The sequence below is a fragment of the Bradyrhizobium sp. Crot121 genome, assembly GCF_059512385.1.
Map to the genome: position 1 here is coordinate 1 of NZ_JCAMOR010000041.1, position 57023 is coordinate 57023.

The 57023-nt window shown below is 63.5% G+C and carries 47 protein-coding genes and 3 pseudogenes (1 of these 50 running past the window's edge); 28 read left to right on the forward strand and 22 right to left on the reverse strand.

Going from position 1 to position 57023, the window contains the following annotated elements; translation table 11 throughout:
* Positions 1–806: 806 nt before the first annotated feature.
* Positions 807–1934 carry a hypothetical protein gene (locus AC5ZGW_RS28760; RefSeq protein WP_028164381.1) on the forward strand — a complete coding sequence of 376 codons (1128 nt, stop codon included), beginning with the start codon at positions 807–809 and terminating at the stop codon, positions 1932–1934.
* A 116-nt stretch (positions 1935–2050) separates the two neighbouring features.
* On the opposite strand, the gene AC5ZGW_RS28765 is transcribed toward AC5ZGW_RS28760, so the two are convergent.
* Genes AC5ZGW_RS28765 through AC5ZGW_RS28790 form a run of 6 tightly spaced genes read right to left on the reverse strand, consistent with a single transcriptional unit; the run spans position 2051 to position 7933 of the window.
* Positions 2051–2551 (reverse strand): nucleoside deaminase, encoded by a 501-nt coding sequence (locus tag AC5ZGW_RS28765; protein ID WP_130225455.1) that lies wholly within the window; start codon positions 2549–2551, stop codon positions 2051–2053.
* The gene (locus AC5ZGW_RS28770) at positions 2551–4083 is read right to left on the reverse strand and encodes an ABC transporter ATP-binding protein (protein WP_130225456.1); all 1533 of its coding nucleotides are present in this window, start codon (positions 4081–4083) and stop codon (positions 2551–2553) included. Before AC5ZGW_RS28770 ends, AC5ZGW_RS28765 begins: the two co-directional genes overlap by 1 nt.
* The gene (gene biuH, locus AC5ZGW_RS28775; RefSeq protein WP_028164378.1) at positions 4080–4763 is read right to left on the reverse strand and encodes a biuret amidohydrolase; all 684 of its coding nucleotides are present in this window, start codon (positions 4761–4763) and stop codon (positions 4080–4082) included. Before biuH ends, AC5ZGW_RS28770 begins: the two co-directional genes overlap by 4 nt.
* A gap of 17 nt (positions 4764–4780) precedes the next feature.
* A complete protein-coding gene (locus AC5ZGW_RS28780; protein ID WP_028164377.1) occupies positions 4781–5707 on the reverse strand; it encodes an ABC transporter permease in 927 nt (308 codons plus the stop codon).
* A 1-nt stretch (position 5708) separates the two neighbouring features.
* The gene (locus AC5ZGW_RS28785; RefSeq protein ID WP_130225457.1) at positions 5709–6827 is read right to left on the reverse strand and encodes an ABC transporter permease; all 1119 of its coding nucleotides are present in this window, start codon (positions 6825–6827) and stop codon (positions 5709–5711) included.
* The gene (locus tag AC5ZGW_RS28790) at positions 6824–7933 is read right to left on the reverse strand and encodes a BMP family ABC transporter substrate-binding protein (RefSeq protein ID WP_028164375.1); all 1110 of its coding nucleotides are present in this window, start codon (positions 7931–7933) and stop codon (positions 6824–6826) included. Before AC5ZGW_RS28790 ends, AC5ZGW_RS28785 begins: the two co-directional genes overlap by 4 nt.
* A gap of 330 nt (positions 7934–8263) precedes the next feature.
* On the opposite strand from AC5ZGW_RS28790, the gene AC5ZGW_RS28795 reads away from it, so the two are divergent.
* Positions 8264–9532, forward strand: coding sequence for an allantoate amidohydrolase (locus AC5ZGW_RS28795; RefSeq protein WP_130225458.1), 1269 nt, complete (start codon positions 8264–8266; stop codon positions 9530–9532).
* A gap of 139 nt (positions 9533–9671) precedes the next feature.
* Here AC5ZGW_RS28795 and AC5ZGW_RS28800 read toward each other — a convergent pair whose 3' ends face one another.
* The 4 genes from AC5ZGW_RS28800 to AC5ZGW_RS28815 all read right to left on the reverse strand — a co-directional run bounded on the left by AC5ZGW_RS28800 (position 9672) and on the right by AC5ZGW_RS28815 (position 12523).
* Positions 9672–10685 (reverse strand): formamidase, encoded by a 1014-nt coding sequence (locus tag AC5ZGW_RS28800; RefSeq protein WP_130225459.1) that lies wholly within the window; start codon positions 10683–10685, stop codon positions 9672–9674.
* Between the two features lie 75 nt (positions 10686–10760).
* Positions 10761–11426 carry a flavin reductase family protein gene (locus tag AC5ZGW_RS28805; protein WP_130225460.1) on the reverse strand — a complete coding sequence of 222 codons (666 nt, stop codon included), beginning with the start codon at positions 11424–11426 and terminating at the stop codon, positions 10761–10763.
* A gap of 3 nt (positions 11427–11429) precedes the next feature.
* Positions 11430–12362, reverse strand: a complete 933-nt coding sequence (locus tag AC5ZGW_RS28810) for a DUF1989 domain-containing protein (protein WP_130225461.1) — start codon at positions 12360–12362, stop codon at positions 11430–11432.
* Positions 12359–12523, reverse strand: coding sequence for a hypothetical protein (locus AC5ZGW_RS28815; RefSeq protein WP_155255219.1), 165 nt, complete (start codon positions 12521–12523; stop codon positions 12359–12361). Before AC5ZGW_RS28815 ends, AC5ZGW_RS28810 begins: the two co-directional genes overlap by 4 nt.
* Positions 12524–12764: 241 nt before the next feature.
* Here AC5ZGW_RS28815 and AC5ZGW_RS28820 point away from each other — a divergent pair, with 241 nt between their 5' ends.
* The 6 genes from AC5ZGW_RS28820 to AC5ZGW_RS28845 all read left to right on the forward strand — a co-directional run bounded on the left by AC5ZGW_RS28820 (position 12765) and on the right by AC5ZGW_RS28845 (position 18982).
* Positions 12765–13517 carry a GntR family transcriptional regulator gene (locus AC5ZGW_RS28820; RefSeq protein ID WP_130225462.1) on the forward strand — a complete coding sequence of 251 codons (753 nt, stop codon included), beginning with the start codon at positions 12765–12767 and terminating at the stop codon, positions 13515–13517.
* Between the two features lie 70 nt (positions 13518–13587).
* Positions 13588–14688, forward strand: coding sequence for a BMP family ABC transporter substrate-binding protein (locus AC5ZGW_RS28825; RefSeq protein WP_130225463.1), 1101 nt, complete (start codon positions 13588–13590; stop codon positions 14686–14688).
* 204 nt (positions 14689–14892) lie between these two features.
* On the forward strand, positions 14893–15111 hold the full coding sequence (locus tag AC5ZGW_RS28830; protein WP_130225464.1) for a hypothetical protein: 219 nt from the start codon (positions 14893–14895) through the stop codon (positions 15109–15111).
* A gap of 225 nt (positions 15112–15336) precedes the next feature.
* Complete coding sequence (locus AC5ZGW_RS28835) at positions 15337–16374, forward strand: YeiH family protein (protein WP_130225496.1); 1038 nt, start codon at positions 15337–15339, stop codon at positions 16372–16374.
* Positions 16375–16611: 237 nt separating this feature from the next.
* Complete coding sequence (locus AC5ZGW_RS28840) at positions 16612–17313, forward strand: cysteine hydrolase family protein (RefSeq protein ID WP_130225465.1); 702 nt, start codon at positions 16612–16614, stop codon at positions 17311–17313.
* 10 nt (positions 17314–17323) lie between these two features.
* Positions 17324–18982, forward strand: coding sequence for a regulator (locus AC5ZGW_RS28845; protein ID WP_130225466.1), 1659 nt, complete (start codon positions 17324–17326; stop codon positions 18980–18982).
* 104 nt (positions 18983–19086) lie between these two features.
* Here AC5ZGW_RS28845 and AC5ZGW_RS28850 read toward each other — a convergent pair whose 3' ends face one another.
* From AC5ZGW_RS28850 to AC5ZGW_RS28865, 4 genes and pseudogenes are all read right to left on the reverse strand, one after another.
* Positions 19087–19833, reverse strand: coding sequence for a carbohydrate ABC transporter permease (locus tag AC5ZGW_RS28850; protein ID WP_130225467.1), 747 nt, complete (start codon positions 19831–19833; stop codon positions 19087–19089).
* Positions 19830–20768: a carbohydrate ABC transporter permease gene (locus AC5ZGW_RS28855; protein WP_130225468.1), complete on the reverse strand. Its 939-nt coding sequence runs from the start codon at positions 20766–20768 to the stop codon at positions 19830–19832. Before AC5ZGW_RS28855 ends, AC5ZGW_RS28850 begins: the two co-directional genes overlap by 4 nt.
* Positions 20765–22086 (reverse strand): annotated as a pseudogene (locus tag AC5ZGW_RS28860) (ABC transporter substrate-binding protein). The gene AC5ZGW_RS28855 and the pseudogene AC5ZGW_RS28860 overlap by 4 nt, the downstream one beginning before the upstream one ends.
* Before the next feature lie 114 nt (positions 22087–22200).
* Positions 22201–23055, reverse strand: a complete 855-nt coding sequence (locus AC5ZGW_RS28865; protein ID WP_130225469.1) for a VOC family protein — start codon at positions 23053–23055, stop codon at positions 22201–22203.
* Between the two features lie 113 nt (positions 23056–23168).
* On the opposite strand from AC5ZGW_RS28865, the gene AC5ZGW_RS28870 reads away from it, so the two are divergent.
* The gene (locus AC5ZGW_RS28870) at positions 23169–24470 is read left to right on the forward strand and encodes an NAD(P)/FAD-dependent oxidoreductase (protein ID WP_130225470.1); all 1302 of its coding nucleotides are present in this window, start codon (positions 23169–23171) and stop codon (positions 24468–24470) included.
* Between the two features lie 291 nt (positions 24471–24761).
* Positions 24762–25349 carry a phasin family protein gene (locus AC5ZGW_RS28875; RefSeq protein ID WP_496113995.1) on the forward strand — a complete coding sequence of 196 codons (588 nt, stop codon included), beginning with the start codon at positions 24762–24764 and terminating at the stop codon, positions 25347–25349.
* A gap of 82 nt (positions 25350–25431) precedes the next feature.
* Here the strand turns inward: AC5ZGW_RS28875 and AC5ZGW_RS28880 are convergent, their stop codons facing one another.
* The 4 genes from AC5ZGW_RS28880 to AC5ZGW_RS28895 all read right to left on the reverse strand — a co-directional run bounded on the left by AC5ZGW_RS28880 (position 25432) and on the right by AC5ZGW_RS28895 (position 30601).
* The gene (locus AC5ZGW_RS28880) at positions 25432–27057 is read right to left on the reverse strand and encodes an ABC transporter ATP-binding protein (RefSeq protein WP_130225471.1); all 1626 of its coding nucleotides are present in this window, start codon (positions 27055–27057) and stop codon (positions 25432–25434) included.
* Positions 27054–27884, reverse strand: a complete 831-nt coding sequence (locus tag AC5ZGW_RS28885) for an ABC transporter permease (protein WP_130225472.1) — start codon at positions 27882–27884, stop codon at positions 27054–27056. Before AC5ZGW_RS28885 ends, AC5ZGW_RS28880 begins: the two co-directional genes overlap by 4 nt.
* Position 27885: 1 nt before the next feature.
* Entirely contained in the window at positions 27886–28863 is a 978-nt protein-coding gene (locus tag AC5ZGW_RS28890; RefSeq protein WP_130225473.1) for an ABC transporter permease, read from the reverse strand.
* 121 nt (positions 28864–28984) lie between these two features.
* Complete coding sequence (locus tag AC5ZGW_RS28895) at positions 28985–30601, reverse strand: ABC transporter substrate-binding protein (protein WP_130225474.1); 1617 nt, start codon at positions 30599–30601, stop codon at positions 28985–28987.
* Between the two features lie 437 nt (positions 30602–31038).
* On the opposite strand from AC5ZGW_RS28895, the gene AC5ZGW_RS28900 reads away from it, so the two are divergent.
* Positions 31039–31338 (forward strand): HU family DNA-binding protein, encoded by a 300-nt coding sequence (locus AC5ZGW_RS28900; protein WP_028164358.1) that lies wholly within the window; start codon positions 31039–31041, stop codon positions 31336–31338.
* A gap of 391 nt (positions 31339–31729) precedes the next feature.
* On the opposite strand, the gene AC5ZGW_RS28905 is transcribed toward AC5ZGW_RS28900, so the two are convergent.
* Entirely contained in the window at positions 31730–32707 is a 978-nt protein-coding gene (locus AC5ZGW_RS28905) for an ABC transporter substrate-binding protein (protein WP_130225475.1), read from the reverse strand.
* A 473-nt stretch (positions 32708–33180) separates the two neighbouring features.
* Between AC5ZGW_RS28905 and AC5ZGW_RS28910 the strand changes: the two are divergent.
* The 9 genes and pseudogenes from AC5ZGW_RS28910 to AC5ZGW_RS28950 all read left to right on the forward strand — a co-directional run bounded on the left by AC5ZGW_RS28910 (position 33181) and on the right by AC5ZGW_RS28950 (position 43102).
* A pseudogene (locus AC5ZGW_RS28910) lies at positions 33181–34281 on the forward strand (ABC transporter substrate-binding protein).
* On the forward strand, positions 34259–35290 hold the full coding sequence (locus AC5ZGW_RS28915; RefSeq protein WP_130225476.1) for an ABC transporter permease: 1032 nt from the start codon (positions 34259–34261) through the stop codon (positions 35288–35290). Before AC5ZGW_RS28910 ends, AC5ZGW_RS28915 begins: the two are co-directional and overlap by 23 nt.
* Entirely contained in the window at positions 35284–36081 is a 798-nt protein-coding gene (locus AC5ZGW_RS28920) for an ABC transporter ATP-binding protein (RefSeq protein WP_130225477.1), read from the forward strand. Before AC5ZGW_RS28915 ends, AC5ZGW_RS28920 begins: the two co-directional genes overlap by 7 nt.
* Positions 36075–37247 carry an acyl-CoA dehydrogenase family protein gene (locus AC5ZGW_RS28925; protein WP_130225478.1) on the forward strand — a complete coding sequence of 391 codons (1173 nt, stop codon included), beginning with the start codon at positions 36075–36077 and terminating at the stop codon, positions 37245–37247. The genes AC5ZGW_RS28920 and AC5ZGW_RS28925 overlap by 7 nt, the downstream gene beginning before the upstream one ends.
* A 29-nt stretch (positions 37248–37276) precedes the next feature.
* On the forward strand, positions 37277–38377 hold the full coding sequence (locus AC5ZGW_RS28930; protein ID WP_496113996.1) for an LLM class flavin-dependent oxidoreductase: 1101 nt from the start codon (positions 37277–37279) through the stop codon (positions 38375–38377).
* A complete protein-coding gene (locus AC5ZGW_RS28935; RefSeq protein WP_130225479.1) occupies positions 38374–39315 on the forward strand; it encodes an ABC transporter substrate-binding protein in 942 nt (313 codons plus the stop codon). Before AC5ZGW_RS28930 ends, AC5ZGW_RS28935 begins: the two co-directional genes overlap by 4 nt.
* 191 nt (positions 39316–39506) lie before the next feature.
* On the forward strand, positions 39507–40352 hold the full coding sequence (locus AC5ZGW_RS28940; protein WP_130225480.1) for a CmcJ/NvfI family oxidoreductase: 846 nt from the start codon (positions 39507–39509) through the stop codon (positions 40350–40352).
* Positions 40353–40437: 85 nt separating this feature from the next.
* On the forward strand, positions 40438–41694 hold the full coding sequence (locus tag AC5ZGW_RS28945; RefSeq protein ID WP_130225481.1) for an MFS transporter: 1257 nt from the start codon (positions 40438–40440) through the stop codon (positions 41692–41694).
* Positions 41695–41866: 172 nt separating this feature from the next.
* Positions 41867–43102 (forward strand): ABC transporter substrate-binding protein, encoded by a 1236-nt coding sequence (locus AC5ZGW_RS28950; RefSeq protein ID WP_496113997.1) that lies wholly within the window; start codon positions 41867–41869, stop codon positions 43100–43102.
* A 208-nt stretch (positions 43103–43310) separates the two neighbouring features.
* Here AC5ZGW_RS28950 and AC5ZGW_RS28955 read toward each other — a convergent pair whose 3' ends face one another.
* From AC5ZGW_RS28955 to AC5ZGW_RS28965, 3 genes are all read right to left on the reverse strand, one after another.
* A complete protein-coding gene (locus AC5ZGW_RS28955; RefSeq protein WP_130225483.1) occupies positions 43311–44531 on the reverse strand; it encodes a mandelate racemase/muconate lactonizing enzyme family protein in 1221 nt (406 codons plus the stop codon).
* A 101-nt stretch (positions 44532–44632) separates the two neighbouring features.
* Complete coding sequence (locus tag AC5ZGW_RS28960) at positions 44633–45868, reverse strand: amidohydrolase family protein (RefSeq protein ID WP_130225484.1); 1236 nt, start codon at positions 45866–45868, stop codon at positions 44633–44635.
* Between the two features lie 5 nt (positions 45869–45873).
* Complete coding sequence (locus tag AC5ZGW_RS28965; RefSeq protein WP_130225485.1) at positions 45874–46632, reverse strand: GntR family transcriptional regulator; 759 nt, start codon at positions 46630–46632, stop codon at positions 45874–45876.
* A 197-nt stretch (positions 46633–46829) separates the two neighbouring features.
* Here AC5ZGW_RS28965 and AC5ZGW_RS28970 point away from each other — a divergent pair, with 197 nt between their 5' ends.
* The 8 genes and pseudogenes from AC5ZGW_RS28970 to AC5ZGW_RS29005 form a co-directional block, all read left to right on the forward strand.
* Positions 46830–47687: an ABC transporter ATP-binding protein gene (locus AC5ZGW_RS28970; protein WP_051396766.1), complete on the forward strand. Its 858-nt coding sequence runs from the start codon at positions 46830–46832 to the stop codon at positions 47685–47687.
* A 1-nt stretch (position 47688) separates the two neighbouring features.
* Positions 47689–48465, forward strand: a complete 777-nt coding sequence (locus AC5ZGW_RS28975) for an ABC transporter permease (RefSeq protein WP_028164343.1) — start codon at positions 47689–47691, stop codon at positions 48463–48465.
* 35 nt (positions 48466–48500) lie between these two features.
* The gene (locus AC5ZGW_RS28980) at positions 48501–49526 is read left to right on the forward strand and encodes an ABC transporter substrate-binding protein (RefSeq protein ID WP_130225486.1); all 1026 of its coding nucleotides are present in this window, start codon (positions 48501–48503) and stop codon (positions 49524–49526) included.
* A 14-nt stretch (positions 49527–49540) separates the two neighbouring features.
* Positions 49541–50963 (forward strand): annotated as a pseudogene (locus AC5ZGW_RS28985) (amidohydrolase family protein).
* Between the two features lie 140 nt (positions 50964–51103).
* Positions 51104–53530: a CaiB/BaiF CoA transferase family protein gene (locus AC5ZGW_RS28990; protein WP_130225487.1), complete on the forward strand. Its 2427-nt coding sequence runs from the start codon at positions 51104–51106 to the stop codon at positions 53528–53530.
* A complete protein-coding gene (locus tag AC5ZGW_RS28995) occupies positions 53530–54609 on the forward strand; it encodes an ABC transporter ATP-binding protein (RefSeq protein ID WP_130225488.1) in 1080 nt (359 codons plus the stop codon). Before AC5ZGW_RS28990 ends, AC5ZGW_RS28995 begins: the two co-directional genes overlap by 1 nt.
* Positions 54606–55610 (forward strand): ABC transporter ATP-binding protein, encoded by a 1005-nt coding sequence (locus AC5ZGW_RS29000; RefSeq protein WP_130225489.1) that lies wholly within the window; start codon positions 54606–54608, stop codon positions 55608–55610. The genes AC5ZGW_RS28995 and AC5ZGW_RS29000 overlap by 4 nt, the downstream gene beginning before the upstream one ends.
* 24 nt (positions 55611–55634) lie before the next feature.
* A protein-coding gene (locus tag AC5ZGW_RS29005) for an ABC transporter substrate-binding protein (RefSeq protein ID WP_207231007.1) crosses the window boundary here: on the forward strand, positions 55635–57023 show its 5' portion. 159 nt of this gene lie beyond the right edge of the window; 1389 of the gene's 1548 nt are visible here — the first part of the coding sequence; it begins with the start codon at positions 55635–55637; its stop codon lies beyond the right edge, outside the window.

The following is a 57023-nucleotide window of genomic DNA, read 5'->3' on the forward strand; positions in this document are numbered from 1 at the left end:
GTGCTTTTTGTTGCACGGGACCCACGGGTGCAACCAGCACCCGGCTTTCCCTGCGCCCTCTGATCTCGAGGAGGGTGGAACAAGACGCAAAGCTCGGGCGTAACGCGCCGCGAGAATGCGGACTCACATCCGCCGTTTGAATCCAACGTAGGATGGGTAGAGCGAAGCGAAACCCATCATTGGTGCCGCTTGCTCCATCGCGACGGGTTTCGGTTCGCTCTACCCATCCTACGCGGCCGCTGTTTGAAATTTGAATCAGATCTATCCCCGTCGTCCCGGGACACATAACCACAGGCCTTGTTGTGTGCTCCGCTACAACTGCTTGCCCTTGCCACAACACCTCCCTGTGGTTATGGGCCCCGCGTTTCGCGGGGATGACACTGAGAACGATGCGAGCCACTTCGGCTTCGCAACGACTGCATTCCATCGCCTGTTGCATATTTACGACGGTCGAGACAATTCGAGTCCGTCCAAGCAGTGCTGACAAAAAGTTGAGCAGCGAAGTTTCGACTGCGTACGATGACGCGTGGTGATCGTGCAGCGTCGCAAGGCGCTGCGCTCAAAGGTCGCAGAAAACCAATAGAAATAGGCAAAAGCGGAAAATGCGCGCCACGCGCGGAGGTTGCTTGTGGGTTTTCGCCTCGCCGCTGGCCACTCCTTAAAACACTGACGTTGCAGTCGTTACGTGCCGAAACTTGCAGCACGCAGTGGAAAAACTTGAGGCTTCTCACTTCGGGGGAACGGCGCAAGGGTCGTTGCGAAGGGCCTCGAACTTTCGCACGTCAACTTTGGGGGTACATACAAATATGTTCAGTCTTCGCCGAACTCTGGTAGCCGCGGCACTGTCACTGGCCACCCTTGCGCCCGCCGGCTTCGCCAGTGCGGCCGACTTGGCAGTCAAAGCGCCGAAGCCCGCGCCTGAATTGCCGTTCTTTCTGCTGGTCGATAACCGCGTAACCTTCTCCTGGATGCCCAAGGGCACCGATCCCGGTGTATTCTCGATTCGGCCGGACGGCTCAATCAATGGCACGACCGCCAAGCAGGTCTATTCGTTCACCCATTTCGACATCTGGACCTACGGCACCAACTTCTTCACGATCTCGATGTTCAAGTCGGGTCAAAACGATCCGGCCTCGCCGTGCTCCAATGCCGGCGTGCTGATCACTGGCGCGCCCGGCAATTGCGCCGGCGCCACCGAAATCTACGGTCTGTTCCGCTCGACCTTCGGCTTCAACCAGATCTTCAACACCAAGGCCTTCAACGTCGGACCGCTCACCAACGTCTCCTTCGAAGTCGGTATGGACGCCAACAGCGAGAACAACTTCCTCGCCCCGGCCAAGCGACAGGTCGTCGCCGGTCTGCAGTTCGAATTCGCGCTGCCTTATAAGGGCTATTTCAACGTGTCGCCGTTGGCGTCCTGGGAGTTTTCCAACCACAACGCCTTCAACCAGTGCGGATTGTTCGGTCCCGGCATTCCGTATCCGGCCCCCGGCGCCACCTGTCTTCCGGACGGCAACACCAGCTTCAATCCGACCTGGGCGGTCGAAACCAACTACTATATGGACCTCGGCTTCCTGCCGGAGAACATGCAGTTCTGGTCGATCAGCGGCCGCGCTGCCTGGTACGGCAAGAAGGGTGACCAGAACAATCCGCTGGTTGGCTTCGGCACCGGTCCGTTCAGCACCGGCACCGCCGTTGAGTTCAACAGCGAGCCGATCCGTCTGACCTTCGACGCCAGCAAGGCGGTCTGGGGACCGAAGTACACGCACTTCGTCGATCTCTGGGTTGCCTACCGCTACTGGCAGAACAAGTTCGGCCTCGACCACAACGCTGCTCCCGGCGTCTGCACCCTCACCAACGCAGCCGGCGTGACGGTCAGCACCAATAGCTGCACCGAATCGACTGTCTATGGCGGTATCACCGTGAAGTTCTAACCAACCTGACCCGTTCTCCAGGTGAACTGGGCGCCGCGATGAACCCGCGGCGCCATTTTTTTCTCAGACGCGCGTTGATGGGACGCAGCCCAGGTCAGAGGCGACAGTTCTTCGCGCTATTTCCGCCAGAGGCCGGCGTGGAGCTCGGCAGCCTCATCCTCGATCAGCGGCCCCACGACGTCGGTCGGTCGCTGCCCGGTGCGGAACACTTCACGGCAGGGCAGGTCGAGCGTCGGGTTCTCCGGATGGTTGCCGGTGATCTCGCGCAGGCGATGTTCGCTTAACGCATAGACCAGGCGGCCGATGCCGGCCCAGTAGATCGCGCCGGAGCACATCGCGCAAGGCTCCGCGGACGAATAGAGCGTGGCGTGCTTGAGGACCTCAGGCGGCAAGCTCGTGCAGGCCCTGGTCGCGAGCAAGCGCTCTGCATGCGCGGTGCCGTCACGGGACGGCATATAGCCGTTCTCCATCTCCATCAGCACGGTGCGATTGCGGTCGACCAGCACCGAGCCGAACGGATGGTTGCCGTGAGCGACGGAGCGCCGGGCGACGTCGAAGGACCGTCGCAGGAAATGCAGGTCGGCCTCGTCCTGGGTGAGCGCGGAAATGTCCGTCATCAATGTCCTGCCATATGCCGCCCGATCTCGGTGAGATCGGCTTCGCTGGCGCGGGCCTCGTGGACGAACTCACCGTGGAACATCACGACCAGACGGTCGGAAAGTTCGAGCAGTTCGTCAAGGTCTTCGCTGACGAGAAGCACAGCAGCACCGCGGTTGCGCGCAGCCATGATCTCGGCGTGGATCTGCGCCACCGCGGCGAAATCGAGCCCGAAGCAGGGATTGGCCGCGATCAGCACCTCGACCTCGCCGCCAAGCTCGCGCGCCAGCACCGCGCGCTGCACGTTGCCGCCCGAGAGCGCGGCAATCGGCGTGTCCGGCGTGCGGGTCTTGATCTTGTAGAGGCCGATCTTGCGTTCGGCGTTCCTGCGAAACGCCGCGCCGCTCAGCCACCAGCCGCCCTTGGCGAACGGCGCGCGGTCGAATTCGCGGAGGGCGATGTTGTCGGCCACGCTCATGCCGCCGACACAGGCGTTCTTGAGCGGCTCTTCCGGCAAGAGCGACATCTTGTGTCGGCGCATCTCCTCGCGCGTCGCCGAATAGCGCTCGCCGCGGATGCGGATGTCACCGCTCTCGGCATCGCGCTGACCGGCGAGAACTTCGACGAGCTGCCGCTGGCCGTTGCCGGAGACGCCGGCGATGCCCACGATCTCGCCGCCACGGACCGTGAGCGAGACGTTGCGGACGGCGACCGCGCCGGCATCGTCGAGCGCGGTGAGCCTGTCGAGCTCGAGCCGCGCCTCGCCGACGTCGCCGACGCGGGCTGGCTGCACGGTCAATTGCTCGGCGCCGATCATCGTGCGCGCCATGTCATCCGGCGTGAGTTCGGCGACGCGGCCCTGGCCGGCGAGCTTCCCGCGGCGCAGGATGGTCACCTCGTCGGCAAAGGCCATCACCTCGCGGAACTTGTGCGTGATCATCAGGATGGTCAATTCCCCGGCCACGACCATCGCGCGCAACATGCCCAAGACCTCGTCGGCCTCGCCCGGCGTCAGCACCGAGGTCGGTTCGTCCAGGATCAGGAAGCGCCGCTTCAGGTAAAGCTGCTTGAGGATCTCGCACTTCTGCCGCTCGCCGGCCGAGATGTCGGAGACCTTGGCGTTGAGCGGCACCTTGAATGGCATCCGTGCCAGGAACGCTTCGAGCTCCTTCTTCTCTCTGCTCCAGTCCACCACGGCCGGGACGTCGTCGCGCGCCAGCACCAGGTTCTCCGCGACCGTCATCGCCGGCACTAGCGTGAAATGCTGGTAGACCATGCCGAGCCCGAACGCGTGCGCGTCCTTCGGGTTGCCGATCTTCTGCTCACGCCCGCCGATCAGGATGTCGCCTTGGGTGGCGTGGTAATAGCCCATGATGCACTTCACCAGCGTGCTCTTTCCGGCACCGTTCTCGCCGAGCAGCGCATGGAAAGAGCCGGGACGCACCTTCAGCTCGGCATTGTCGAGCGCCAGGAAATCGCCGAACCGCATCGTCATGGCGACGGCGTCGACGCCGAAAGCGCCACTTGGCGGGGGTGCCTCGCCGATGATCACGAGATCGCTCCGATCAGGTCGGCGGATTTCGCCACCGCGCCGAACACGCCGCCCTGCATCTTGATCATCTTCAGTGCATGGTCGTGATTGCCCTTGTCGGTCGCGCCGCAGCAATCCTCGATCAGCACGCATTCGAAGCCGCGGTCGTTGGCCTCGCGCATCGTGGTGTGGACGCACACGTCGGTGGTGATGCCGGTCAGCACGATGTTCTCGATGCCGCGCAGGCGCAGCATCAGCTCCAGGTCGGTCGCGCAGAACGAGCCCTTGCCGGGCTTGTCGATGATCGGCTCACTGGGCAGGGGGCTGAGATCGGGGATGATCTCCCAGCCGGGCTCGCCGCGCACCAGGATGCGGCCGCAGGGACCGGGATCGCCGATGCCGGCGCCGATCTGGCGCGAGCGCCAGCGCTTGTTGGCGGGAAGGTCGGCGAGATCGGGGCGGTGGCCCTCGCGGGTGTGGATGATGTGATAGCCCTGGCTCCGCATCACCGCGAGCAGGCGCTTGATCGGTTCGATCGGCGCCCGCGTCAGCGACAGGTCGTAGCCCATCTTGTCGACATAGCCGCCGACGCCGCAGAAGTCGGTCTGCATGTCGATGATGATGAGCGCGGTGTTTTCCGGGCGCAGATCGCCATTGTAAGGCCAGGCATAGGGCTCGGACTTAATATAGCGCTCGGGCATTCGCGACCTCGTGCGTGTTATCGGGTGATGGAAAGCTCGGCCGGCGCACCGGTCAGCGTGCGCTTCGGCGAGCAGGTGATGATCATGATCGCGAGCGTCAGGATGTACGGCGCGGCATTGAACAGGTGATAGCCCGAGGTGACGCCGACCGATTGCAGCGCCGGTCCCAGCGCCGCGGCGCCGCCGAAGGCGAGGGAGGCCCACAGGCAGAGCAGGGGATCCCAGCGCGCGAAGATCACGAGCGCGACCGCGGTGATGCCCTGGCCCGAGGAAAGGCCCTCGTTCCAGCTACCGGGGTAGAACAGCGACAGGAACGATCCGCCGATCCCGGCGAGGAAGCCGCCGACCATGGTGGCGCGCAGCCGGATCAGCAGCACGGAATGGCCCATCGCCCGCGCCGCATCCGAGCTTTCGCCAGCGGTGCGGATCAGGAGGCCCCAGCGCGTGGTCTTGAACGCCCAATAGAGGATGGGGGCGATCGCAACCCCGATCAGGAACAGCACGTTGATGCGGAGCGCGGCGCGAACCTGCGGAATGTCGCTCCACCAGCCGAAATCGATCGCGGGCAGCCGCGGCGCGGTCGGCTCGATTAGCGGCTTGCCGAGGAAGAAGGCGAGCCCGATGCCGAACAGCATCAGCGCGATGCCGACCGCGACGTCGTTCACGCGCGGCAATGAGCAGATGCCGGCATGCAGTGCGCCGAGCAGCGCGCCGGTGATGCCGGCGGCGAGCACGCCCAGCCAGGGCGAGCCGGTGAGATAGGAGATGCCATAGGCGCTCATCGCGCCCATCACCAGTGTGCCCTCGAGCCCGAGATTGATGCGGCCGCTGCGTTCGGTGATGCATTCCCCTAGGCTGACGAACAGGAACGGCGTCGAGACGCGGATGGCGCCGCCGAGCACGGCGAGCGGGACGGTCCACAGTCCGATCGAACTGTCAGCCATGTCAGGACTTTCCTTTCAGGAAGCCGATGCGTCCGTACAGCGCGTCGCTCGCCAGTACGAACACGAAGATGATGCCCTGCAGCACCAGCACGGACGCGTCGGGCAATCCGAGCCGCCGCTGCAACAGACCGCCACTGGCGCTGATGCCGCCGAGCAGGATCGCGACCGGAATGACTGCGAGCGGATTCTGCCGCGCGAGGAAGGCGACCAGGATCCCGGTGAAGCCGTAACCCGCGGCGAGATTGGCGTTGGTGCGGCCCTGGACGGCCGCGACCTCGATCATGCCGGCAAGGCCCGCGCAGGCGCCGGCGAGAAAGCAGATCGTCATGATCAATTTGCCGACGCCGAGTCCGACGATCTTCGCCGCGCGGATATTGCCGCCGGCGACGCGGGCGGCGAAGCCGAAGGTGGTGTGATAGATCAGGATGTAGGCAGCGATCGCGCAGACCAGGCCGAACACCAGGCCCCAATGCACGTCGGTGCCGGGGATGGTACCGATCATGTTGGCGGCGCCGATCTCGCGCGTCGACGGCTTGTTGAGACTGGCGGGATCGCGCATCACGCCTTCGACGAGATGGTTGAGGATCGCGAGCGCGATATAAACCAGCAAGAGGCTCGAGATCGTCTCGTTCACGCCGCGATATTGCCGGAGCGCGCCTGACAGCGTGATCCACAATCCGCCGCCGATCACGCCGGCAACGACCATCGCGATCTGCACCACCAGCGGCGGCGCCCATTGCATCGCGAGCGCGGTGCTGGTCGCCGTGAGTGCGCCGATCAGCAGCGCGCCTTCGCCGCCAATGATCACCATGCCGAGCTGCGCGGGCAGCGCCGTGCAGAGTGCGGTGAGGATCAACGGCGCGGCGCGGGTCAGCGTATTCTGCCAGGAAAACCAGGTGCCGAACGCGCCCTGGTACATGTAGAAATAGAGATCGAGCGGGTTTTTGCCGTAGAGCGCGACGAACGCGCCGAAGGTCGCGAGCGCGCCGATCAGGGCGGCGCCCGGGATCAGGATGTACTCGATGGCGGCGCCGTAGCGCTGCAGGAAACCGGGATCGGCGGCCGGGGCGACCCCGACCGCCTCGACTGCCTCGGCCGAGTCAGCCGTGTCTGTCGTCACGAAGTCGCTCCGATCACGCCTTCGATCAGATAATCCATCTTCTCGAGCTCGGGATCCTTCTGGCCGCGGTCGACGCCGGATGCGATCACCGTCTTGCCTTTGTTGTCGAGGATCGGTCCCTTGAAGATGGTGTATTCGCCGGCGATGAGCTTTGCCTTCATCTCGTCGGCATGCTTGCGCGCTTCGGCCGAGACGGCTTCGCCATAGGGCGAGCATTTGACGATCTCTTCCTTCAGGCCGCCGCGATAGAAGTTCGGGATCGATTCGCCCGACGTGATCATCTTCAGGAATTTCGGATAGAGCGCTTCCCAGTTCCATTCGGCGCCGGTGAGATAGGCCTTTGGCGCGAGCGGGGACTGGTTGACGTGGTAGCCGCAGACGAATGCGCCGCGGCGCGCGGCGTTCTCGACCATGGTCTTGGGACCGTCGACGTGGCAGGTCAGCACGTCGACGCCCTGGTCGATCAGGCTGTTGGTGGCTTCGGCTTCCTTGACCGGCATCGACCAGTCGCCGGTGAAGATCACCTGCGTCGTTGCCTTCGGATTGGCGAGCTTGGCGCCGAGCGTGAACGCGTTGATGTTGCGCAGCACCTGGGGGATCGGCTTGGCCGCGACGAAGCCGAGCTTGCCGCTCTTGGTCGAATAGCCCGCGACGATGCCGGAAATGAACTGCGCCTCGTCGATATAGCCGAAATAGCTGCCGGCGTTCTTCGGGTCCTTCTCGGTCCACAAGCCGCCGCAATGCTCGAAGCGGATCTTCGGATATTTGTTCGCTATCTTGATCATGTGCGGATTGAAATATCCGAACGAGGTCGGGAACAGCAGCGTGGAGCCGTCGAGATTGATCATGGACTCCATGGTCTTCTCGACCGCATCGGTCTCGGGCACCTTCTCTTCCTCGACCACCTTGATGCCGGGCAGTTTCTTGAGCGCCGCCGCGCCCTGCGCGTGCGCCTGGTTGTAGCCGTAGTCGTCGCGCGACCCGACATAGATGAAGCCGATGGTGGTCTCGGCCGCGTGCGCCGCGCGGGCACCGATCGTGCCGCCCAGCGCCAGCGCGGCGCCGCCTTGCAATAAATGTCGTCGTGAAATCCTGCTGAAATCCATTGCCTGCTCCCCTGGGGCGGTCCGGCCGCCGGTCGTTTCGCGTCCGCGCCAACGGCGGAGCTCAGACGGGATGTCGCAAGCTTCGTGCCAGAGCCTATCTGGCGGGCATAAACTACCAATCTATTGAAATAACTTTGGTATTATTCGATGCCATATTCCGCTCAAACTTTGAGCGACGGTGCGTCAGCCTAATTATTGAGCGTTGCCAGATAATTGTATGCAAGGCCGGTGAGCACCATTTGGGGCGTTGAACATGCGCCAAGGCGCTGGCATTGAACTTGTATCGATCCCGACGACGCGGGGATCGAAGCGGCCTTTCACTGGAAAAGCATGAGCAAGACAGACGCGGCGGGAGCCGGGACCAGACCAACCTTGCTTGGCGAGGAGATCGTTGCCCGCATCGACCAGCTTGCGGCGATATCGGAAGCGCCTTCGCATCTGGCGCGCATCTATCTGACGCCCCAGCACCGCAAGGCGGCCGATCTCCTTTTGTCCTGGATGCGTGAGGCCGGGATGAGCGCGCATCTCGACGCGATCGGTAATGTCTGCGGCCGCTATGAGGGGGAAACGCCCGGCCTGGCGTGTCTGATGCTGGGCTCGCATTACGACACGGTGCGCGATGCCGGCAAATGGGACGGGCCGCTCGGCCTGATCACCGCGATCTCCTGTGTCGCCGACCTGAACCGGCGCGGCCGCCGATTGCCGTTCGCGATCGAGGTGACCGGCTTTGCCGACGAGGAAGGCGTCCGCTTCGCCTCGACGCTGCTCGGCAGCCGCGCGGTCGCCGGCACCTTCGACGAAAGCGTACTGAACTCGCGCGACCAGGCCGGCATTTCCATGCGCGAGGCGATGGTCGCGTTCGGGCTCGACCCCGATCACATCGGCGCCGCCGCGCGCGCCCGTCGCGAACTGCTCGGCTATGTCGAACTGCATATCGAGCAGGGGCCGGTGCTGGAGGAGAAGGGGCTGCCGGTCGGCGTGGTGACCGCGATCGCCGGCGCGACGCGGCTTGCGGCAAAGATCACGGGCATGGCCGGCCATGCCGGTACGGTGCCAATGGCGCTCCGGCGCGATGCGCTGGCGGGCGCCGCCGAATGCATCACGGCGATCGAGGAATTCTGCAGGACCGATGATGGCGGCCTCGTCGGCACCGTCGGCTATATCGATGCGTTGCCGGGGGCCACCAACGTGATCCCGGGAAAGGTCTCCTTCACGATCGATATCCGCGCCCCCACCGACATGCATCGCAAACGCGCGGTCGCCGATATCGTTCGTCAAATCGAGGCCATCGCGAAACGCCGCGGACTCGCGCTGCAGCTCGATGTCACCCACGAGAACCGTACCGTGCCCTGCGCGCCTTGGCTGAAAGCGCAGGTGGCGGAGGCGGTCGCCGGCGAGGGATATGCCGTGTTCGAGTTGCCGAGCGGGGCGGGGCATGACGGCATGGCGATGATCGATGTCGCCGATGTCGCGATGCTCTTCGTCCGCTGCCGCGGCGGCATCAGCCATCACCCCGACGAGCATGTCGAGCTTGCCGATGCTGACGCCGGCGCGCGGGTGCTGCTGCGGCTGATCGAGAATTTTCGGCTTGGTCCTTGAGTCACCTCGCCCCGCCCTTGCGGGGAGAGGTCGGCGCGAAGCGCCGGGTGAGGGGAGTCTCCGCGCATTCATCGGCAGTCGAATACGCGGAGGGAGCCCCTCACCCCAACCCTCTCCCCGCAAGAGCGGGGCGAGGGAGTCACTCCGCTGCTTTCGCTGTCTTGCCGAACATCCGCGTCGGCGCGGGGAAGCCGCAGGAGGTGCCGTCGGTGATCTTCACCTGGTCTTCCCACGGCAGTCGGAAGTTACCTGCGACCATGTCCTGCATGAACGTGTAAGGACAATCCATCGCGCCGCCCTTCACCGCGACATAGCCGCGGTGCCAGAGCTGATAGATATTGTTCTCGACGCCCCAGTTGATCCGCGCCTCGCGTACCAGGTCAGGGCGCACCTCGGCGGTGATGATCTCGTCCGCGCGGCCGGTGGTGCCGTGGGCGATGATGGTGCCGTCAAAATTGACGATCATGCCTTCGCCCATGGAATCGAACGAGCCGTCGGAGCCGCACATGCAGACATTGGCTGTTACCATCAGGTTCTGGAACGCGTTGGCCTGATTTGTAAAACGCCAGCTCTCGCGGATCGGGGCGGTGTAGCCGGCGGTACGGATCATGATCTCCGCGCCTTTGTAGGCGCATTCGCGCGCCATCTCGGGGAACATGCCGTCATGGCAGATGATGAGAGCGATCTTGGCGCCCTTCGGTCCCTCGATCACGGGAATGCCGATGTCGCCGGGCTCCCACGGCTCGACCGGAATCCAGGGATGGAATTTGCGATAGTAGAGCTTGATATCGCCGTGATCGTCGATGATCAGGCCTGAATTGTACGGGTTGCCGTCGGGGTTGTACTCCATGATGGAGAAGCAGCCCCAGATTTTGTTGTCGATGCAGGCCCGCTTGAAAGCGGCAACCTCCGGGCCGTCGAGCCGGCACATGATTTCGGGATTGGTGTCCATCGACAGGCCGTGCAGCGAGTATTCCGGAAACACGACGAGATCCATCGTGGACAGATTGCGCCGCGCCTTGCCGACCATCCAGACGATCTTCTCGGTCTGCTTTGCCAGATCGGCTTTGGTCGCCACGACCGGCAATTGCAGTTGAACAAGCCCGATCACGACGCCGTTGGGTGATTTATTGAGGCCGCCAAGTCCGTTCATGTCGAACTCCCTGTTCAGTGCTGGTCGTTTCTGGGATTAAGCGAAGAAAATCCGATTTCTGTTTGCATCGAAAGACTATTTTTCAGGCGCCGCCATTGCCTCGAATTCCTCCATCGTCGGCGTCAGCATCTCGAAGCGGTCGCGGATGGTGGCGCAGGTGTTGCCGCCAAGACGTGCGATCGCGTCGAGTCTGGCCGGATCGATGTGCAGGCGCTCGGCATCGATCACCTCGCGCTGATAATGTGCAAAGACAATCTCGCCGAGAATGATCTGGCGGGATTTTCCCAGTTCCAGCGTGACATGGCGGCGGCATTCGAAGGCAGCGGGCGCTTCCTTGATCCAGGGCGAAGCCACCGCAGTGCCCGGCATCGCTGTCAGCCCTGCGGCTCTGAGTTCATCGCGGCCGGCCGCAAACGGCACTGCGCAGACATGCATCGCTTCCGCAATCGCGTGCGCGACGATGTTAACGGTGAAGACCTCGGTCAGGCGGATGTTGAGCGCGGTGTCCTTGAACGACATGTCGGGATGATTCTCGACCCCGAGCGCGAGGATCGGCGGGTCCGCGGAAAGACAGTTGAAGAAGCTGAACGGCGCGGCGTTGATGCGCCCCATTGGATCGACTGTCGTCACCAGCGCGATCGGCCGCGGCACCACAGTGCCGATCATCAGTTTGTAGCGCTCGCGCGCCGACAATTTGCGGAAGTCGAAGGTGACTTCGTCCGGAGCCGGGATCGCGTCCATCGCTCAGGCCTCGATCGCCGGCGCCCCGGCATGCGCCTGCAGGAAGCGCTCTTCCCACCAGGAGAACAGGATGTCGCGCAACGCCGCCGCGTCGTCATCACCGTAGATGTCGGTGAGTTTGACCGCGTTGAACATCGCGATTTCCTCCGCGGTCAGTGTGATCGGAAGTTCGGTGAGCACGATCGGCGTGTTCGGAAACTCCGGCTTGTAGTCGGGATCCCGCCGCAAGGCGCGGTCGCTCTTGATGATCGGGTTCCTGAAATCCTTGGGCGTTCGCTGGCTCGCGAGCACGGGCGTCTTCGGCACGCTGGCGAGAGCGGCTTCGGTCGCCTCGAACACCGTGAGCTTCAGCGGCTTCAGCGCAAAGTTGCTGGTCTTCATCACGTCGGCGCCGCAGACATTGGGGACCGCCAGCACATCCATCAGTGCCAGCAGGTCGACATAGTCGCCGGGCTTGGTGGTCTGACGGGTCATGTAGGCGTGGCCGTCGGCATCGACGCCGGTGCACATGAACAGGTTGAAGGAATCGTGCACGTCGTCGGGCGTCAGCCCATATTCGCGCTGCGCTTCCGCCTGGATGTCGTGGCAATTGGTGTGCACGGAAAAGCCGTAGGCCGCTTCATAGACATAGGCGCTGCAGCGCGGGAACAGCACGTCGTTGCGGCCGACGGTATCTTCGAGAATGTAGAGCATCGCACGTTCGCGCGGCGGCGCCGACCACATGAAGGTGCCCTTGCTCGGATGGAAGCCGTGCACGGTGCGGGTGCGGCCGCAATGCATGAATTCCTTGTAGTCATGCAGGTTGAAGCAGTTGAAGTCGGCGCACTGGCCGCCTTCGACCTGCTCGATGCGCAGGATCTGCCCCTTCAACAATTCGATCGCCTTGCCGGTGCCCGGCTCGAGTAGCCATTCCGATATGATCTTGCGCGTGGTCATCGCGAGCTTCTCGCGGTCTCGGCCTTCCGGTTGGCGGCGTATTCGCGCAGCGCGAGACGGACCAGCGCCGCGCGATCAGGCGCCACACCCTGCGCGATGGTGCGGTCCATCAGTTCAAGCTGTTGCTGGTTCAATCGTAACTTAACGACTGTTTCCTTCATGGCATTCCCTCCGCAGCGATCCGAGATAGTAAAATCCTGTATACAGAATTACACCCCAACCGGATATCGAGCTGCAGTTATCCTGCGTTTTACCGCGCATTCGAAGCGCAAACTTTGAGCGTCGTGCTGCCGTTTATTGGAGCGCATCGACCAATATTGCCGCATCCTGTGTACGAAATGCCGAACTATCGTATGCGCAATCGCGGACGCATTCTCGTCCGACGGCGCATGCGGATTTCGGATGAGCAAGAAATCGACCCGCGTTGATGTTGCCTGCCAGGCGCTGCGCCAGGCGATCATCGAGCAGGCGTTGCCGCCGGGCACGAAGCTGCCGGAGGACGAGCTCGGTGCTCAGTTTCGTATGAGCCGCACGCTGGTGCGCGCAGCCTTGGCGCAGCTTCAATCGGAAGGTCTGGTCGATGCGCCGCCGCGCCGCACCGCCACCACGGCCAAACCGACGCTGGAGGAGGCGAGGGAGGTCTTCGAGGTCCGCCGCACGCTCGAACGCGAAGTGGTGCGGCTGGTGATCGCGCGCTGGCGGCCGGAATTCGGCGCCGAGCTCGAAGGGCATGTCCGCAAGGAAGAAGCTGCGCGGAAGGCTGGCGAAGCGAGAGTCTCCATCCGTCTTGCGGGCGAATTCCATATCAAGCTTGGCGAGCTCGCAGGCAATAGTCTGTTCCGCCGCTATCTCGGCGAAGTGGTGTCGCGCTGCTCGCTGATCCTCGCGCTGTACGGCCGGCCGCATTCCGCCGACTGCGCCGTCAACGAACATCGCGAAATCGTGGCCGCGCTGCGCAGCCGCAATGCCGAGGCTGCGATCGAGCTGATGGACCATCACCTCGGCGCGGTCGAGCACCGGGCGCTGCTCGATCAGGATCGCGATGCGCAATTCGATCTCGGCGCGGTGCTGACCCGTTACACGGAGACGGCGGAGACCGGCAACGGATCAAAGATCGCGCGGCTGCCGCGGCGAAAGACACGGGCCGCGAAATGACCGGGGACAGGATTTCATCACCAGCGTCACCCAAGCCGCGCCAATGGTTCGGCGATCAAGGAGAGTATCAATGACCACGCCTCCGCTTTCCCGCCGAACCTTTCTCGCTGGCGCAGCCGCAAGTCCTTTCGTTCTTTCCGCGCTCGGCCGGCGGGCGCACGCCGCCGATCTCACGGTCGGCATCATCTATGTCGGCTCGCGCCAGGACTATGGCTGGAACCAGGCCCACGCGGTCGCCGCCAAGGCGCTCAAGGATGTGCCGGGCGTGAAGGTCGTCGAAGAAGAGAACGTGCCGGAGACCGTGGCGGTTGCGAAAACCATGGAGTCGATGATCAACATCGACGGTGCGACGCTGCTGTTTCCGACGTCCTTCGGCTATTTCAATCCGTTCATGATCGATGCGGCGAAGAAATATCCGAAGGTCGAATTTCGCCATCCGACCTCGCTCTGGCAGGCTGACAAGCATCCCGCCAACGCTGGCGGCTATTTCTGCTATCTCGACCAGGGTCATTATGTGAATGGCATTGCCGCCGGCCTATCCACCAAGGCCAACAAGATCGGCTATATCGCGGCAAAGCCGATCCCGCTGGTGCTCCGCAACGTCAACTCGTTCATGCTCGGCGCGCGCAAAGTCAATCCTGATGTCACGGTGCAGCTCATCATCACCGGCGACTGGGCGTTGCCGGTGCGCGAGGCGGAAGCGGCCAACGCGCTGGTCGACGCCGTGCGCGACATCATCGCCTGCCACATCGACAGCCCGAAGGTGGTGATCGAGACCGCCGAGAAGCGCGGCGTGAAGAGCTGCGGCCATAACGCCAACCAGGCGGATCTCGCGCCCAAGGGATTCATCACCGGCGCGGAGCTGAAATGGGAGACGGTCTACAAGAGCTTTGCCGGTATGATCGCCAAGGGCGAGAAGCTGCCGAACATGGTGATCGGCGGCTACGACAAGGACATGGTGGTGAGTTCGCCGTTCGGAGCCGGCTGCAGCGAAGCCGGCCGCAATGCCGCCACCGCCGCAATCGCCGAGTTGAAGGCCGGCAAGCCGATCTTCGTCGCCGGCGTGAAGAGCAATACCGGCAAGGTCATCACCTCCAAGGACACCGGGCTCTATGATCCCTCATTGGAGACGACCGACTATCTGGTCGAGGGAGTTGTCGGTACGGTCTGAGGTCCCTGAGGCCGGCCGTGCTGGCGCAGGCCGGGTAGCTTCGGCGGCCATTTCCGCACGATTTGGAGCTGAGAGGATAAAAATTCTTTCCCGTGGAGGCATCGGGGAACGTACTTCCAAGTCGCTGCCGCAAAAGACATTTCGCTACCATTGCTTCCTGGCTGCAATTGACGACATTTGACGTCGGTTTCAATGGAAGCGGCCATGAGCAATCCCGGATTTGATGCGTTTGGCGAGCCGATGACGGCTGAGAGCGTTCGCACCCCTGGACGTGCGTCCTCCTGGCTGCTGCGTGCCGGCACCAGCGCGTTCTGGCTGCTCGTTGCTGGCATCGTGATCGCCCGCGCCGCCTATTTTGAGGCTGGCGTCTTCAATTTCGACCGCGCCGTTGCCTGGGCGCAGGGCCTGTTCGCGGCCCTCTGATGTTCGATCCGACACTCTCTTTCTTCATCTAGTTCCAGCCGAAATCGCGCGGCCGCCTGCGATAGGCACGGCCAACCGGAAGCGTCCGTCCTGGACTATCTCTTGTCACGGAATATAACTTCTCGTGACTGGGGAAATCGGAGAATATATTAGCCAAAACATCACGGTAGGCGCATAAATTATTCCCCGATAGGGAGTGCCATCGTGGCGGACAATACCAACAACATCAAGAGAACAGCGGGGCGCCCCAGTACCGTCGCCCGCACATTTGGCCTTCTTCCTGGCATCGCGCTGTGCGGCGTGATTACGCTCGTCGCGGTTGGCGTCCAGCACCTGGAGGAATGGGCTTTCGACCATCCCTATGTCGAAGCCCTGGTGATTGCGATCCTCCTGGGAATGGCGATCCGCACCGCCTGGAATCCGTCCGAGCGATGGCGCTCCGGGATCGCCTTCAGCGCCAAGCAACTGCTCGAAGTCGCCGTCGTGCTGCTGGGGGCTTCGATCAGCTTCGCCGCGATCGCGGCGTCCGGCCTGGCGCTGATCGGCGCGATCGCAGCGACAGTGGCGATCATGCTGGCGCTCAGCTTTGGGGTCAGCCGGATGCTGGGCCTGCCGACCAAGCTGTCGATCCTGATTGCCTGCGGCAATTCGATCTGCGGAAATTCGGCGATCGCGGCGGTTGCCCCCGTGATCGATGCCCACAGCGACGACATCGCCTCGTCGATCTCGTTTACGGCTATCCTCGGCGTTTTGATGGTGCTGGGATTGCCCTTGCTGATCCCGCTCCTGGGATTGTCGGCGACGCAATACGGCATCCTGGCCGGACTTACGGTCTATGCCGTTCCCCAGGTGCTTGCGGCGACCGTGCCTGCCGGCATCGTCAGCACACAGATAGGCACGCTGGTGAAATTGGTGCGCGTGCTGATGCTGGGACCCATCGTGATCGGCCTCTCTTTATTCGTTGCCAGCCGCCGCCAGCACGAGAAGGCGGCATCGATCAGTCCGTTCAAGCTGGTGCCCTGGTTCATCATCGGCTTTCTGGTCCTTGCTGCGCTCCGATCGTTCGAACTCGTTCCGGATGCGGTGATCCCTCTGGTGACGAAGACGGCGGTTCTGCTTACCATCCTGTCGATGGCGGCCCTTGGGCTCGGCGTTGATATTCGCGTCATCGCCACCGTGGGAGGACGCGTGACGGCTGCGGTCACGCTGTCGCTGTTGGTACTGCTCGCCATCAGCATCGGGCTCGTCCATCTCTTCAGATGAGAGCATGCGCCCGGCGACGCTTGCGCAAATCGAATGCAAAGAAAAACTCGCTTAATGAATGAGCAGATGCGCGTCGAAAAAGCTTCGCACAGCGAATAAGCAGCGCTTCATCAAACGATCAGTGAATTGAAATCGCAGCGGATTTCGTTCCGGCCGCGCGCGATTTGGAATTGTACACAATGGCACGGCGCTTGCTTAACCCCGCTCAAGAGTTCTCTCGTTCGGGGCACGCGCATCATGGCGAACTCAAGCGATTCAGTGGGGAAGATCGTCGCGGAGCCGGAGCCGATCGCGCTCGACTGGACCAAGACGGCGCTCGTCATCATCGACATGCAGCGCGATTTCATGGAGCCCGGTGGCTTCGGTGAAACGCTCGGCAATGACGTCAGCCAGCTTACGCGCGCCGTGAAGCCGATCGGCTCGGTGCTGTCGGCGGCGCGCGACGCCGGCATGCTGGTGATCCATACCCGCGAGGGACATCTGCCCGATCTTTCCGACGCGCCGCCCGCAAAGGTCGAACGCGGCGCGCCATCCTTGCGCATCGGCGATCCCGGTCCGATGGGCCGCATCCTCATCCGCGGCGAGGCCGGCCACGACATCATTCCCGAGCTTTATCCGCTCGACAGCGAGATCGTGATCGACAAGCCCGGCAAGGGCGCGTTCTACGCCACCGAGATGGGCGATGTGCTGCAGAAATACGGTATCGAGAATCTGCTGGTGTGCGGCGTCACCACTGAAGTGTGCGTCAACACCACCGTGCGCGAGGCCAATGACCGCGGCTATCGCTGCGTCGTCATCTCGGACGGCTGCGCATCCTACTTTCCCGAATTTCACGAGATGGGCCTGAAGATGATCAAGGCCCAGGGCGGCATCTTCGGCTGGGTCGCAAGCTCAGCCGCAGTACTGGAGGCGTTGGAGACTTCGAAAACATTGGCTTAGGAACATTATCATGAGCACCAGCATGACGGGAACGGCCGGCAGGTCCGAGTTCAAGCCGGCACTGTGGACATCGGGCGACTGGAACGCGTTTTTCGGCTTCGGCACCAACATCCTCGTCAACATGCTGGTCCTCACCGGCCTGTTGCGCTTCGTCCTGAAGATGCCGGACTCTCTTGTCTTCGGCCGCATCCTGCCGGCGCTCGGCCTGATGATGTGCCTCTCCACTTTCTATTACGCTTTCCTCGCCTACCGGCTGGCGCAGAGGACCGGCCGCAGCGACGTCTGCGCCTTGCCGTCCGGCATCAGCGTCCCGCATATGTTCATCGTCACCTTTGTGATCATGCTGCCGATCACGCTCAAGACCGGCGATCCCATCAAGGGCTGGTCCGCGGGCCTCGTCTGGGTGTTCTTCCAGAGCTTCATCCTGATGATCGGCGGCTTCATCGCGCCGTACATTCGCAAGATCACGCCGCGCGCGGCGCTGCTCGGGACGCTCGCCGGCGTCTCCGTTACCTTCATCGCGATGCGACCGGCGCTCGAAATGTACATGACGCCGCAGATCGGTCTGATCTGCTTCGCCATCATCCTGGTGAGCTGGTTCGGCGGCGTGAAATATCCGCGCGGCATTCCCGCGGGCCTCGTTGCGATTGCGGTGGGCATGATCATCGCATGGGGCTCGAACCTGTTCGGGTTCGGGCTCGGCGGCCTGAGCCTGAAGGGCGTCGGCGATGCCTTTGCGAATTTCGGTTTCTCGGTGCCGGTCCCGGCCGTAGGCTACGTGTTTTCCGGTTTCGAGTTCTTGGGCATCATCCTCGTCACGGCGATTCCGTTCGGCATCTATGATCTCGTCGAGGCCATGGATAATGTCGAGAGCGCGGAGGCCGCCGGCGACGAATATCCGACCACGCGCGTTTTGACCGCCGACGGCGTCGTCAGCCTTATCGGCTGCCTGATGGGCAATCCCTTCATCAACGCTGTCTATATCGGCCATCCCGGCTGGAAGGCGATGGGCGGACGGATCGGCTATTCGGCCGCGACCGGAGTCATGGTGGTGCTGCTGTCGTGGTTCGGCATCATCTCGGTGTTGCTGGCGCTGGTGCCGGTGGTCGCGATCTCGCCGATCCTGCTCTATATCGGCATGCTGATCGGCGCGCAGGCGTTCCAGACCACGCCGGCGAGGCACGCGCCCGCGATCGTGCTGGCGTTCACGCCGCATCTTGCCGCCTGGGCCAAGCTGCAGATCGACACCATGCTGGCCTCGACCATGACGGCGGCCCAGAGCGTCGGCGGGCTTGCGGCCGACAAGGTGGGCGAGGTCAAGACGGCTGCGATCGCCGCACTGCCGCAACAGGGCGTGATCTATCATGGGCTCGAGGTGATGGGCGGCGGCTCGATCCTTGCCGGCCTCGTGCTCGGCGCCATCGCGGTGTTCATCATCGAACGCGATTTTCTGAAGGCCGCTGCCTTCGCGCTGGCCGGCGCCGTCATGACCTATTTCGGTTTCATGCATGGCGAAGCGGTCGGCATCGGAGGCGGCCTCGGCGTTACGCCCGGCGTGACGCTCGCTTATCTCGTGATGGCGGGTGGGCTGTTCGCGCTCAGCAAATCTGTCGGCAGCGTGGCCTACAGCTCGCATCCGGAGATGCCGATCGCGGCACCTGCGGAGTGAACTCTCAGCCGTCATTGCGAGGAGCGCAAGCGACGAAGCAATCCATGTGTCCGCAAGTGGCGCTATGGATTGCTTCGCTTGGCTCGCAATGACGTGGAGAGAGGCTACCCGCCCTTGACCGCACCTGCGGTGAGCCCGGCGACGATCTGGCGCTGGGCGAACACCGTGAGCAGCAGCACCGGGAAGGTCACGAGCAGCGCCGCGGCGGCGAGCGGCCCCCAGCTCAACTGGTCGAACGAGATCATGTTGTAGACGGCAACCGGTAACGTGCGCGTCTCGCGTCCCGCCAGCACGATGCCGAACACGAAATTGTTCCAGGAGAAGATCACCGCAAGGATGAAGGCAACGGCAAGTCCGGGGCGCGCGATCGGCAGCGCGACGTGACGGAACACCTGCCAGCGCGTGGCGCCATCGATCCGTGCGGCTTCCTCGAGTTCCAGCGGCGTTGTCTCGAAATAGCCGATCATGATCCAGATCACGATCGGCACGGTGACCACGAGATGGATGATGATCTGCGGCACCAGCGTGCCGAGCAGTCCCAGCCATTGGAACAGCAGAAACAGCGGGATCAGGTACGACAGCCCCGGCGTGATGCGCGCGATCAGGATCACGATCGCGGATTTATGCGCCGCCATCCGCGCGATGCCGTAGCCGGCGGGCACGCCGACCAGCATCGCCAGCAGCGTCGCGCCGCCGGTCACGATCAGGCTGTTGAAGAAATAGGTCAGGAAGCGGTTGGAGGCGAGCACGTCGGTATAGTTCTTCCAGGCGAACTGCTCGGGGATGGGCGACACGATGACGAACACCGAGAACCAGAGGCCGATCCGGCCCAGCAGTTGGCGCGGGCTCATGCGCCGCCTCCGATCTCGGTCCACAGCATCCGCTTGCGCAAGTAGAGCAGCACCGCCGCGAGCAGTACGATCAAGAGGAAGAACACGAGCGCGATCGCCGATCCGTAGCCCAAATCGTAATACACGAAGGCGACGCTGTAGAGATAGAGATTGATGGTCTCCGAGGCAGAGCCGGGGCCGCCTTGCGTGATCGCGAAGATGATGTCGAAACTCTTCACCGCGTCGATCATGCGGATCATCCCAGCGATGAACAGGAACGGCATGATCAGCGGCAGCGTGATGTAGCGGAACATCTGCCAGAAGCCGGCGCCATCGATCTCCGCGCTCTCATAGGGCTCGGTCGGGATCGCGGCGAGGCCGCCGAGCACGATCAGCATCACCAGCGGCGTCCATTGCCAGGTCTCGACCAGCACCAGCGACGGAATCACCGTTGCGGGATTGAATACCCACAGCTGGGGCGGCAGGCCGACCAGCGACAACAGATAGTTCAGCACGCCGAGTTGCGGATGGAACATCATTGTCCAGACCAGCGCGATCGCCACGGGCGTGGCCATCATCGGCATGATGAAGACGCCGCGCAGGAAGCCGCGCCCGGCAAAGCGCTGGTGGAACACGACGGCTGCAAGCGTGCCGAAGATCAGCGGCAATATCACCGACAGCGCGGTGTAGAAGATGGTGTGTCCGACTGCCTCGACGAAGCGCGGATCGTTCGGCAGGCGCAGGTAGTTGGCGAACCCGACGAAAGTGGTCGGCGAGCCGACCTTCCATTCGTTGAAGCTCATCCAGATCGTGAACAGCCAGGGAAACACGATCACGGCCAGCACGACGATGAGCGCCGGCAGCACGAAAGGCCAGTAGGTGGGGCGATGCCATTGCTGCTCCGGCGCGGCGGAGGTGTCCGCCGCGGCCGGAGTCGTCTCGGTTATCGTGCTCACGCTTTTTCGCTGCGTTCCAGGATGGGCCGGAATTGCTCGTGCGCCTTTTTCAACTCCGTTGCAGGATCGGCGCCCGAGAGCGTCGCGGTGAGCGCCGCGCCGACGATGTCGCGGAATTCAGCGACGGGGATGATGACGGGCAGTCCGAGCTTGCTGATCTTGGCGGAGTCGACGACCGACTTCAGCCATTCCTGGGTCTTCACGCCTTTGGCGACATCAGGATCGTTCACAATCGAATTGCGGAACGGCACGCCGCCGCCGGCCTGCAACAGTCGCGCGGCTTGCGTCCTGGAGATGACCCATTGGCACAAGAGGTAGGCGGCTTCCTTGTTCTTGCTCGCCGCGGCGATGCCGATGCCGTCGCCATAGGTCGAGGAAAACGCGCCCTTAGGCCCGGCGGGCACGAGGGTGTAGCCGACCTTGCCGACGACGCGCGAGGCGGTCGGGTCTTCCAGCGGCGGCGCCCAGCCGTCGGCATCGATCCACATCGCGGATCGGCCTTGCGTGAACGAGGCCATCGACTCCATCCAGTTGAAGCCGGCGACGCCGGGGGCGCCGATTTGGTCAATAGCCGCTGGTAAAGCTTGGTCGCTTCGATCGCCTCGGGGCCGTCGGTCAGGATGTTGCCCTTGCTGTCGAGGAATTCGCCGCCATAGTTGAGGTAGAAGTTGGTCCACATCGCCATGTTGGCGTTGCGCAGGCCACGTCCGACAAAGCCAAAAGTGCCTTCCTTGGGGTCGGTGAGCTTCTCGGCGGCCACCACCATCTCGTCCAGCGTCTTCGGCACTTCGACGCCTTTCTTCTGGAACAACTCCTTGTTGTAATAGAGGATGAAATAGTCGACCGACCATGGCAGCGACAGCATCTGGCCCTTGTCGTTCTTGGCGTATTGCTGTCCGGCGGCGGAGAAGTCGCTTTCGACGAGGTCGGGCGGCGTGAAATTCGGGTCCTTCAAGTAGCCGGAGAGATCGGCGAGCCAGCCGGCCTTCTCGAACTGCCGCTTCTGCACATGATAGCTCAGATGCACAACGTCGAAGCTCGGCTTGCCCGAGGCGAGCTCGATGACGCATTTCTGGCGCTGCTGCTGCTCGGGGATCTGCTCGGACTCGACCTGGATGCCGGTGAGCGCGGTGAATTCCTTGATGTATTTTTGCAGATTGTCGCCGCGCGGCCCCTTGGCGAGGATCACCTCGAGCTTGGTGCCGTTATATTTCTTCCAGTCGATGTCGGCGCGCGCCGGAAATCCGGTGAGGCTGAGCGCGCCGGCCGCAGCCGTGCCGGCCAAAAGCTGCCGGCGCGAGATCTGGTGATCCGTCATATTTCTCTCCCTGCTCGTTTTTTGTTTGGGAGAGATACTAGCGTCTGCGCGGGCTCTGCCTAGCCCTAATGTGCACGACAATACACTACAATTGTCGCGCGAGTGGTTGGTCGATTATGCCTTGACGAAAGCAAGCAACGTGCCGTTGCCCGCCGCCGGCGGTGCACAGATCGCGCCCGCACTGTGTACGCCGATCGGGCCCAGTGCCTTCTCCGCTGCACTAACATCGGCCGCGATCACCAGGCCGGCGCCGCCGCGTTCGGGCAGCGTGGCCAGCGAGACGCCGGGATAGCGCTTGCCGAGTTGGTCCTTTGTCGCGAACACGAAGTCCGCGCGGTCCGAGCCCGAGGGGACAGTGACGGCGCCATCGGCCTCGTTCCTTGTTGCGACATCGATCATCTCGGACAGATGCGCAGCCTCCTTGGCCGGCTCTGATGTCACGATCAGCACTTGCCTCAGGCGTTTCGCACCGTTGGCATGCGTCATCAATTCGGGGATCCACACCGTCTCGCGGGTCTTGTGCTGACAGGCGAAGATGCGCACGCCGCCCGGCGCCTCCGCGGTCGGCCATTGGAAGGTGCGGAATTTGGCCGCCGACAGCGTGCCATCAGGCATCGTCACCGGCCGCTCGAAATCGGTCGGGCCGATCGGCGCGTAGCCGCGCGCGCGAATCTCCTCGGCGCCCGCAGCCGAATCGACCGCGGTGAATGCAATGCGCTCGATGCCTTCGCCGCGCTGCTCCAGGAATGCCCGCGCCGGCGCATTGTGCTCGGTCGGGGTGAGCACGCCGAGCAGCTCGATATAGTCGGGGTCGAGCATGATGGTGTAGTTGCCGGATCCCATATGCGCGCTATGGGTGCCGCGCGGCGAAACGGTGAAGCCGAGATGCTTCCAGTTGTCGGCAGCCCGGTCGAGATCCTTCACCATGATCACGGCGTGATCGATTCCGATGACGTTCTTGAGTGACACTCTGTTGTTTCCCCGGCATGGATAGATGGCGTACTACACTAAACAGATCGATCCGGCGCCCGCAAGCCGACGTTCCCATTGGCTGCCGAGCAACGATCGTGAAGAGATTGATGATGGAAAGAACAGATGTCCGCTGGCCCGATTCCCTATGGGCGGCAGTGACGCCCGCGGGGCCTGATCTGCCCGAATTGACCGGCGCCCGGCAGGCCGACGTGGTCGTGATCGGTGGCGGTTTCACGGGGCTGTCGACCGCGCTGCATTTGCGCGAGGCCGGCGTGGACGTGGCTGTCATCGAGGCGATGGAGCCGGGCTGGGGCGCCTCGGGGCGCAACAACGGCCAGGTGATCCCGACCTTGTCGCGGCCCGATCCGGAGGACATCGTCGCCAAGCATCGCGTAGCCGGCGAGCGCTTTGTCGGCTTGCTGCGCGACAGCGCCTCGACGCTGTTCGACGTCGCCAGGCGATACGATATCCAGGCCGAGCAGGAGCAGGCCGGCTGGGTGCAGCCGGTGCATTCGCCCGGCCGCATCAAGATCGCCGAGCGGCGGGTGCGGCAATGGTCGAAATTCGGCGCGCCGGTCGAATTGCTGTCACGCGATCAGGTCCGCGACATGCTGGGCTCGGATGCGTGGTATGGCGGCTTTTGGAACAGAAGCGGCGGCCACATCAATCCGCTGGCATTGGCGCGAGGGCTCACACGCGTTGTGGTCGATCTCGGCGGCCGCGTCTATGCCCGCTCGCCGGTGGAGAGTTTCGAGCGGCGGAATGACCGCTGGGTTGTGAAAACGGCCAAGGGCGAGATCTCGGGCCGAGCCCTGGTGGTCGCCACTAACGCCTATAGCGGAGAGATCGTGAAATCGCTGGTGGCGGAGATCGCGACCGAGGTGATGCCGGTGCTGTCCTGGCAGATGGCGACGCAGCCATTGTCGGACAATGTCCGCAAGTCCATCATCCCGGGACGGCAGGCGATGTCCGATACTCATGGCGAGCTCTATTTCGCGCGCTACGACGCGCGCAACAGACTCGTCACCGGCGGCGCCGTGATCGGCCCGGGCGACAAGGCCGCGCGGCTGAAGGCGAGGGTGGCCGAACGGCTGCAACGCTTGTGGCCGCAGATCGGCGAAATCTCCTTCGATCACGTCTGGAACGGCTATGTTGGCATGACCACCGATTTCCTGCCGCGCTTTCATCAGCTCGGCCCCGACGCCTATGGCTGGACCGGCTGCAACGGCCGCGCGGTGGCGCTGACGATTGCGATTGGCGCCGAGTTTGCAAAGGCGGTGCAAGGCGTAGCGGTGAAGGACTTGGCGCTGCCGTTCACCGACGCGCGGCCGATTGCTGCGCATGGACTGCTGCGAAAGCTCGCGCCCTTAATGCTATTGGTCTACCGCCGCCGCGACGCGCGGGAGATCTAGAGCAGGGGAACGCTGTGCCGAGCGCGATATCCGTCAGGAGAGCATTCCTGACCTAACTCGGATATCATGTACGCCCCGGCTTGATGAGCAGCTGGCCGCCCGAGTTCCAGGCCGCAGAAATCGAGTTTGGAGCCGGCGCCTATAGAGCATCCCAAAAGCTCAAGAAATGCCGGAACGGTTGTAAACTCACCGCGTTTGGTTGCGAAGGATTCGCCCCGCTGTTCAGCGATCCAGTCGCACGGGAATCCCGACTGCAATATCCAACTACAATCAATAACGAGGAGGCAACAGATGGCAAATCCACGTTCAGAGGATAAGTCTACTCAAGCCGCCGAGGATGCAGTTCGGCGCGTCAGCGAGAGAACTGCTGAACAGACCAGACGGATTGGAGAAACCGCGGCTGAGGCCAGTCAAGAGATGGCTCGGGCTAGCACCGATCTGCTGCGCCAAAATGCCGAGGCGGTACAGAGCGCCCTGCGGTTCGGCCTGGATATGACGACGGCGGTCATGGGCCGCTCCACCGATCAATTTGGTGGTGCACTTGGACTATCGGAGGAAGCACAACGTGCAACCGAAAGGTCGGCTCACAGCGCCGCCAGCGTCCTTCAGTCCACCACCGCGATTGCCAAAGGGATGAGCGGGATGTCGCAAGAGTATCTGGCGTTCGTCCGGCACCAAATGGAGTGCAGTATGAACCGCATGAACGAATTGTGGCGCTGCCGTACTCCTCAGGATGTTCTCGCCGTCCAAAGTGACTTCATGCGAGAAACCGTGGAGAACGCTGTGGGGTGCGGCCGACGAATGGCCGACATGTCGCTCAAGGCGGCTGACGATAGCGCGAAGCGCATGGCTCAGACTATCGAACGGCGCGCCGCCTAGTCGGGCTTTCCGCCGCCTTGGCAGTCACGGACAACAGCGGATTCCTTCAGCCGCTCTGTTCGGATTGCGGCCAAATCGAACGCTACACGCTCACCGTCTCGTGCTCGCGCGCGAACTCGCCGCCGGGAATCGAATCCAGCAGCGCCTTCGTGTAGGGGTGCGTCGGGTTGCCGAACACGTCGGCGGCCAATCCCTGCTCGACGACCGTGCCATCCTTCATAACGGCGACGAGGTCGCAGATCTGCGCGGCGACGCGCAGGTCGTGCGTGATGAAGATGATGGAGAGGCCGAGCCGCTGGCGCAGATCGGCCAGCAGTTTCAGCACCTGCGCCTGCACGGAAACGTCGAGTGCCGAGACCGGCTCGTCCGCAACCAGCACGTCTGGCTTCAGCGCCAGTGCCCGGGCGAGCCCGATGCGCTGACGCTGGCCGCCGGAGAATTCATGCGGGTAACGGTTGCCGGCGGACGGATCAAGGCCGACCAGCTCGAACAGTTTTCGGGCTTCGGCAACAGCCGTGGCGCGCGGCGTGCCATGGACGATGGGCCCTTGCGCGACCAGCTCGGCGGCCTTGCGGCGCGGGTTGAGCGAGGCAAAGGGATCCTGGAACACCATCTGGATATGCCGGGTTTCGCGGCGGACTTGTTCGCGCGACAGTTTTGCCCAGTCCTTGCCATTGAGCACGATCGATCCGGAGTCGGGATCGATCAGGCGCACGATGCAGCGCGCTAGGGTCGACTTGCCCGAGCCGGATTCACCGACGATGCCAAGCGTTGCGCCCTTGGGCAGATCGAGAGAGGTATCCTTGACCGCGGCCGTGACGCGCGCGCCACGTCCGAGGAAGCCGCCGGTGCGATAGGTCTTTGAGACGTTGGAAATGGTCAGGATGTTCTCGCTCGACAGCGGCCGTGGCGGCGGTGCCTTCAGCGGTGGTACGGCGGCAATGAGCTGCCTGGTGTAGGGATGCGCCGGATGGCTCAGCACCTGGTGAGCCGTGCCCTGTTCGACGATCCTGCCGTGCTGCATCACCACGACGCGATCTGCGATCTCGGCGACCACGCCGAAATCGTGCGTGATGAACAGCACCGCTGTCTTCTTGCGCTGCTGCAGGTCGCGGATCAGCTTCAATATCTGCGCCTGCGTGGTGACGTCGAGTGCGGTGGTCGGCTCGTCTGCGATCAGGAGCTTTGGGTCGAGCGCCAGGGCCATCGCGATCATGGCGCGCTGGCGCTGGCCGCCGGAAAGCTCATGCGGATAGGCCTTTGCGGCCAGCTTGGGATCGGGAATGCGGACGTCGGCGAGCAGCGCCAGCACGCGCGCGTTGATTTCGGCTTTCGACAAATCCGTGTGGATCGAGAACATCTCGCCGATCTGGTCGCCGATGGTGCGCAGCGGATTGAGCGCGGTCATCGGCTCCTGGAAGATCATGGCGATGCCGGCGCCGCGCACCTCGCGCATCTCGGCCGTATCAGCGGCGCAGAGATCGCGGCCCTCGAACAGCATCCGGCCGCTCTCGATTTTGATCTCGCTCGGCAACAGCCGCATGATGGCGTTCGCCATCATTGACTTGCCGGAGCCGGATTCGCCGACCACGCAGAGGATCTCGTTCGAGGCGATCGACAGCGAAACGTCCGACAGCGCATGGGGCCGATCGGCGCCCTCCGGCAGGCGCACGCTTAAGTTTTCGAGTGAAAGGATGGCCCCGCTCATCGGCTCTTCAGCCTCGGATTGAGCGCATCATTCAGTCCCTGGCCGACCAGTGATACCGCGAGCACGGTGACGAGAATGGCGATCCCGGGGATCGCCGAGACGTACCACTGCACCCGCAGCACGTCGCGGCCGAGCCCGATCAGATTGCCCCAGGAGGCGACATTGGGATCGGATAGCCTGAGGAAGGCGAGCGCGCTCTCAAGCAGGATCGCGACCGCCATCACCACGCTGGCATAGACGATGACCGGCGGCAGCGCATTGGGCAGGATCTCGCCGAGGATGATCTTGATGTCCCGCATCCCCAGCGTCTTGCCGGCCTGGACGAACTCGCGGTTGCGCAACGAGAGGAACTCGGCACGGGTCAATCGCGCCGGCGCCGGCCAGGATACGACGCCGACCGCGATGGTGACGGTGGTGAGCGTCGAGCCGAACACCGCGACCAGCACCAGCAGCAGCACGAAATTCGGCAGCGTCTGGAATGCTTCCGTGATCCGCATCAGGACATTGTCGACCCAGCCGCCGTAATAGCCGGCGAAGGCGCCGACCAGGATTCCGATCAGGATCGCGATCGCGGTCGCGACGCCGCCGATCAGGAGCGAAATCCGCGCGCCGTAGAAGATCTGCGCGGCGATGTCGCGTCCGGAATTGTCGGTGCCGAGCAGGAAGCGCGGATTGGAGAACGGCCAGATCAGCGGGCGCCCTGCGAGCGACAGGGGATCGCGCGGATAGAGGAAGTCGGCGCTGATCGCCATCCCGATCACGACGAGCAGCAGGATCAGGCCGATCACCGCGGCGGGGCTGCGGAAATAGCGTTTCAGCGCGTCCATGTCAGCTATCCGCCGAGATGCGCGGATCAAGCCGCGCATAGAGGAGGTCGGTCACGAAGTTGACCACGATCACGAGCAGGGCCGAGACGAAGACGATGCCGAGCAGGGTGTTGAGGTCGCGCTGCACCACGGATTCGTACGCCAGCCTCCCAAGCCCGGGCAACGAGAACACGCTTTCGACCACCACCGAGCCGCCCAGCATGGTTCCGGCCTGCAGCCCGATCAGCGTCACCATCGGCAGCAGCGCGTTGCGCAGCACATGCCGCGTCACGACATGGGTCTCGTCCAGACCCTTGGCGCGGGCGGTGCGGACGAAATCGAGGTTGAGCACCTCCAGCATCGAGGCGCGCATGATGCGGAGGTAAATGGCAAGGAAGATCAGCCCGAGCGTCAAGGTCGGCAGCACGAGATGGCTTGCAATATCGAGCACCCGCCAGAGGCCGGTCTGCACGGTGCCGATATCCTCGAAACCGCCCGACGGCAGCCATTGCAGGTAGACCGAGAACACCACGATCGCCATCAGGCCGAACCAGAACGAGGGCGTTGCATAGAAGATCAATCCGAGCGTCGAGATCAGCGTATCCGACCAGCGGTTGACGCCGCGCGCGGCGATCACGCCGAACACGAGGCCGAAGAAGAACGCGAACGACAGCGACGCCGTCATCAGGAGGATGGTCGGCGGCAGCCGCTCCAGGATCACGGAGGCGACCGGCTTGCCATAGATCGAGGAGAAACCGAGATCGAGCCGGACCAGGCGCCAGAGGTAGTTCGCGAGCTGCATCGGGATCGACAGGTCGAGCCCGTAGAACTGGCGCAATTCGCGCGCGGTCGCGGCGTCGCCGCCGCCCATTTGCGCCATCAGCGCGTCGACGGAGTCGCCCGGTGCCATCTGCAGCAGCAGGAAGACGCCAATCAGGATCAGGAACAGGGTCGGGATCGAGGCGGCGAGCCGCCGCCCCGCAAGGCTCAAGATGCGCATGGTCTCATCTTGACGTATTGAGGGCTAGAGCGCGATGACTTTCGTCATCCCGCTCTAAGTCTGTTTTTTGTTTGGGCATGATCTCTTCGGAAAACCGGTTCCCACTTTTCCGGATCATGCTCTATGCGGAAAGCCAAAGATCGTGCCAGCTCGACGACCCCCAGCGGGGCGTGTTGGAGTGGTTGCGGGCTTTTGCGGTGATGACTGTGACGAAGATCTGCTCGATCGGCATCCAGACCGGCAGTTCCGTATTCACTTCCTTGACAAACTCGGCATAGAGCGCCTTGCGCTTGACCGGATCGACCTCGGTGGCCGCATCGTCGATGGTCTTGTCGACCGTCTTGTTTTCCCAGTCCCATTGATTGGTCCAGGGCGCGCCCTTGGGCTGGCCGGATCGATACCAGACCGTGGTAGATACCGCGGGATCGTTGCGGTACTGGTGCCAGCCGGTGGCGAGGTCGAAGGCATGGTCGTCGTAGACCTGCTTCAGGAACCCGCCGCCGTCATTGCGCACGATCTCCACGGGGATGCCGATCTCCTGCAGCGATTGCTGGATGAAGGTCGACCACAGCGAGATGTCCTCACCCCACGGTGCGGGCAACAGCCGGAGCGAGAAGCGCGTGCCGCCGGCGCCCGGCTTGTAGCCGGCTTCATTGAGCAGCGCGATCGCCTTGGCCTTGTCGTAAGGATATTGCGGCGTGTCCGCACCCGGATAGAAGTCGGTCGAGGTCGAGGGGATCGGGCCGGTGCCGAGCTTGGCGAAATCGCCGAGGAAGTTGTCGATGAAGAACGGCACGTTGATCGCATGCGCGATGGCGCGGCGGACCCGGATGTCGGAAAGTTCCTTGCGGCGGAAGTTGAACTCGATCGTGTTGGTGCGCGCGTTGCCCTCGTTGCCCTTGGTGGAGACGATGAAGCGCTTGTCCTTGCCGAGCCGCGCCATGTCCGAGATCGTAAGTCCCGAGAACGGGCTGTAGTGCAACTCGCCGGCTTCCATCTGCGCCGCGGCGGCAGCGCGATCGGTGATCACCTTCCAGACGATGCGGTCGAGATAGGGCGCGTTCGGCCGCCAGTAGTCGGGATTGCGGTCGGCGATGATGTATTGCCCGCGCTCATATCTGACGAACTTGAACGGGCCGGTGCCAACAGGCGCCAGGTTGGTCGGGTTCTGGCGGATGTCGCCATTCTCGTAAAGGTGCTTGGCCGAGACGTAGCCGAGGTCGGGCAGGGCGCGCAGCAGCAGGTTGAGCGGCATCGGCCGCTCGTAGCGGAAGATCGCGGTCTGCGGATCGGGCGTGTCGACGGCGGTCAGGAATAGTTGCAGCGTCGAGCCATAGTTCAGGATCTTCTTCCACATGTTCATCGCGGTGAATGCGACGTCATCGGAGGTGAACGGCTTGCCGTCGTGCCAGGTGATGCCCTTGCGCAATTTGAAGGTGACGGTCTTGCCGTCGGGGGTGGCTTCCCAGCTCTCGGCGAGCACGCCGACCGGCTTGCCGTCGGCGTCGAGGTCGACCAGGTTCTCCTGGATCTTGCCGCCGATGATGTAGACGCCGGTCGAGGCCTGCAGGCTCGGATTGAGCTGGCGCTGCTCGGCGCCGTAGTGGACGTTGAACACGCCGCCCTTGCGCGGGGTCTCCTGCGCAAATGCCCGCATCGGGTTGATGACGTTGGCGGCGATGGCGGCCGACGTCAGAAGCGCGGTGCGGCGGTTGATCTCGAGGCGGGTAAAATCCATACAAGGTCTCCAGAAAGTAGCGTCGGGCAGCGCGCGGCGTGGGGCCGCAGGCCGTCTTTAGCCGATGTTGTGTGGGAAGGGGAACCCCAGGTCATTTTCTCAATTGCCGCGCAATCTGAACGATCATTGTCCTGGCCCCACACCAGACCGGCGTTATCGGCTGCGGCTCAGTGAGGCGAGCTTCGGCAGGGACCGCGAATCACTGAGTGCGAATCTGCAGCGGAAAAATAGGGGTCGGCAGGGTGCCGGATGGCCCGTTCGCGGGCGTATAGAGATGCTGTCGGAGGCAATGGAGGGCCTCGACCAGCGAAAAAACCCGGGAAAAATGCAGGATTCCGGTGTATCAGCGGCGATATAGCTGTGAAGAATGCTGAAAACCCTGTTTTTTTAGCCGGTTTCCGCCATAACGTGCCGTTTCCAGAATCAATGGAGCAACCATGGCTACCCAACTGTCGAAGTCGCAACTGATCGAGAAGATCGCGACCACCACCGAACTCTCCAAGCGCGACGTCAAGAACGTGATGGATACCCTCACGGACGTCGGTCATAAGGAGCTGAAGAAGAACGGCGTGTTCCTCGTCCCCGGCTTCGCGAAGTTCGTGGTGATCAAGAAGCCCGCGACCAAGGCGCGCAAGGGCATCAACCCCTTCACCGGCGAAGAGACGGTGTTCAAGGCCAAGCCGGCCCGCAAGGTCGTCCGGGCTCGCCCGGTCAAGGCCGCCAAGGACGCGGTCTAAGGCAAGAGGCCTCCGGAAGCGGGGGCCTTTTTGCTATAAGCGCGCCCGGCGTTCGCGTGAGGCCTGACCCTCTATTCCTCCGCAACGCGGGGCGCGGCAATCGGCGCTCGTGGGAACAAGCCATCAAAGCGAAAGCCCCACGAGCAAGGCCATGCAGGCCAGGTGGCCGGCGACGATGAGCGCAAGATGAAGAGGACCGGGCATCCGACGTCTCCTCGCTTTACGACGCCTCTCCCGCTTGCGGGAGAGGTCGGCGCTTAGCGCCGGGTGAGGGCTCTCTCCTCACGGATGGTCCCATCGTGGAGACACCCTCAGCCCAATGTTCTCCCGCAAGCGGGAGAGGGGGCGCAGCGTCCATCGCGGCGGCACCAACCGCCCTTTCAAGAGACAATCAATTCAGACTGGCGCCCGCGGTGAAGCTGCGATCGACGGCTTTGCCGACGTCGAGCGTCTTCGACAGGATGCCGTAGCGTGTGGCGCGGTCGGAGGCTTCCTGCACTTCCTTGACCACGTTCTCGTCGATCGCGATCGGGCTGGTCTTCTGCGCGGTATAGGCGCTCAGCAGCACGTCCTCCGGAAGTTTGGTCAGCTCGGCCGTGTTCTTCGCATAGTCGGCGAGATGATCGAGCGACCACAGCCGTGCCTTGTTCAGCCGCTGCAGCAGGTCCTGGACCGCGACGCGCTTGGTGGCGATAGCGTTATCGGAGGCGACAATGAAGGTGATCGTCGGCGTCAGGCCTTGGCCGTCGGCAACCACGCGTGCTTTGTCCTTCAGCGTCGCAAACGAAATATAGGGCTCCCACACCGCCCAGGCGTCGATCGATCCCGCAAGCAGTGCGATCTTGGCATCGACCGGGCCGAGCGGCGCGAACGTCGCGTCCTCGAGCTTGTAGCCGGATTTCTCCAGCGTCGCGTCGATCAGGAATTGCCCCCAGCCGCCTCGCGTGCCGGCGAGACGCTTGCCCCTGAGATCAGCCGCGGTCTTGATCGGCGAATCCTCGCGCACCAGGATGGCTTGCGTCCTGGCGTCGGACCGCGTGCCGCCGATCGCCTTGATCGGCGCACCCGATGCATAGACCGACAGGAAGGAGAGGTCACCGGTATAGCCGACGTCGAGCGCGCCCGCGTTCAAGGCTTCGAGTATCGGCGCGGCCGCAGGAAATTCCGACCACTCGATCTTGTAGGGCAGATTCTTTCCGAAACCTGAGATGTCGAGCAGCGAACGGTTGCCGCCCTTCTGGTCGCCGACCCGCAACACGATTGCGTCGTCGGCCAGCGCTGCGAGAACTGAGGAAAGGGTGATTGCGGTAGCGACGAAAGCAGTCGCCAGCTTGCGCGTAACGGAGTGAAAGCGAGTGAGCCTGCGCATGTCCATCTCTTTTGTGATTTCATTCGCCCATTGCGCAGAGAGCACATGAGCGTTCCATCGAGTCTATGAGCGAACCCCGCGCAGTCAACGAAACGGAAATCTGTATTGGCGCGGCTGGCGACAAAGAACGTCTCGTTGGGTTCCTCGGCAGAGAAGGCGCCACGCGCACCGTTACAAAGAGGTCTAATTCCCGCGCGATTTGCGTCAGTACGTGCGCTGCCGACGATCGCGCCACGACGAAATCGTTTCATCGTCTGCTGCTTGGATCGTGGAGATAATCCCTTTCGCGCGCGCCACATTCGAAATTCCATTTCATTGACGATGACACGATCGCACCGCATCATTTGGCGGTTGCATTGGGTGCCAATAGCGCCGGAGAAATCCGCCTTCTTACAACAATAGCTCTGGATGAGATGTGCGCGGGCTGGGCCGTTCGCGCGGACGGCGGAGCCATGACGGACATAGGGGTGAGCATGTCGATTGGAGAAAAGAAGAATAGATTGGCGATGGATCGGCGGACGCTGCTCCGGGCCGGCGCGGCTGCGGCTTTTGCTGCGCCGATCTGAGCGTTTGGCGCACAGGCGTTTTCCGCGCGCGGCGTGGTGCCGACGATCAACTTCTCCGAATTCCCGATCTGCAAGACGGCATCCGACGCGCCGCCGCTGACCGGTGCGCCGCGCAAATTGAAGCTGTCATGGAACGCAGGCGCGGTGTGTCTTGCGCCGCTGCCGGTCGCGATCGACTACGGCTTCTTCCAGAAGCAGAACCTCGACATCGAACTCGTCAACTACAGCGGCTCGACCGACCAATTGCTGGAGGCGATTGCCACCGGCAAGAGCGATGCCGGGCTCGGCATGGCGCTGCGCTGGCTCAAGCCGCTGGAGCAAGGCTTTGACGTCAAGATCGCCGCCGGCACCCATGGCGGCTGCATGCGCGTGCTGACGCGCGTAGGCTCCGGCGTCGACAAGCTCGCCGACCTCAAGGGCAAGATCGTCGCTGTCGGCGATCTCGCCGGTCCCGACAAGAACTTCTTTTCGATCCAGCTTGCCAAGCAGGGTATCGATCCGAACAAGGACGTCGACTGGCGCGCTTATCCCGGCAACCTTCTCAACGTCGCGGTCGAGAAGGGCGAGGTGCAGGCGTTCCTCGCCTCCGATCCGCTCGCTTATCTCTGGCTCAAGGACAGCCAGTACAAGGAAGTCGCGTCTAATCTTGACGGTGAATATCGCGACAAGACCTGCTGCATCGTCGGCCTCCGCGGCTCTCTCTTGCGTAATGAGCCGCATGTCGCGCGCGCGATCACCCAGGCGCTGCTCGATGCCGCCATGTTCACCTCGCAGAATCCGGACAAGGCCGCGAAGTCGTTCCAGCCCTATGCGCCGAAGACTGCGACGCTCGCCGATCTCGAAGCGATGGCGCGCTATCACACCCATCACCATCACCCTGTTGGCGAAGTCCTGAAGCGCGAGCTGAAAGGGTACGCCGACGATCTGAAGACCGTCTCGGTGTTCAAGCAAAGCACTGACACGGCGAAATTCGCGGAACGGATTTATGTCGACGTATTCAGTGTCTGACGCATCGGCCGCCGCCGGACAGGCCGCGGCCGGCGTCAGCCCGGGCTGGCTCGAGAAGCTGCGCAGTGGCGGCTATGGCGCCGGCCTAGCCGCCGGCGCCGCGTGGCTGGCGTTCGGCGCGTCCTGCCTCTACTGGGAAGATCTTGGCGACTGGTCGCGAACGAATGGGGTCGCGATCGGCGCGTTCTTGATCGCAGCGCTTGCACTGCTTGGGACACTCGGCGCCGATTTTCTCGGTGGCGCCGGCGTGGCGCTGCGCCGGCGCGCGCCGTGGCTGGTGGCGCTCGGGTCGTTTCTAACGCTCTGGGAGATTGCCACCGCAAAATTCGGCTGGCTGCCGCTGCCGTTCTTCCCGCCGCCGCAGGCGATCGTGGAAGTCTATACCGATGATCTGCCAAAGCTGTTCAACAGCGTCATCGCATCCGTGAAGCTGCAGCTCGGTGGCTATATCATCGGCGCGGCCATCGGGTTTTTGACCGGCGTATCGATCGGCTGGTCACAGAAGGTGGGCTACTGGGTGCATCCGGTGCTGCGCTTCATCGGACCGTTGCCGGCGACCGCCTGGCTGCCGTTCGCCTTCTTCACCTTTCCCTCGAGCTGGAGCGCGAGCACCTTCCTGATCGCGCTTGCCACCGGCTTCCCGGTGACTGTCCTGACCTGGTCCGGCGTTGCGAGCGTGCCGAACGCCTACTACGACGTCGCACGGACGCTTGGCGCCAAGCCGTCCTTCCTGGTGCTGAAGGTGGCCATCCCCGCGGCGCTGCCGCATGTCTTCGTCGGCCTGTTCATGGGGCTCGGCTCCTCGTTCGCCGTCTTGGTCGTGGCCGAGATGATCGGCGTCAAGGCCGGGCTTGGTTGGTACCTGCAGTGGGCGCAGGGCTGGGCGGCCTACGCCAACATGTATGCCGCGCTGATCGTGATGTCGCTGCTCTGCTCCGGCGCGATCACGCTGCTGTTCAAGACGCGCGACCGTCTGCTGGTCTGGCAGAAAGGTGTCGTCAAATGGTAGCCGCCGCTTTGGCCGAAGCGATCACTTATCCTGCCGTCGGTGCCGAGCTCGATATCGCGCATGTCAGCCACGCTTTCGATATCGATGGCGCCGTGCTGCCCGTGCTCGAGGACGTCAGCTTGGCGATCAAGCCCGGCGAGTTCGTCGCGCTGCTCGGCCCGTCCGGCTGCGGCAAGTCCACGCTGCTGCGGCTGGTGGCCGGACTTGAGAAGCCGCGCAGCGGCGTGTTGCGTGAGGACGATATCCGCATCAACGGACCGCACCCGTCGCGCGTCGTCGTGTTCCAGGACCCGACGCTGTTTCCCTGGCGCTCGGTCTGGGACAATGTCGCGCTCGGGCTGGAGGCGCAGGGCATCCTGAAAAGCCAGCGGCAGCGTGTCGACGCAGCGATCGATCTCGTCGGCCTCTCCGCTTTCAGGAAAGCCTATCCGCACCAGCTTTCCGGCGGCATGGCGCAGCGCGTCGCGCTGGCGCGTGCGCTGGTCAACGATCCGAAGGTGCTGATCCTCGACGAGCCGCTTGGCAAGCTGGATTCGTTGACGCGGATCACCATGCAGGCGGAGATCGTCTCGCTCTGGCAGCGCAAGGGCTTCACCACGCTGCTCGTCACGCACGATGCGGAGGAAGCGCTGTTCCTCGCCAACCGCGTCATCGTGCTTAGCGACCGCCCGGCGCGCGTCAAGGCCGACGTCAAAGTCGATCGGCCGTATCCGCGCCATCGCGGCGACCCCTATCTCGCCGATCTGCGCCGGCAGATTCTCGGCCTGCTCGGACTGGACGCAACATGGTGACGTCTGCGGCGAAAGAGCTGACTCCGTCGGGAGCGCCGGACCATGTCGCGCGCGCCTCACAGCTCGCCGAGGTCATTGCCGGGCGGGCAGCTGCGCACGACCGCGACGCCAGCTTTCCGTTCGAGAATTTCGACGACCTCGCGAAAGCCGGTCTGCTCGCGCTGACCGTCCCGGCTGCGCTCGGCGGGGTAGGGGCGGGCGCCCGCGACACGGCGCGCATCCTTGGCATTATCGGCAAGGCCGATCCGTCGACCGCGCTGGTGCTGTCGATGCACTACATCAACCATATGGTGATGGCGCGCAGCCCGCGCTGGCCCGCGCGCCTGTCGCGCAAGCTCGCCAAGGAGACCGTCGAAGGCGTGGCGCTGATCAATGCGCTGCGTGTCGAGCCCGAACTGGGATCGCCGGCGCGCGGCGGCCTGCCGGCGACGATCGCGCGCCGTACCGAGACCGGCTGGCGGCTGAGCGGCCGCAAGATCTATTCGACCGGCGCGCCGATCCTGAAATGGTATCTGGTGTGGGCCAAGACCGACGAGCCGGAAACCCGCGTCGGCCAATTCCTGGTGCCCGCGGGATTGCCCGGAACGAGGATCAAGGAGACCTGGAACCATCTCGGCCTGCGCGCCAGCGGCAGTCACGACGTGATCTTCGAGGACGTCGTGTTCCCGCTCGATTACGAGGTCGACGTGCGGAAGCCGGAAGAGTGGACCGCGCCTGATGTCACCCAGGCGACCATCCACGCCATCTTCGTGGCCGCGATCTATGACGGTATCGCCCGCGCCGCGCGCGACTGGCTGATCAAGTTCCTGCGCGAACGTGTTCCGGCCAATCTCGGCGGACCGCTCGCGACATTGCCACGAGCTCAGGAAATCCTCGGCGGCATCGAGGCGCGGCTTGCGGTCAATGCACGCCTGATCGACAGTTTTGCCGCCGAGTTCGATGCCGGCTTGCCGCTCAGCGCGACCGAGTCCAATATCGTCAAGCTGACGGTGACCAACAATGCCGTCGCCGTGGTGGAGGACGCGCTGTCACTGACCAGCAATCACGGCCTGTCGCGACACAATCCGCTGGAGCGGCATTTTCGCGATGTGCTGTGCGGCCGCGTCCACACCCCGCAGGATGACTCCACCCGCATCGCCGCCGGACGCCTGGCGCTGGGCATCTGAACAACAGCCAACAAGATCGGAGCTTCCCCATGTCAGTCGAGTTCATCGGCTTCATCACCAACAACAATGCGTCCGAGACCATCGTGCGCTCCGGTCCCGTGCTCGATCCGCCCTATCTCGAGACGGTCGCCAAGGCGCATGAGCTTGCCGGTTTCGACCGCGCGCTGCTCGCGTTTCATTCGACGACGCCGGATGCGCTGCAGGTCGCCCAGCACGTGCTCGGCATCACCAGGACGTTGAAAGTGATGATCGCCCAGCGGCCGGGCTTCACCGCGCCGACGCTCTTGGCGCGTCAGCTCGCCACGCTCGACCAGTTCTACCCTGACCGCGTCTCGCTGCACGTCATCACTGGCGGCAATGCCACCGAGCTGCGCCAGGACGGCAATACGCTCGACGACAAGGACGAGCGCTATGCGCGCACCAGCGAATTCCTCGACATCGTCCGCCTGGAATGGACCAGCGAGAAGCCGTTCGACTATCGCGGCAAGTACTACCAGGTCGAGCGGGGCTTTTCGCAAGTTAAGCCGCATCAGAAGGGCGGCATCTACACCTTCGTCGGCGGCGGCTCGGATGCCGCGGTGGAGGTCGCGAGCAAGCACGCCGACACCTTCGCGCTGTGGGGAGAATCTTATGCGCAGGTGCGCGACGTCACCGCGCGCGTACGCGCTGCTGCCGCCAAGCACGGCCGGCCGGCGCCGCGCTTCAGCCTCTCGGTGCGGCCGATCCTCGCCGACGCCGAGGAGAAGGCGTGGGCCAAGGCGCAGTCGATCCTCGAGCGCGCCACCGAATTACAGGACCAGACCGGCTACCGCAAGCCTGCGGACGGTCATGCCACCGCGGGCGCGAAGCGGCTGCTTGCGCTTGCCGATCAAGGCGCGCGTATCGACAAGCGGCTTTGGACCGAGATTGCCAAGCTGACCGGCGCCAACAGCAACACCACGGCGCTGGTCGGCACGCCCGAGCAGGTGGCGGAGGTGTTCGCCGATTATTACGACCTCGGCGTCAGTCACTTCCTGATCCGCGGCTTCGATCCGCTGATCGATGCGATCGACTATGGCCGTGAATTGATCCCGCTGACGCGCAAGCTGATCGCCCAGCGCAATGCGACGCGTGGGATTGCCGCCGAATGATCCGGTTCGCTCTCGCTGTTTTGCTCGCGCTCAGCGGCACGAGCATCGCGTCCGCGCAAACCACGTTGCGCGTCGGCGACCAGAAGGGCAATTCGCAGGCGGTGATGGAAGCCGCCGGCGTGCTCAAGGACGTGCCCTACAAGATCGAGTGGAAGGAGTTCGCGGCGGCCGCACCGCTGTTGGAAGCGCTCAGCGCCGGCGCGATCGACACCGGCCTCGTCGGCGATGCGCCCTTCACCTTTGCCGCCGCGGCGGGCGTGCCGGTGAAAGCGATCGCGGCGGTGCGGCAATCGCGCGAAGGGCTCGCGATCCTGGTGCCCGAGACATCCGCGATCAAGAGTTTCGACGACCTGCGCGGCAAGAAGATCGCGACCGGCCGCGGCTCGATCGGTCACCAGTTGATCCTGGCCGCGCTCGAATCCAGGGGCTGGCAGGCGAGCGATGTGCAGATCGTCTTCCTCGCACCGTCGGACGCCAAGGTCGCCTATACGCAAGGGTCGGTCGAGGCCTGGTCGACCTGGGAGCCCTATGTCAGCCAGGAAGAGGTGCTGTTCAAGTCGCGCCGCGTAATCACCGCCGAAGGCATTACGCCCGGCCTCGGCTTTCAGGTCGCAACGCCGAGCGCGATCAAGGACAAGCACGAGCAGTTGCAGGATTTCGTGCGTCGCCTCGCCGCGGCGCGGGCATGGTCGCAGAACAATGTCGCCGGCTATGCCGAGACCTGGGGCAAGCTGATGAACATCCCGACCTCGGTGCCACTGAACTGGCTGGCGCGGGCCAAGATCCAGATCACGCCGATCGATGACACCGTCGTGAGCGATGAGCAGAAGACCATCGATCTCTATCACCGCTGGGGTCTGATCAAGCAGCAGCTCAATGCCGCCGAGATCGTCGACCGCTCGTTCGCGACGGCGATCGGCAAGGGCACGGGTCTGTAAGGCCGGCATCACGCTCCCGAATGCGTGATCGGCGGAAATAATCCGCTTGGCGAGTCGAGAGTGCCGAAAGGATTTTCCACGTTTCATCCTCGCAAGAATGTCAACGTTGCTATTTCTCCGGCTCTCTTGCCGTGACACACAGCCCGGCCAAAATGAAACAAATCGAACAATAGGGAGTCCGGGAGACCACCATGGGCCTGCATGAAACAAAGATCGAGTCGCTTCCCTTCGTCACTGCCGAGCTCAATTATCTCGCCCCGACAGCGGGCAAGCCACGCACCTACGCCTTTGATCCGCCACCGGGCGAACCCAAATCGACAGCGCTCCCCGAACCCCACAACGTTCCGATCTTCGACGGCCGTCTGATCGCGGGCCAGTTTTCGCTCGACCGTGAAGGCTTCGCCCTCGTCAAGCATCCGACCGTGGTGAAGAATTACTACGACGATAACGAAATCAGGCGCGTCTACTATCCCGCCGTCGAAGCCTTCCTGAAGGCGACGTTGAAGGCGGATCGCGTTGTCATCTTCGATCACACCGTGCGCAAGCGCGTCGAGGGTGCGCCTGATGTGCGTGACGGCACGCCGCGCCAGCCGGCGACTCGGGTCCATGTCGACCAGACTGATCTGTCCGGACGCAACCGCGTCTTCGAACATCTGCCTGAGGAGGCCAACGAACTTCTTAAAGGTCGCGCCCAGGTGATCAACCTGTGGAGGCCGATCCGCGGGCCGCTGCGCGATGCGCCGCTTGCGATGTGCGACGGCCAGTCGGTGGAGCAGGGCGATCTCATCGCCTCCGACTTGATCTATCCGAACCGTCAGGGCGAGACCTATTCCGTGAAATACAATGCGAACCACCGCTGGTTCTATTTCCCGGAAATGACGCCCGACGAAGCGCTGCTGCTCAAGTGCTACGATTCGGCAACCGACGGCCGCACGCGCTTCGCGCCGCATACGGCCTTCATCGATCCGACGACGCCGGCTGATGCAGAGCCTCGCGAGAGCATCGAGGTGCGGACGCTGGTGTTCCATAAGCACTAAACTGCCCAATACCTAGGCAGAGATTGGCGTTCTCTGCCTATTGGTGATACGCCGTCCCGAAATTCCTCGGAAGACGAGACGATTCGTGGGCGGCGTTACCAAAGAAGATGCGGGGTCCAGTACCCGCACGCTGATTTATGCTCTGTTGGCCCTGGCTTGCGGCCATATGCTATCGACCCTGCTGCGGACGATCCCGGCCATCAGCCTCGACCTGATGGCCGCCGATTTCGCGACGCCGCCGCAGACGCTCGCGAGCCTGACCTCGATCTACCATTTCGCCTTTGCCGCATCGCAGGTTCCCGTCGGCGCCGCGATGGACCGCTTCGGCGTTCGCCCGGTCTCCCTGGGCCTGCTCATCGGAACCATCTTCGGGGCAGTGGCATCGGCGTTTGCGACCGGACCGGGGAGCTTCCTCGTTGGCCAGCTCATGCTGGGGATCGCGACATCAGGCATGCTGATGTGCCCGATGACGCTGGCTGCGAAACAGCTTTCCCCGCTCAAGTTTGGCCTGTGGTCGGGCGCGATCCTGTCGATCGGCAACATCGGCATGCTGCTGTCGTCGAGCCCACTGGCCTTCGTGGTCGAGCGTTTTGGCTGGCGCGCGGGGTTCTGGATATCGGCGGTCGGTGGTGTCGCGGTGCTGCTTGCGGTGTTCGCGCTGGTGCCGAGACAGCCGGCTGAACACAAGGACGATTCCTCGCCGCTTTCGCAGATGATGGAAGTCTTGCGCCTCGGCCTGTCCCATCAGCTCCGGGGCCTGGTCGCCTTGTCGCTGGTCTCGCTGGCCGCGTCGCTCGTGCTCAGGGGATTGTGGGGCGGCCCGTGGCTGATGGAGGTCAAGGGGCTCACCCGCATCGAAGTCGGCAACCAACTCGGCATGTTCACGCTGGCGCTGATCGCTGGGCCGGTCTGCATCGGCATGATCGATCGCAGGCTCGGCCACCGGCGTACCGTCGTTGCGGCATCCCATCTCGTATCGGCGCTGCTGCTTCTCCTGATGGCCCTGGGAGCTCCGGGCTACCCGATATCTAGTCTGTTTGGCGTCGCCGTCATGCCGCCGCAATATGATCTCGTCCTGTTCGTCCTGATCGGTCTTGCCGTCTCGGCGCAGCCGCTGCTCTACGGCATGACCAGACAGCTCGTCGACGCCCAGAGCGCAGGCAAGGCGCTTTCGGCGATCAATCTCTCCTTCTTCCTCGGCGCGGCACTGATGCAGTCCATAACCGGCGCGGTGGCGGCGCTCTATGGATTGCCGGCGGTGATGATCTTCATGGCTGCAGCCCTGCTGGCCGGCACGGTGGTGTTTTTGATCTATACGTCCCGGGCGGCGGCGATAAAATAGATGATGTTCTCCGCTTTGTTGGCGCTGATGGGAGTTCCTTTCGGCGCTGACCGTCGATGATCGCTAGATCGCTGCAACGCACCATTTCATTTCTCTGCCCATATTTACGCGCTATTGTTGTGGGCGGGGAAACGCAGCAGGCTGCCGTTCGAGCAGGTTTGAGGCGATGCCGATGCAACAAAGAAAAGCGAGATTGTCGCTGTCCCTCGTCGCCGCACTGCTTCTCGCGTGGGCGCCGTCCAGCGCACAGCAGGCGTCCGAGGGAGGCGCCGCGGATAATGAGATCCGCATCGGCAACGTCATGCCCTACACCGGACCGCTGGCGGCCTTTGCGACCATCGGCAGGGCAGAAGCCGCCTATTTCGACATGGTCAACGAGCGCGGCGGCATCAACGGACGCAAGATCAAGTTCATCTCCGTCGACGACAGCTCCAATCCGCGCACCGCGCTTCAGCAGACGCGCGAACTGGTCGAGAAGGAGAACGTGCTCTTGATGTTCGGCTCATTCGGCACGCCGAGCAATCTCGCGACCCGGACCTATCTCAACGACAAGAAGATCCCGCAATTGTTCGTCGCTTCGGGCGACGAGGAATGGGCAAATCCGAAGACATATCCGTGGAGCATGGGCTGGCAGCCGACCTTCCGCGCGGAGGGCCAGATCTATGCGAATTACATCCAGGCGTCCTATCCCGACCGCAAGATCGCCGTGCTCTGGCAAAACGATCAGTTCGGCCGCGATCTGTTCAGGGGATTGCAGGAAGGTCTCGGCGATACCGCCGGCATGATCGTCGCCGATCTCGCCTTTGATGTGTCCGATACCTCGATCCAGGTGCAGATCAAGATATTGAAGGATTCCGGCGCCGACATACTGGTGTTCAACGGAGCGCCGGCGATCGCCGCCCGCGCTATTCGCATTGCGGCCGACCTGGATTGGCATCCGGTCTTCATCCTCGACAATGCCTCGGCCTCGATCGCCAGCGCGCTGCGGCCAGCGGGATTGCAGAATGCGCTCGGCGTGATCTCGACATCCTTCCTAAAGGACGCCGACGATGCGGCATGGAAGGAGGACCCGCCGATCAAGGCGTGGTCGGCCTTCATGGACAAATACTATCCCGACGGCGACAAGGAGGACAGCTACGCCATCTTCGGCTACGCGGCGGCGGAGACCCTTGTCCAGGTGCTGAAGCAGTGCGGTGATGATGTGTCGCGCGAGAACATCATGCGCCAGGCTACGTCGTTGAAGAACTATGTCAACCCAGTCGCGCTGCCGGGCATCGCGATCAACACCGGCCCGACCGATTTCCGCCCGATCGAGCAGATGCGTCTGGTGCAGTTCGACGGCAATGTCTGGCAACCGATCGGCGATGTGGTCGAAAGCGCATTTTTGAACGCGCCTGGCGATAAGTGATTTCGGAATGAGCGGCGCCACATACTCGCCGTCGTCCCGGGTCCCGGCTTCGTCGCGGCGCGTAAGCCCGGGACGACGCCGACATTGCGAGCGGAGCGAAGCAATCCATCTCGCCGCTTGCGAAGGCATGGACTGCTTCGCTCCGCTCGCAATGACGGGGTTGGTTCTGATTCAATTTCAAACAGCGGTCCCGTAGGATGGGTAGAGCCTACTTCTTCCCCGCCTGTCCGTAATTCAGCAGCCCGCCCTTGCTCTTTGGCGGATGCGCGCGCAGGCCTTCTTCGTTCGGCTCGGTACCCCAGCCCGGCCGGTCCGGAATTACGAGATGGCCGTCGACGATGTCAGGGACATGCGTGAACAGCTCATGATCCCAGGCGAGCCGGTCGATATCGGTTTCCATGATCCGCAAATTCGGCACTGCCGCGGAGAAATGCGCGTTCATCATGGTGCAGAGGTGGCCGTAGAAATTATGCGGGGCGACATTGACCTCGAAATGTTCGGCGGCGTTCGCGATCTTCATCGATTGCCAGACGCCGTTCCAGGGCGTGTCGATGATCGCGACGTCCATTGCCTGCTCGGTGAAGTAGGGCAGGAACTCGCGCAGGCCGAGCAGCGTCTCGCAGGAGGAGATCGGATGCGGGCTCTGGCGGCGGATGTAACCTAGCGCTTGCGGGTTGAAGGTGTCGATTTCGACCCAGAACATGTCCATCTTCTCGATCGCCCGCACGATCTTCAGATAGCCTTCGGTCTTGGCGTTGAAATTGAGATCGAGCAGGAGATCGACATCGGGCCCGGCGCCATCGCGGATCGCCTCCAAATGCATGCAGAGATTGCGCAGCACCGTGCGGTCGACATTGATCTCGGGCTCGAACGGTGCGCCGAAGCCGGGCCGCCAGCCCTGCGGCTTGCCGTCGGTATAAACGAAGATGTTGGTCTTCAGCGCCGTGAAGCGCTTCTCGCGCACCTCGCGGCCGATCGCTTTGACGCCGTCGAGGTCGGTGATGGCCGGCTTGTACCAGTCGGGATGGTTGATGCGCCAGGTCGCGCAATGCGACCAGTAGACCCGGATGCGGTCGCGAATCTTGCCGCCGAGCAGCTCGTAGCAGGGCACGCCGAGCGCCTTCGCCTTGACGTCGAGCAGTGCGTTCTCGATCGCGCCGAGCGCCAGCGCCACCACGCCGCCGGCGGCCGGCCGGGTCGCGGAGAACAGTTCGGCATAGATACGCTCGTGCTGCAGCGCGTTCTTGCCGATGATCCGCGTCGACAGCCGCTCGATCGCGGCGGTGACACCGGGCGCGCCAAAACCTTCGTCGAACTCGCTCCAGCCGACGACACCGTCTTCGGTCGTGATCTTGACGAAGTGGTAATTCCGCCAGCCGGCATCGCAGGCGAGCGTTTCGATGCTTCTGATGTTGGACGACTTGCCCATGGTTTCCTGCCCGGCGTTGTTTGTTTCGTTGGGTCGATAACAACAATGGAACGGCCGGCGCGTCAATCACGGCGGAGACAATCCAGCTCGGCAGGTCGCGACTAGCTCTTCGGCGGAAACAGCATCGGCCGCTGCCGCTCGAAGGTCTGGCGGCCGCTCTTGAAGCCCATGAGCACCTCGGGCAATTCCGCGATCGCGCCGCGGCCGCTATCGGTATCGAGCACGATGATGTCAGCGGGATTGCCGACGCTGATGCCGTAGTCCCGCAGGTTCATCAGGCGGGCAGGGAGGTCCGTCACCAGATCGAGGCAGGCGTCGAATTCGTTGACCTTGGCATGGGCGATGTTGGCGTAGAAATTGGCCATCCGCAGCAGCGAGGCATCGCCGAACGGCGTGAACGGATTTTGCACATTGTTGGTCGCGACAGAGCAGAGCACGCCGTCGGCGACGAGTTTGTGCGCCATGGTCAGGCCGCGCGGCGCGTTATGTGTCGCGTCGCGCCCCAGCAGATAGAGGTCGGTCGCGGGTAGGACGGTGACCGCAACGCCAGCGTTTGCCAACCGTTCGGTCGCCGTCTTCAGCCGATCCGGTGGCAGCGCCGAGAGCTTGGTCGCATGGCCGACGGCGACGCGTCCCTGATAGTTCCGGCGCTCGGTCTGGCGACACACTTCTCCCATATGCCACCAGGACGGGTCGAGGTCGAAGTCCAGATGCAGATCCACATCGACGTCGAACTCCTGCGCCAGATCGAAGATCTTCTCGATATGCACGTTCGGATCGGTGTCCACATAGGGACAGCCGCCGATCGCCTCGCCGCCGTCGCGCAGCGCTGCGATCAGCAATTCCTCGGCGCCGGGATCGTTGGTCAGCCCTTCCTGCGGGAACACGCACGGAGAAATATCGATCGCCCAGGCATAATCGCGCTTCAGCGCCTTGATCGCCTCGAAGCCGCGCAGGCCGATGCGTGGATCGATCTCCACATGCGTGCGCATCCGCGTGGTGCCGAAGGTGATCGCGCGCTCGATCACGTGCGCGCCGCGAGCATAGATGTCATCGACGGTGAAATCGCGCTTCATCGCCGCCACCGCCCGGATGGCTTCGCTTACACTGCCATGGTCATGAGCGCAGCGGCCGAGCAGGCAGGCCTTGTCGAGATGGATATGGGTGTCGACGAAGCCTGGCAGCACGAGCTTGCCGCCGACATCGATTTCCGCCGTCTCACAGATGAGATGACGTTCGATCGCCGCGATCCGGCCGCCGGCGATGCCGATATCGACCGGCGTGCTCGCACCTCGCGGGCGCGCATTGCGGAAGACGAGATCGAAGGCGGTTGGCATCGTCGTCAGCGTCCGCGCGCCGCCTTCGGCAGTTTCACGACGCGGCCACCCTCCGCCTCTTCGGCATAGGGCGCGAGGATATCGAGCAGGTCGCGGCCGCGCTGCGGGACGGGAGCGACCAGCGCACGGCCTGCCACCGAGTCCAGATGGCTGTGCATCAGGCTCATCACCTTCTCCTCGTCGCCCCTGACCAGCGCCGCAATGATCGCGCGATGCTCGTTGATGGCGCATTCCGAGGAATGCGGGCGGCTGAACAGCGACAGCGTCAGGCAACAGCGATAGGCGATCTCGCTGACATACCGGATCAGGATCGGGCTGTTCGTCATGTGCGCGAGCAGGATGTGGAATTCGGTTGCAAGCCGGATCGAGACCGGGTCCGAGCCGCCGCGCGCACGGTCCTCGGCATCGACATGCGCATTCAATTCCGCGATCTGCGCCTTGGTGAGCTTGCCGGCGAGATGGCGCACCACGAGCCGCTCGAGCTGAATCCGGACATCGAAGGCGTCGCGCGCATCCTGCCAGCTCGGCGTCGCCACCACGGCGATGCGGTTGCGGCGCAGTTCGACCAGCCCCTCGGCCGCCAATTGCCCGAGCGCATGGCGCGCAATGGTGCGGCTGACGCCGAAACGCTCGCCGAGCGAATCCTCCGGCAGCTTCGCGCCCGGCTCCAGCGCCTGCTCGATGATGGCGCGGCGGAGCGCGCGGCAGATCACGCTGACCTTGTCGGACGATTCAGCAGTCTTGCTGGCCGCGCGCGGCGCCATCGGTTGGTCCCGTAAGTGCTTGCGGGCTGATTCTTAGCACAGGCGTCCAATAATTGTGCGCACGAATTGCATGCACTTTGATGAGCCGATTGCCTAAAAAGAATCCGCCGGAGCAGTGCCGATTCCCCTGATCGCGTTGATTCCGTAGGAAAGCCGCGCTGGCATCTGGCTTGCATACACTTTCTGCCGTGATGCGCATGCAAGCAAATTCCGAATTCTCCGGCGAGCCGGTTCCTTCCGGAAGCGCGCCGATTGCCGTTGAACTATCCGACGCCTCGGTGACGTTCGGGCGCGGCGCGCGTGCAGTGCCGGCGTTATCGACGACGACACTGCGGATCGCGGACGGCGAGTTCGTCGCGCTGGTCGGTCCGTCCGGCTGCGGCAAGTCGACGATCCTGCGGTTGGTCAGCGGCCTAGTGCAGCCGAGCACGGGCGTCGTCATCGTCGGCGGCCGCGAGGTGGCGGCGCGCGCGATGCGGGTCGGCATGGCCTTCCAGAATCCGACCATGCTGCCATGGATGACGATCGAGCGGAACATCATGCTGCCGCTCAAGATCGTTGAGCCGTTCCGCTCCCAGTTCCGAAGACTCCGCAAGAGCCAATTCCGCGACAAGGCCAACGCGCTGTTGGAGCAGGTTGGCCTGAAAGGTTTTGGTGGCCGCTTTCCCTGGCAGCTATCCGGCGGCATGCTCCAGCGCGCCAACCTCTGCCGCGCGCTGATCCATGAGCCGCGCCTCTTGCTGCTCGACGAGCCGTTCGGCGCGCTCGACCAGTTCACGCGCGAGGAATTGTGGTCGATCCTGCAGGGGCTCTGGATGACGCACAAGCCGACGGTGCTGCTGGTCACCCACGATCTGCGCGAGGCCGGCTTTCTCGCCAGCCGCATCTGCGTGATGAGCGCGCGGCCCGGCCGCATCCTCGACGACAGCCATGTCGGCTTTGCCCGGCCGCGCACGGTGGCGATGACCTTCGAGCCTGATTTCGTCGCGCTGAACCAGAAGCTGCGGGCGATGATCGTTGACGCGCGCAGTGCAGTGCAGGAAGGAGCGGTCTGAGATGACAGCACTCGATATCAGGCAGAAGGCGTGGTCGGCGGCGCTGATCGTGCTGTTCTTCGTCGCCTGGGAACTGTTCTGCCTGATGACCGGCATGTCCGATCTCGTGCTGCCGCGTCCGTCGCAGGTCTTCGTGACACTGTTCGAGCGCTTTCCGGTGCTGTGGCCGCACATCATCCAGACGCTCGCGACCACGATGTTCGGCTTCGTATTGGGTGTGGCGCTCGGTGTCGTGCTCGGCGCCTTCATCGGCGTCTCGAAGACTGCCTATGACACCGCCTATCCGCTATTGATCGGCTTCTCCTCGATCCCGAAGGTCGCGGTGGTGCCGATCTTCGTGCTCTGGTTCGGCTCCGGCACGGTGCCGGCGGTTCTCACCGCGCTGTCGATCTGCTTCTTCCCGATCGTCGTCAACATCGCCACCGGGCTTGCCACCACCGAGCCCGAACTCGAGGACGTCTTGAAGGCGCTGGGCGCCAGCAAGTTCGACATCCTCTGGAATGTCGGCCTGCCGCGCACGATGCCGTTCTTCTTCGCATCGCTGAAGGTCGCGATCTCTTACGCCTTTGTCGGCGCGGTGCTCTCGGAGACAGTCGCCTCCAACCGCGGCATCGGCAATGTGATGATGACCGCGTCTTCGAATTTCAACGTGCCGCTGGTGTTCGCCGGACTGTTCGTGCTCGCCGGCCTCGGCGTTGCGCTCTACGTCGTGTTCTCGCTGATCGAAGGCCAGGTCACCGGCTGGGCCACGCGGAAGAACGACGTGATTGCCACCTGAGAAAGAGTTTATCAACCATCATTCATGAGGTCGTCATGCCAAGCAAAGTGAGCGCCGCGCTGTTGGGACTAATCCTGTTTGCAGGGACCGCGGCGGCCGAGGAAACCACGATCAAGTTCACGCTCGGCTGGAAGACGCAAGGCGCGGACGCCGCCTTCTTCTACGCCAAGGACCATGGCTTCTTCAAAGAGGAAGGCCTCAACGTCGTCATCGACCAGGGCGAAGGCTCGGGCGCGACCGTGACGCGCATCATGTCGGGCGCCTACGATGCCGGGTTCGGCGACGTCAACGCCATCATCCAGAATGCCGCGACCAAGCCGCAGGATGCGCCTGTCATGGTCTACATGATCTGGAACCAGCCGCCGTTCGCGATCGTCGCGAAGAAGTCGAGCGGCATCAACACCATCAAGGATTTCGAAGGTCACACCCTCGGCGGAGCGCAGGGCACGCCGACCACGCGGCTGCTGCCGGTGTTCGTGCACAAGAACGGGCTCGATGGCGAGAAGATCAAGATCTCCAACATGGCGCCAAACCTGCAGGAGCCGATGCTGATCAAGGGCGACATCGACGCCGCGCTTGTCTTCAACATCACCAGCTACTTCAACCTGGTGCTGAACCGCCAGGATCCCGAGAAGGACTTCAAGTGGTTCTCGTTCGGCGATTACGGAATGGATCTCTATTCCAACGGCGTGATGGTCTCGCGCAAATTGCTCGCCTCCAATCCGAAGGCCGTCGCCGGCCTCGTCCGCGCTGTCAACAAGGGTATGATAGCGGTCGCCAAGGACCAGAATGCCGGCATGAAGGCAGCGGTGAATTTCGACAACCTGATCAACGTCGACGTCGAGAAGCGCCGCCTGCAATATTCCTTCGACAAGCTGATCGTCTCGCCGGAGATGAAGGAGATCGGCGTCGGCGACGTCAAGGATGACCGCATGGCCCGCGCCATCGGCATCATCGTCGAAGGCTATCAGCTCGCGCGCACGCCGGCGCCGTCCGAAATCTTCAGCCGCGAGTTCCTGCCGCCGCGGGCGGAGCGGGAGTTGGTCTACATCACCAACTGAGATAATCTGCGGTCATGGCGAACAGAGTCCCGGCACATAGCCTATTCGCCGGTCGTGACCGCGGCGTGCTCAACGACGTCGTGCTCCGGCACGACAATGGGATCATCACCTCCATCGATCAGGGAGCGCCGCCAACGAGGCCGCGCTCCTTCGTCCTGCCCGCCTTCGTCAACGCCCACGATCATGCGCGGCCGACCGCATCGTCCTTCGGCGCGCTCGGCATGCCCCTGGAGAGCTGGCTGCTCCGCTCCGTATTGGGCTCGCCGGTCGATCCCTACCTCACCGCGGCTTCCGCGCTGGCGCGATCGGCGCGCGCCGGCTGCGCCGCGATGATGGTGCACTACACCCGCCCGAGCGGAACCATGCCGCTGGTGGAGGAAGCCAAAGAGATCGCGCGCGCCGCTTCCGACGTCGGCATCCGCATCGCCTTTGCGATCGCCGTGCGCGACCAGAATCCGGTCGTCTATGGCGACGCCGAGCCGGTGCTCGCAAATCTATCCGGTGACGACCGCAAGACGATCGAGGACCTGTTCGTCCGCGCGCCGATGTCGCCGAAGGCCTATATCGAACTGACCGACGCAATTGCCGCGGCGATTGCCGGCCCAAAGATAGACGTGCAGCTCGGCCCGGCCGGTGTGCAATGGTGTTCCAAACCGTTGCTGGAGGCCGTCGCCGAAAATTCCGCGCTGACCGGCCGCCGCATTCACATGCATCTGTTGGAGACGATCTACCAGCGCGCGTGGGCGGACCAGCATTTTCCTGATGGCATCGTCCGCTATCTCCGCGACATCGGTTTTCTCTCCGAACGCCTGACGCTCGCGCATTGCATCCATGCGCATGATCGCCGCTTCCGGTGCGCGCATTGTCACCAATTTCAGCTCCAACATGCATCTGCGTTCCGGCCTTGCGCCGATCGCCGCCGCGCACAGATGCGGCTGTGCCGTGACCGTTGGTGTCGATGGGCTCGCGCTCGATGAGGACGACGACGTGCTGCGCGAGATGCGGCTGGTGCAGATGATGCACGGCGGCACAGGATTCAAGCGGACCTGGATGCCGGCCGAATTCTTCGCGCTCGCGATCCGCAACGGCCGCCGCGCGACCGGCGCGCCGGGAAGCGGCGAGCTTTCGCCAGGTGCGCCGGCCGATTTCGTCACGCTTGATCTCGATCGCCTCGATCGCGACCAGATCCTGCCGGTCGATCCGCTCGATCTGTTGTTCGCGCGCGGCAATGCGTCGCTGCTCAAGGACGTCATTGTCGATGGACGCACGATCGTCAGCGAAGGCCATGTCATCGGCGTCGATCTTCCTGCGATTGAACAGGAGTTGCGCGCGATCTATCGCAGCAGTGCTGCAAAACTCTCGCACTTCCAGCGTATGTGGCAACCGCTTTCGACTTCGCTCGAAAATTGGTTCGAAGCGCAATTCGACTGTCGCTAAGCGCAAGCACCTCAAAGCGAATTCCGCAACGCGGGAGAATTTTCCGCTTGCATCATCGCGCCCGCAAGGTTTGATGTTCGCAACAAAAAATGAGCCGGTGCGTCGTTCGCGCTGGCCATGCGGGGTCTTAAGGAAACGTGATGGGCGCGTTGTCGCATCTGCGGATTGTCGAGATCGGGAGCGCGGCTGCGATCAGCTATTGCGCGCGTTTGTTCGCCGATTTCGGCGCCACCGTGCAGAAGGTCGAGCCTCCAGCGGGCGATCCGCTTCGCCGCGCGGCGCCGTTAACTCCGAAAGGAGAGAGCGCCTGGTTCGCGTTCCTCAACTTCAACAAGTCGAGCGTCGTGCTCGATCGCTGGGATGCCAGCGCGTCGTCCCGCCTGACGGAACTCATCGAGTCCTGCGATATCCTGCTCGACGGCCGCGATATCGATGCGTCCGATTGTCCGCCCGTGGATCTCGCCGCCATCAAGGAGAAGCATCCCGGCCTTATCCATCTCGAAGCTGACTGGTTCGGGGATGTCGGTCCTTACGCCAGCTTTGCCGCAACCGACTCGACCATTCGCGCGCTGACCGGGCTGATCAAATTGGTGGGGCCGACCGAAGGGCCGCCGATGCACGCGCCGGATTTCCAGACCGGCATTCTGGCCGGGCTGTGGGGCTTTATCGCTGCGTCATCCTCGGTGCTGGGCCGGATGCAGGACGGGCGCGGGCGCGCGAGCCGCCTGAGCATCTTCGAATCCACCATCGCCGTGACCGAATACATCATGTTCGAGTCGTTTTCCCGCGGCGATATCATGCGGCGGATCGGCGTCAACCGCTTCTGGCCGACCTTTCCGGTCGGAATCTACGAAACCAAGCAGGGCTGGCTCGGCGTCACCACGGTGACCCCTGCGCAATGGCGCTCGTTCTGCGAGATGCTGGGACTGCTCGAGCTGCGCGACGATCCAAAGCTGTTCCTCGGCGTCGATCGATTGCAGCATGTCGAGGCGATCGAAGCCAAATTCCTGCCGCGCCTGAAGCAGCGTACCGCGCAGGAATGGTTTGCCGAAGGCTTGAAACGAAAGATCCCGATCGTGCCGGTGCCCGAAATCGCCGAGCTGATCGCGGATGAGGAGAAGCGGGCGCGTGGCGCGATCGTGCCCGTCACCGTGGGCGAGGAGCGCGGGTATTCCGCCGGCTGCATGCAGCGATTGACCGGCACGCCGCCGCGCCGCGGTGGCAAGGTTCCCGCCATCGGCGAACAGCAACAGATCGAGACGCCGCCGCGTGTGCCGCTGCCGGAGCGGAGCGGACCGAAACGTCTGCCGCTCGAGGGCGTCCGCGCGATCGACTTCTCGATGGGCTGGGCCGGCCCGATCTGCACCCGCACGCTCGCCGATCTCGGCGCCGACGTCATCAAGATCGAGGCGATCCAATATCCGGACTGGTGGCGCGGCGTCGACCGGCGGCCGGCCTATGTACTGGAGAAGATGTACGAGAAGTCGGTGCGCTATTGCATCATGAACCGCAACAAGCGCGCCATCACGCTCGACCTGACCCGGCCGCAAGGACTCAATCTTGCCAAACGCCTGCTCGCCGACGCCGACCTCGTCGTCGACAATTACTCGGTCGAGGTGCTGCCGAAACTCGGCCTCGGCTATAACGTCCTGAGTAAGCTGAACCCGAAGCTCGTGATGATGTCGATGTCGGCCTTCGGAGCGGGCAGCGTCCATCGCGACTGCCGCGCCTATGGCTCGACCCTGGAGCAGGGCTCGGGGCTGCCGAGCGTGGTCGGCGACGCCGGCGGACCGCCGGTCATGAGCCACACCGCCTTTGGTGATGCCGTCGGCGGTCTCAACGGTTGCGCCGCAGTGCTCACCGCACTGATCCACGCGAAGCTGACCGGCAAGGGCCAGTTCATCGACCTTGCGCAGATCGAGTGCATGATGCCGTTTGCCGCGCCCTGGATCATCGCGCAGTCGATCGATGGCAAGCCGCCGACCAAATACGGCAGTCGTCACTCGGACTTCGTGCCGCATGGCTGCTTCCGCTGTGCGGGCGAAGACAACTGGATCGTGATTGCCGCGTCCAGCGACGCGATGTGGCTGAGGCTCGCAACACTGCTCGGACGTGCCGACTGGGCCAGTGACGAAACGCTGAAGACTGCCGCCGGCCGGCGACGGATCGAAAGCGAGATCGAAGCGGCCATCGCGGCCTGGACCGCCGGACGCGATGCGGAAGAGGCGATGAACCTGCTGCAGACCGCAGGCGTTGCCGCCGGCGTGGCGCGGCTGCCGATCGATCTCCTGCGTGACCCACAGCTTCAGGCGCGCGGCTTCATCCAGGAGGTCAATCGCGCTTTCATCGGAAAGCATCCGCAGCCGTCGATGCCGTTTCGTGAAGGCGCGCACCCGTTCCCGATCCGGCGGATACCGCCGACGCTGGGCGAGCACAACCACGAGATTCTTTCCGGCATGCTTGGCCTGTCGGAGGCCGAAATCGAGCAGCTTGAGCGCGACGGCATCATCGGAACCAAGATGCTGATGGAAGAAGAACTCGTGAAAAAGAAGCAGGCGGCGGGTTGATGCCGACGGCTGCACCAAGAAAGGGCCGATCGGAAGCCGCGGCCGGCGCTGCGCCGCCGCTGATGTCGGTGCGCGGCCTCGGCGTCCGCTTCAAGACCTCGGTCGGCGTCTGGCAGGCGACGCGCAAGATCGATTTCGATATCGCGCCCGGCGAGCGCGTCGGGATCGTCGGCGAGAGCGGCTGCGGCAAGACCATCACCGGCCTTTCGATCCTGCGGCTGTTGCCGGGCAATCTCGCCGGCCTCGACGGCTCGATCCTGTTCGACGGCACAGACCTCGTCTCCTGCAGCGTGCGGGCGATGCGCGCGATCCGCGGACGTCGGATCGCCATGATCTTCCAGGAGCCGATGAGCGCGCTCGATCCCGTCTTCACCGTCGGCCACCAGATTGCCGAGACGCTGCGCGTTCATACCGGCGCCGGCAAGGAAGAGGCGAGGGCGAAGACGCTCGAGATGCTGCGCCGGGTCGGCATTGCCTCGCCCGAGCGGCGGATCGACGACTATCCGCATCAGCTTTCCGGCGGCATGCGCCAGCGCGTGATGATCGCAGCCGCCCTGATCTGCGGCCCGCAGCTTCTGATCGCGGACGAGCCGACCACGGCGCTCGACGTCACCGTACAGGCACAGATTTTGGAGCTGCTCCGCGAGCTCAGCGAGACCTCGAACACTGCGCTGATGCTGATCACCCATGATCTCGGCGTGGTCGCCGAGACCTGCACGCGGATGATCACGATGTATGCCGGCGAGGTAATTGAGGACGCCCCGGTCGACGACGCGCTGGTCCGGCCGCTGCATCCCTACACCTCGGGCCTGTTGCGTTCGCTGCCGCACCTGAGTCCGCGCCACGGCCGGCTGCCGTCAATCCCGGGCCGTGTGCCTTCGATCGTCGATATGCCAAACGGCTGCCGCTTTCGCGCGCGCTGCGCCCATGCGGCACAGGGCTGCGAGGCAGAGCAGGAATTGCTCGACGCCGGAGGCGGCCGCAAGGTACGCTGCTGGCGCTTCCGCGAGCTCGATCTGCCGGGCGCGCTGCAGCACGCGGCATCGGCGCCGATCACCGCGATGGCGGGCAGGCCATGATGCCGCTTGCTCCCGATATCACGCAGAACACGATCGTCTCGGTGCGAGACCTCGAAGTGCGGTTTCAGACCAGCGATCGCCGTGCCACCGTGAAGGCGGTTGATGGCGTCAATTTCGACGTCCGCCGCGGCGAGACCTTTGGGATCATCGGTGAATCCGGCTCAGGCAAGACCACGATCGGCCGCGCGCTCGTGTTCCTGCTCAAGCCGAGCGCGGGCGCGATCCGGCATGCGGGAATCGATCCGCTGGCGCTGCCGCGGAAGAGATTTCAAAGCCACCGCCGCGACTACCAGATCATCTTCCAGGATCCGAATGCGGCGCTCAATCCGCGCATGACCATCCTCTCGTCGGTGCTGGAACCGCTCGAGCTTGCACGCGTCGGCACCGGTGCTGAGCGCGAGTGGCAGGCGAGAGAGGCGCTAGACCGCGTCGGCCTGCCACAGGACGTCGGCGAGCGCTATCCGCACCAGCTTTCCGGCGGGCAGAAGCAGCGCGTGGTGATCGCCCGCGCGTTGACGCTGAAGCCGAAGCTGATCGTCTGCGACGAGGTGGTGGCTGCGCTGGATATGTCCATTCGTGGCGACGTGCTCAATCTCTTCGCCGACCTGCAGCGCGAACTCGGTCTCACCTATGTCTTCATCACCCACGATCTCGCGGTGGTCTCCCACATCAGCGAGCGTATCGCCGTGATGTATCTCGGCCGCTTCGTCGAACTTGGGCCGACCGAGCGCGTCTCCGAGCATCCGCTGCATCCCTATACGCAGGCGCTTTTGTCGGCCGAGCCGCGACCATTGCCGTCACACTTGCGCGAGGGCAGCCGCATCATGCTGCAGGGCGAGATTCCGAGCCCGATCGATCCGCCCTCGGGCTGCCGCTTCCGCACCCGCTGTGCGCACGCGCAGCCGCTCTGCGCCGAGAAGACGCCGGAGTGGCGCGAGCTTCACCCGGACCACTGGGTTGCCTGCCATTTCGCCGAACATCCAAACTTTGCGCCAAACTAACAAGAATTGCCGAGAGGAGATCACATGACAGAGATGACGCGACGCGAGGCCATCGCGCTGACATCGGCGGCGATAGCCGGCGTGACGCTCGGTGGCCGTGCGTGGGCGGATGTCGCCCCGAAGCGGGGTGGCACCTTGCGCATCTCGGCGTCCGCCAATCCTTCGAGCCTCGATCCGGCCACCGGCGGAGCCGGCTCCGATCACGCCTTTCTGTTCACGATGTACGACACCCTGATTGAGTGGGATTTCGAGACGCTGGCGCCCAAGCCCGGCCTTGCCGAGAGCTGGAAGTTCATAGATCCGAACACCTTGGTGCTCAACATCCGTACCGGCGTCACGTTTCACGATGGCACGCCGCTCGATGCGGAAGCTGTGAAATTCAACCTCGAGCGCAACAAGAGCGACCAGAAGTCCAACATCAAGGCCGATCTTGCTTCCGTGGCTTCGGTCGAGGTCACCAGTCCGACGCAGGTCACGCTGAAGCTGAGCACGCCCGACACCGCGCTGCCCCTCATCCTCTCCGACCGCGCCGGCATGATGGTCTCGCCATCAGCGCTGAAGGCGGCCGAAGGCGGCACCGTCGCGCGCAAGCCGGTCGGCGCCGGCGCCTACGCGTTCATTAGCTGGGCGGATGGCGAGCGCATCGTCGTCAAGCGCAACGAAAAATACTGGAAGCCGAACCGTCCTCTTCCCGACGGCATCGAGTTTTCGATCATCCCGGAACTCACCACCGGTGCGCGTTCCGTCACCGCCGGACAGAACGACCTGATCTATCAACTGCCGCCGCGCCAGAAGGCTATCCTCGATCGCGCCAGCAGCATCAAGGTCGTGAGCGGGCCGACGCTTTATGTCCTGCAGATCTTCCTGAACTGGGCCAAGCCGCCCTTCGACAATCCAAAGATCCGCCAGGCCCTCAACTTCGCGATCGATCGCGAGTCCTTCGTGAAGGCGGCGCTCGCCGGGCTGGCGGAGCCCGCCTACATGAACCTGCCGAAAGCACATTGGGCCTATGACAAATCGGTCGCCGGGTTCTACCCCTACGATCCCGACAAGGCGCGCAAGCTGCTCGCGGAAGCCGGGTTCAAGGATGGCCTCACGCTCGATCTCCTCGGTTATCCCGATCAGGACTCGGTGCAGCGCCAGGAAATCCTGATCGAGCAGCTCCGCAAGGCGGGCATGACCGCACGGTTCTCGAACGCGCCGATTGCGGAAGCATCCGCCGCCTTCTTCGCCAGCGAAAAGCGAGGCTCCGGCCTGCTGTCGGCATGGACCGGGCGGCCGGACCCGAGCCTGACCTATTCGCTGATGTTTACCAAGGACGCCTATTACAATGCCGGCCGCGCGCCGGTGCCGCCGGAACTCGAGGCCGCGATCAAGGAATCGCGGGCGTCGGAAGACATCGAGCAGCGCCGC

What these genes read in the sequence shown, in the direction of transcription:
- AC5ZGW_RS28760 (WP_028164381.1), top strand. Translation starts at nt 807, where the DNA reads ATGTTCAGTCTTCGCCGAACTCTGGTAGCCGCGGCACTGTCACTGGCC.
- AC5ZGW_RS28765 (WP_130225455.1), bottom strand. Translation starts at nt 2,551, where the DNA reads ATGACGGACATTTCCGCGCTCACCCAGGACGAGGCCGACCTGCATTTC.
- biuH (WP_028164378.1), bottom strand. Translation starts at nt 4,763, where the DNA reads ATGCCCGAGCGCTATATTAAGTCCGAGCCCTATGCCTGGCCTTACAAT.
- AC5ZGW_RS28780 (WP_028164377.1), bottom strand. Translation starts at nt 5,707, where the DNA reads ATGGCTGACAGTTCGATCGGACTGTGGACCGTCCCGCTCGCCGTGCTC.
- AC5ZGW_RS28790 (WP_028164375.1), bottom strand. Translation starts at nt 7,933, where the DNA reads ATGGATTTCAGCAGGATTTCACGACGACATTTATTGCAAGGCGGCGCC.
- AC5ZGW_RS28795 (WP_130225458.1), top strand. Translation starts at nt 8,264, where the DNA reads ATGAGCAAGACAGACGCGGCGGGAGCCGGGACCAGACCAACCTTGCTT.
- AC5ZGW_RS28800 (WP_130225459.1), bottom strand. Translation starts at nt 10,685, where the DNA reads ATGAACGGACTTGGCGGCCTCAATAAATCACCCAACGGCGTCGTGATC.
- AC5ZGW_RS28805 (WP_130225460.1), bottom strand. Translation starts at nt 11,426, where the DNA reads ATGGACGCGATCCCGGCTCCGGACGAAGTCACCTTCGACTTCCGCAAA.
- AC5ZGW_RS28810 (WP_130225461.1), bottom strand. Translation starts at nt 12,362, where the DNA reads ATGACCACGCGCAAGATCATATCGGAATGGCTACTCGAGCCGGGCACC.
- AC5ZGW_RS28815 (WP_155255219.1), bottom strand. Translation starts at nt 12,523, where the DNA reads ATGAAGGAAACAGTCGTTAAGTTACGATTGAACCAGCAACAGCTTGAA.
- AC5ZGW_RS28820 (WP_130225462.1), top strand. Translation starts at nt 12,765, where the DNA reads ATGAGCAAGAAATCGACCCGCGTTGATGTTGCCTGCCAGGCGCTGCGC.
- AC5ZGW_RS28825 (WP_130225463.1), top strand. Translation starts at nt 13,588, where the DNA reads ATGACCACGCCTCCGCTTTCCCGCCGAACCTTTCTCGCTGGCGCAGCC.
- AC5ZGW_RS28830 (WP_130225464.1), top strand. Translation starts at nt 14,893, where the DNA reads ATGAGCAATCCCGGATTTGATGCGTTTGGCGAGCCGATGACGGCTGAG.
- AC5ZGW_RS28840 (WP_130225465.1), top strand. Translation starts at nt 16,612, where the DNA reads ATGGCGAACTCAAGCGATTCAGTGGGGAAGATCGTCGCGGAGCCGGAG.
- AC5ZGW_RS28845 (WP_130225466.1), top strand. Translation starts at nt 17,324, where the DNA reads ATGAGCACCAGCATGACGGGAACGGCCGGCAGGTCCGAGTTCAAGCCG.
- AC5ZGW_RS28850 (WP_130225467.1), bottom strand. Translation starts at nt 19,833, where the DNA reads ATGAGCCCGCGCCAACTGCTGGGCCGGATCGGCCTCTGGTTCTCGGTG.
- AC5ZGW_RS28870 (WP_130225470.1), top strand. Translation starts at nt 23,169, where the DNA reads ATGGAAAGAACAGATGTCCGCTGGCCCGATTCCCTATGGGCGGCAGTG.
- AC5ZGW_RS28875 (WP_496113995.1), top strand. Translation starts at nt 24,762, where the DNA reads ATGGCAAATCCACGTTCAGAGGATAAGTCTACTCAAGCCGCCGAGGAT.
- AC5ZGW_RS28880 (WP_130225471.1), bottom strand. Translation starts at nt 27,057, where the DNA reads ATGAGCGGGGCCATCCTTTCACTCGAAAACTTAAGCGTGCGCCTGCCG.
- AC5ZGW_RS28885 (WP_130225472.1), bottom strand. Translation starts at nt 27,884, where the DNA reads ATGGACGCGCTGAAACGCTATTTCCGCAGCCCCGCCGCGGTGATCGGC.
- AC5ZGW_RS28890 (WP_130225473.1), bottom strand. Translation starts at nt 28,863, where the DNA reads ATGCGCATCTTGAGCCTTGCGGGGCGGCGGCTCGCCGCCTCGATCCCG.
- AC5ZGW_RS28895 (WP_130225474.1), bottom strand. Translation starts at nt 30,601, where the DNA reads ATGGATTTTACCCGCCTCGAGATCAACCGCCGCACCGCGCTTCTGACG.
- AC5ZGW_RS28900 (WP_028164358.1), top strand. Translation starts at nt 31,039, where the DNA reads ATGGCTACCCAACTGTCGAAGTCGCAACTGATCGAGAAGATCGCGACC.
- AC5ZGW_RS28905 (WP_130225475.1), bottom strand. Translation starts at nt 32,707, where the DNA reads ATGCGCAGGCTCACTCGCTTTCACTCCGTTACGCGCAAGCTGGCGACT.
- AC5ZGW_RS28915 (WP_130225476.1), top strand. Translation starts at nt 34,259, where the DNA reads ATGTCGACGTATTCAGTGTCTGACGCATCGGCCGCCGCCGGACAGGCC.
- AC5ZGW_RS28920 (WP_130225477.1), top strand. Translation starts at nt 35,284, where the DNA reads ATGGTAGCCGCCGCTTTGGCCGAAGCGATCACTTATCCTGCCGTCGGT.
- AC5ZGW_RS28925 (WP_130225478.1), top strand. Translation starts at nt 36,075, where the DNA reads ATGGTGACGTCTGCGGCGAAAGAGCTGACTCCGTCGGGAGCGCCGGAC.
- AC5ZGW_RS28930 (WP_496113996.1), top strand. Translation starts at nt 37,277, where the DNA reads ATGTCAGTCGAGTTCATCGGCTTCATCACCAACAACAATGCGTCCGAG.
- AC5ZGW_RS28935 (WP_130225479.1), top strand. Translation starts at nt 38,374, where the DNA reads ATGATCCGGTTCGCTCTCGCTGTTTTGCTCGCGCTCAGCGGCACGAGC.
- AC5ZGW_RS28940 (WP_130225480.1), top strand. Translation starts at nt 39,507, where the DNA reads ATGGGCCTGCATGAAACAAAGATCGAGTCGCTTCCCTTCGTCACTGCC.
- AC5ZGW_RS28950 (WP_496113997.1), top strand. Translation starts at nt 41,867, where the DNA reads ATGCAACAAAGAAAAGCGAGATTGTCGCTGTCCCTCGTCGCCGCACTG.
- AC5ZGW_RS28955 (WP_130225483.1), bottom strand. Translation starts at nt 44,531, where the DNA reads ATGGGCAAGTCGTCCAACATCAGAAGCATCGAAACGCTCGCCTGCGAT.
- AC5ZGW_RS28960 (WP_130225484.1), bottom strand. Translation starts at nt 45,868, where the DNA reads ATGCCAACCGCCTTCGATCTCGTCTTCCGCAATGCGCGCCCGCGAGGT.
- AC5ZGW_RS28965 (WP_130225485.1), bottom strand. Translation starts at nt 46,632, where the DNA reads ATGGCGCCGCGCGCGGCCAGCAAGACTGCTGAATCGTCCGACAAGGTC.
- AC5ZGW_RS28970 (WP_051396766.1), top strand. Translation starts at nt 46,830, where the DNA reads ATGCAAGCAAATTCCGAATTCTCCGGCGAGCCGGTTCCTTCCGGAAGC.
- AC5ZGW_RS28975 (WP_028164343.1), top strand. Translation starts at nt 47,689, where the DNA reads ATGACAGCACTCGATATCAGGCAGAAGGCGTGGTCGGCGGCGCTGATC.
- AC5ZGW_RS28980 (WP_130225486.1), top strand. Translation starts at nt 48,501, where the DNA reads ATGCCAAGCAAAGTGAGCGCCGCGCTGTTGGGACTAATCCTGTTTGCA.
- AC5ZGW_RS28990 (WP_130225487.1), top strand. Translation starts at nt 51,104, where the DNA reads ATGGGCGCGTTGTCGCATCTGCGGATTGTCGAGATCGGGAGCGCGGCT.
- AC5ZGW_RS28995 (WP_130225488.1), top strand. Translation starts at nt 53,530, where the DNA reads ATGCCGACGGCTGCACCAAGAAAGGGCCGATCGGAAGCCGCGGCCGGC.
- AC5ZGW_RS29000 (WP_130225489.1), top strand. Translation starts at nt 54,606, where the DNA reads ATGATGCCGCTTGCTCCCGATATCACGCAGAACACGATCGTCTCGGTG.